At 62.5% G+C, this 48,326-nt stretch carries 38 protein-coding genes and 6 tRNA genes (1 of these 44 running past the window's edge); 30 read left to right on the top strand and 14 right to left on the bottom strand.

What is annotated here, in order from left to right:
• The 9 genes from F753_RS48360 to F753_RS48320 all read left to right on the top strand — a co-directional run.
• On the top strand, positions 1–293 hold a 293-nt coding region (locus tag F753_RS48360), incomplete at its 5' end, for a LysM peptidoglycan-binding domain-containing protein (protein ID WP_156924059.1).
• Positions 290–2,167, top strand: a complete 1,878-nt coding sequence (mutL, locus tag F753_RS48355; RefSeq protein WP_023443672.1) for a DNA mismatch repair endonuclease MutL — start codon at positions 290–292, stop codon at positions 2,165–2,167. The genes F753_RS48360 and mutL, both read left to right, overlap by 4 nt.
• Before the next feature lie 79 nt (positions 2,168–2,246).
• The gene (miaA, locus tag F753_RS48350; protein WP_023443673.1) at positions 2,247–3,218 is read left to right on the top strand and encodes a tRNA (adenosine(37)-N6)-dimethylallyltransferase MiaA; all 972 of its coding nucleotides are present in this window, start codon (positions 2,247–2,249) and stop codon (positions 3,216–3,218) included.
• Between the two features lie 93 nt (positions 3,219–3,311).
• Positions 3,312–3,566 carry an RNA chaperone Hfq gene (gene hfq / locus F753_RS48345; RefSeq protein WP_003298547.1) on the top strand — a complete coding sequence of 85 codons (255 nt, stop codon included), beginning with the start codon at positions 3,312–3,314 and terminating at the stop codon, positions 3,564–3,566.
• Between the two features lie 11 nt (positions 3,567–3,577).
• Positions 3,578–4,879, top strand: a complete 1,302-nt coding sequence (gene hflX / locus F753_RS48340) for a ribosome rescue GTPase HflX (RefSeq protein WP_023443674.1) — start codon at positions 3,578–3,580, stop codon at positions 4,877–4,879.
• Between the two features lie 98 nt (positions 4,880–4,977).
• Positions 4,978–6,159 (top strand): FtsH protease activity modulator HflK, encoded by a 1,182-nt coding sequence (gene hflK / locus F753_RS48335; protein WP_023447187.1) that lies wholly within the window; start codon positions 4,978–4,980, stop codon positions 6,157–6,159.
• Positions 6,159–7,025 (top strand): protease modulator HflC, encoded by an 867-nt coding sequence (hflC, locus tag F753_RS48330; protein ID WP_003298550.1) that lies wholly within the window; start codon positions 6,159–6,161, stop codon positions 7,023–7,025. Before hflK ends, hflC begins: the two co-directional genes overlap by 1 nt.
• Before the next feature lie 280 nt (positions 7,026–7,305).
• Positions 7,306–8,493, top strand: a complete 1,188-nt coding sequence (locus F753_RS48325; protein WP_023447186.1) for an ATP phosphoribosyltransferase regulatory subunit — start codon at positions 7,306–7,308, stop codon at positions 8,491–8,493.
• Positions 8,494–8,580: 87 nt separating this feature from the next.
• Complete coding sequence (locus F753_RS48320; protein WP_023447185.1) at positions 8,581–9,876, top strand: adenylosuccinate synthase; 1,296 nt, start codon at positions 8,581–8,583, stop codon at positions 9,874–9,876.
• 139 nt (positions 9,877–10,015) lie between these two features.
• Here F753_RS48320 and F753_RS48315 read toward each other — a convergent pair.
• The 3 genes from F753_RS48315 to F753_RS48305 all read right to left on the bottom strand — a co-directional run bounded on the left by F753_RS48315 (position 10,016) and on the right by F753_RS48305 (position 10,504).
• Positions 10,016–10,102, bottom strand: a tRNA-Leu gene (locus tag F753_RS48315).
• A 114-nt stretch (positions 10,103–10,216) separates the two neighbouring features.
• A tRNA-Leu gene (locus F753_RS48310) sits at positions 10,217–10,303 on the bottom strand.
• A gap of 114 nt (positions 10,304–10,417) precedes the next feature.
• Positions 10,418–10,504, bottom strand: a tRNA-Leu gene (locus F753_RS48305).
• Between the two features lie 204 nt (positions 10,505–10,708).
• On the opposite strand from F753_RS48305, the gene rnr reads away from it, so the two are divergent.
• The 9 genes from rnr to alr all read left to right on the top strand — a co-directional run bounded on the left by rnr (position 10,709) and on the right by alr (position 21,258).
• Entirely contained in the window at positions 10,709–13,213 is a 2,505-nt protein-coding gene (gene rnr / locus F753_RS48300) for a ribonuclease R (protein WP_023447184.1), read from the top strand.
• Complete coding sequence (rlmB, locus tag F753_RS48295) at positions 13,210–13,965, top strand: 23S rRNA (guanosine(2251)-2'-O)-methyltransferase RlmB (protein WP_014819050.1); 756 nt, start codon at positions 13,210–13,212, stop codon at positions 13,963–13,965. Before rnr ends, rlmB begins: the two co-directional genes overlap by 4 nt.
• 167 nt (positions 13,966–14,132) lie before the next feature.
• Complete coding sequence (locus tag F753_RS48290) at positions 14,133–16,301, top strand: PAS domain-containing protein (RefSeq protein ID WP_023447183.1); 2,169 nt, start codon at positions 14,133–14,135, stop codon at positions 16,299–16,301.
• 179 nt (positions 16,302–16,480) lie between these two features.
• On the top strand, positions 16,481–16,897 hold the full coding sequence (gene rpsF / locus F753_RS48285; RefSeq protein WP_003298557.1) for a 30S ribosomal protein S6: 417 nt from the start codon (positions 16,481–16,483) through the stop codon (positions 16,895–16,897).
• Between the two features lie 28 nt (positions 16,898–16,925).
• Positions 16,926–17,156, top strand: coding sequence for a 30S ribosomal protein S18 (rpsR, locus tag F753_RS48280; protein WP_003283112.1), 231 nt, complete (start codon positions 16,926–16,928; stop codon positions 17,154–17,156).
• 34 nt (positions 17,157–17,190) lie between these two features.
• Positions 17,191–18,084, top strand: coding sequence for a YybS family protein (locus F753_RS48275; RefSeq protein ID WP_023447182.1), 894 nt, complete (start codon positions 17,191–17,193; stop codon positions 18,082–18,084).
• A 21-nt stretch (positions 18,085–18,105) separates the two neighbouring features.
• Positions 18,106–18,552 (top strand): 50S ribosomal protein L9, encoded by a 447-nt coding sequence (gene rplI / locus F753_RS48270; RefSeq protein ID WP_014819053.1) that lies wholly within the window; start codon positions 18,106–18,108, stop codon positions 18,550–18,552.
• A 103-nt stretch (positions 18,553–18,655) separates the two neighbouring features.
• Complete coding sequence (gene dnaB / locus F753_RS48265; protein ID WP_023447181.1) at positions 18,656–20,050, top strand: replicative DNA helicase; 1,395 nt, start codon at positions 18,656–18,658, stop codon at positions 20,048–20,050.
• A gap of 131 nt (positions 20,051–20,181) precedes the next feature.
• Positions 20,182–21,258, top strand: coding sequence for an alanine racemase (gene alr, locus F753_RS48260; RefSeq protein ID WP_023447180.1), 1,077 nt, complete (start codon positions 20,182–20,184; stop codon positions 21,256–21,258).
• On the opposite strand, the gene F753_RS48255 is transcribed toward alr, so the two are convergent.
• Entirely contained in the window at positions 21,246–23,111 is a 1,866-nt protein-coding gene (locus F753_RS48255) for a diguanylate cyclase domain-containing protein (protein WP_023447179.1), read from the bottom strand. The two genes, alr and F753_RS48255, sit on opposite strands and share 13 nt — an antisense overlap.
• 168 nt (positions 23,112–23,279) lie before the next feature.
• On the opposite strand from F753_RS48255, the gene F753_RS48250 reads away from it, so the two are divergent.
• Positions 23,280–25,559, top strand: a complete 2,280-nt coding sequence (locus F753_RS48250) for a YgiQ family radical SAM protein (RefSeq protein WP_031298508.1) — start codon at positions 23,280–23,282, stop codon at positions 25,557–25,559.
• Between the two features lie 55 nt (positions 25,560–25,614).
• Here the strand turns inward: F753_RS48250 and F753_RS48245 are convergent, their stop codons facing one another.
• Both F753_RS48245 and F753_RS48240 read right to left on the bottom strand, forming a co-directional pair.
• Entirely contained in the window at positions 25,615–27,576 is a 1,962-nt protein-coding gene (locus F753_RS48245; protein ID WP_023447177.1) for a methyl-accepting chemotaxis protein, read from the bottom strand.
• Between the two features lie 137 nt (positions 27,577–27,713).
• Positions 27,714–29,309: a response regulator gene (locus F753_RS48240; protein ID WP_023447176.1), complete on the bottom strand. Its 1,596-nt coding sequence runs from the start codon at positions 29,307–29,309 to the stop codon at positions 27,714–27,716.
• 215 nt (positions 29,310–29,524) lie between these two features.
• Here F753_RS48240 and F753_RS48235 point away from each other — a divergent pair, with 215 nt between their 5' ends.
• A complete protein-coding gene (locus F753_RS48235; protein ID WP_023447175.1) occupies positions 29,525–30,583 on the top strand; it encodes a DUF2333 family protein in 1,059 nt (352 codons plus the stop codon).
• A gap of 77 nt (positions 30,584–30,660) precedes the next feature.
• Here F753_RS48235 and F753_RS48230 read toward each other — a convergent pair whose 3' ends face one another.
• From F753_RS48230 to F753_RS48215, 4 genes are all read right to left on the bottom strand, one after another.
• The gene (locus tag F753_RS48230) at positions 30,661–31,998 is read right to left on the bottom strand and encodes a sigma-54-dependent transcriptional regulator (protein ID WP_023447174.1); all 1,338 of its coding nucleotides are present in this window, start codon (positions 31,996–31,998) and stop codon (positions 30,661–30,663) included.
• 124 nt (positions 31,999–32,122) lie between these two features.
• Positions 32,123–33,715, bottom strand: a complete 1,593-nt coding sequence (locus F753_RS48225; RefSeq protein WP_023447173.1) for a sensor histidine kinase — start codon at positions 33,713–33,715, stop codon at positions 32,123–32,125.
• A complete protein-coding gene (locus tag F753_RS48220) occupies positions 33,705–33,938 on the bottom strand; it encodes a PP0621 family protein (RefSeq protein WP_023447172.1) in 234 nt (77 codons plus the stop codon). The genes F753_RS48225 and F753_RS48220 overlap by 11 nt, the downstream gene beginning before the upstream one ends.
• 116 nt (positions 33,939–34,054) lie before the next feature.
• The gene (locus F753_RS48215) at positions 34,055–35,044 is read right to left on the bottom strand and encodes an outer membrane protein assembly factor BamD (protein WP_014819064.1); all 990 of its coding nucleotides are present in this window, start codon (positions 35,042–35,044) and stop codon (positions 34,055–34,057) included.
• Between the two features lie 205 nt (positions 35,045–35,249).
• Here F753_RS48215 and rluD point away from each other — a divergent pair, with 205 nt between their 5' ends.
• From rluD to F753_RS48185, 6 genes are all read left to right on the top strand, one after another.
• Positions 35,250–36,224, top strand: coding sequence for a 23S rRNA pseudouridine(1911/1915/1917) synthase RluD (rluD, locus tag F753_RS48210; RefSeq protein ID WP_023447171.1), 975 nt, complete (start codon positions 35,250–35,252; stop codon positions 36,222–36,224).
• Complete coding sequence (pgeF, locus tag F753_RS48205; protein ID WP_031298506.1) at positions 36,221–36,955, top strand: peptidoglycan editing factor PgeF; 735 nt, start codon at positions 36,221–36,223, stop codon at positions 36,953–36,955. The genes rluD and pgeF overlap by 4 nt, the downstream gene beginning before the upstream one ends.
• Positions 36,956–37,127: 172 nt before the next feature.
• Positions 37,128–39,692, top strand: a complete 2,565-nt coding sequence (gene clpB / locus F753_RS48200) for an ATP-dependent chaperone ClpB (protein WP_014819067.1) — start codon at positions 37,128–37,130, stop codon at positions 39,690–39,692.
• Between the two features lie 195 nt (positions 39,693–39,887).
• Positions 39,888–39,963, top strand: a tRNA-Asn gene (locus tag F753_RS48195).
• A 9-nt stretch (positions 39,964–39,972) separates the two neighbouring features.
• Positions 39,973–40,049, top strand: a tRNA-Pro gene (locus F753_RS48190).
• A 5-nt stretch (positions 40,050–40,054) separates the two neighbouring features.
• Positions 40,055–40,130 (top strand) — tRNA-Lys (locus F753_RS48185).
• Between the two features lie 118 nt (positions 40,131–40,248).
• On the opposite strand, the gene F753_RS48180 is transcribed toward F753_RS48185, so the two are convergent.
• From F753_RS48180 to F753_RS48170, 3 genes are all read right to left on the bottom strand, one after another.
• Positions 40,249–41,544, bottom strand: coding sequence for an NAD(P)/FAD-dependent oxidoreductase (locus F753_RS48180; RefSeq protein WP_023447169.1), 1,296 nt, complete (start codon positions 41,542–41,544; stop codon positions 40,249–40,251).
• Between the two features lie 53 nt (positions 41,545–41,597).
• The gene (locus tag F753_RS48175; RefSeq protein WP_003298581.1) at positions 41,598–41,771 is read right to left on the bottom strand and encodes a DUF3094 family protein; all 174 of its coding nucleotides are present in this window, start codon (positions 41,769–41,771) and stop codon (positions 41,598–41,600) included.
• A 121-nt stretch (positions 41,772–41,892) separates the two neighbouring features.
• Positions 41,893–44,148, bottom strand: coding sequence for a DUF1631 domain-containing protein (locus F753_RS48170; RefSeq protein ID WP_023447168.1), 2,256 nt, complete (start codon positions 44,146–44,148; stop codon positions 41,893–41,895).
• 425 nt (positions 44,149–44,573) lie between these two features.
• Between F753_RS48170 and nadC the strand changes: the two genes are divergently transcribed.
• On the top strand, positions 44,574–45,422 hold the full coding sequence (gene nadC, locus F753_RS48165; RefSeq protein WP_023447167.1) for a carboxylating nicotinate-nucleotide diphosphorylase: 849 nt from the start codon (positions 44,574–44,576) through the stop codon (positions 45,420–45,422).
• A gap of 52 nt (positions 45,423–45,474) precedes the next feature.
• Here nadC and F753_RS48160 read toward each other — a convergent pair whose 3' ends face one another.
• Complete coding sequence (locus F753_RS48160) at positions 45,475–45,906, bottom strand: Z-ring associated ZapG family protein (protein ID WP_003298586.1); 432 nt, start codon at positions 45,904–45,906, stop codon at positions 45,475–45,477.
• Between the two features lie 138 nt (positions 45,907–46,044).
• Here F753_RS48160 and F753_RS48155 point away from each other — a divergent pair, with 138 nt between their 5' ends.
• The 3 genes from F753_RS48155 to zapE form a co-directional block, all read left to right on the top strand.
• On the top strand, positions 46,045–46,671 hold the full coding sequence (locus tag F753_RS48155) for an alpha/beta hydrolase (RefSeq protein ID WP_023447166.1): 627 nt from the start codon (positions 46,045–46,047) through the stop codon (positions 46,669–46,671).
• Between the two features lie 49 nt (positions 46,672–46,720).
• A complete protein-coding gene (locus F753_RS48150; RefSeq protein WP_014819072.1) occupies positions 46,721–48,079 on the top strand; it encodes a tryptophan--tRNA ligase in 1,359 nt (452 codons plus the stop codon).
• 169 nt (positions 48,080–48,248) lie between these two features.
• A protein-coding gene (gene zapE / locus F753_RS48145) for a cell division protein ZapE (RefSeq protein ID WP_014819073.1) crosses the window boundary here: on the top strand, positions 48,249–48,326 show its 5' portion. 1,017 nt of this gene lie beyond the right edge of the window; 78 of the gene's 1,095 nt are visible here — the first part of the coding sequence; it begins with the start codon at positions 48,249–48,251; its stop codon lies beyond the right edge, outside the window.

The following is a 48,326-nucleotide window of genomic DNA, read 5'->3' as shown; positions in this document are numbered from 1 at the left end:
GGGGGGGGAGCCACCAGCAGTCCCTGGCGCGCTCGATCCACAGTGGCGTAAGGCAGTTCTTTCATGAGAATCCGCCGCCTGGAACCTATGTGGCCTGGTTGCGGGATTCCGGCAAGATCGCCAGTGCGCCGCGCGAGCACGTCGTACGTTCCGGCGAGAGCCTGGCATTGCTCGCCCAGCGCTATCAGGTAAGCCTGACTTCCCTGCGCAGCGCCAACAATCTGCGCAATGATGTGATCAAGATCGGCCAGACGCTGAGCATTCCCGCCACCACGCTGGCCTCGCAGCCATGAGCGACGTGCCGCGCATCCAGCTGCTAAGTCCGCGGCTGGCGAACCAGATTGCCGCCGGCGAGGTGGTGGAGCGCCCGGCCTCGGTGATCAAGGAGCTGCTGGAAAACAGTCTGGATTCGGGCGCGCGACGTATCGATGTGGACATTGAGCAGGGCGGGGTCAAGCTGTTGCGAGTGCGCGACGACGGCTGCGGCATTCCGCCGGACGATCTGCCGCTGGCCCTGGCGCGTCACGCCACCAGCAAGATTCGTGATCTGGAAGACCTCGAGCGGGTCATGAGTCTGGGCTTTCGGGGCGAAGCGCTGGCTTCGATCAGTTCCGTCTCGCGTCTGACCATGACCTCACGCACCGCCGATGCCAGCGAGGCCTGGCAGGTGGAGACCGAGGGGCGTGAAATGGAAGCGCGGGTGCAGCCCGCGGCGCATCCAGTGGGCACCTCGGTGGAGGTGCGCGATCTGTTCTTCAATACGCCGGCGCGACGCAAGTTTCTGCGCACCGAGAAGACCGAATTCGATCACCTTCAGGAAGTCATCAAGCGCCTGGCGCTGGCGCGTTTCGACGTGTCCTTCCATCTGCGCCATAACGGCAAGGTCGTGCTGGCGCTGCACCAGGCCGAAGACGATGCGGCGCGCGCGCGTCGTGTCGCTTCGGTATGCGGGCCGGCGTTCCTCGAGCAGGCGCTGCCCATTGAGATCGAGCGTAACGGCTTGCGACTGTGGGGCTGGGTCGGGCTGCCGACCTTCTCGCGCAGTCAGGCGGACCTGCAGTATTTCTACGTCAACGGGCGCATGGTTCGCGACAAGCTGGTGGCCCATGCGGTACGCCAGGCCTATCGCGATGTGCTGTTCAACGGCCGGCACCCGACGTTTGTGCTGTTCCTCGATGTCGACCCGGCGGTGGTGGACGTCAACGTGCACCCGACCAAGCATGAAGTGCGCTTCCGCGACAGCCGCATGGTGCATGACTTCCTTTACGGCACGCTGCATCGCGCCCTGGGGGATGTGCGGCCGGAAGATCAGCTCGCGGCACCGGCCAGCGTCACGCCGATGACGCAGGTTTCCGGACTGGCCGCTGGCGAGTTCGCCGGGCAGAACGAAATGAGTCTGGCGGCCAGTGTGCTTGAGCGGCCCCAGGGTGATACGTCGTCCTGGCGCGGCGCAGGGGCCGGTTATCAGGCGCCACGGCCTGCTTCGGCCGGCTATACCGCCGAAGCTCAGGGTGCTTATCGCGAGTTCTTCACACCGTTGCCCGAAAGCGGTCCCGCGGCACTGCCGGCGAGTCAGGATGACGTGCCGCCGCTGGGGTATGCGCTGGCGCAGCTCAAGGGCGTCTACATCCTCGCCGAAAATGCTCAGGGCATGGTGTTGGTTGACATGCACGCCGCTCACGAACGCATCACCTATGAGCGACTGAAAACCGCCATGGCCAGCGAAGGCTTGCGCGGGCAGCCATTGCTGGTGCCTGAGTCGATTGCGCTGAGTCAGCGTGAAGCCGACTGCGCCGAAGAGCACGGGCAATGGTTTCAGATGCTGGGTTTCGAGCTGCAACGACTGGGGCCGGAAACCTTGGCGATTCGACAGATCCCGTCGCTGCTCAAGCAGGCCGAAGCGACCCGGCTGGTCCGCGACGTGTTGGCCGATCTGCTTGAGTACGGCACCAGTGACCGTATTCAGGCCCATCTGAACGAGCTGCTGGCGACCATGGCGTGTCATGGCGCAGTGCGCGCCAACCGGCGGCTGACGGTGCCCGAGATGAACGCCTTGCTGCGCGATATGGAACATACCGAGCGCAGCGGGCAGTGCAATCACGGGCGTCCGACCTGGACGCAGCTCGGCATGGACGAGCTGGACAAGCTGTTCCTGCGCGGTCGCTGAGTAATCCTCGCGGCGAACCGTGCTTGCAGCCGGCCGCCTGTCGCCGGAAACTATGCGGCCAAGACCGTCGAGCTTCCTGATGTCCGCTCTCCCTCCTGCCATCTTCCTCATGGGCCCCACTGCGTCGGGCAAGACCGATCTTGCGTTGGAGCTGGCGCGCTTGCTGCCCTGCGAGCTGATTAGTGTCGATTCGGCGCTGGTCTATCGTGGCATGGATATCGGCACGGCGAAGCCGTCGGCTGAGGTGTTGGCCGAGTTTCCCCATCGTCTGGTGGACATTCTCGACCCGGCCGAGAGCTACTCGGCTGCAGAGTTCAGCGCAGATGCCCTGGCGGCCATGGCCGAGATCAGCGCGGCTGGCCGAATTCCTCTGCTGGTTGGCGGCACTATGTTGTATTTCAAGGCGTTGCAGGAAGGACTCGCCGATATGCCGGCAGCTGACCCGTTGCTACGTGCCGAGCTCGAGGCGCTGGCCGCGACGCAAGGGTTGCAGGTGCTGCACGATCAGTTGGCCCAGGTGGATCCGGAGTCGGCAGCGCGCATTCATCCTAACGATCCGCAGCGGCTGGTACGCGCACTAGAGGTATATCGCGTCAGCGGCTTGACCATGAGCGAGCATCGCGCCCGACAAAGGTCGCAAAAAGCCGTCGCAGACGCTCCAGGCTCAGGAGTCTTGCCTTATACTGTCGCGCAACTGTGCATCGCCCCCGCACAACGCCACATCTTGCATGAACGCATCGAGAGACGTTTCCTGCACATGGTTGAACAGGGCTTTGTCGAAGAGGTCGAAGCCCTGAGGGATCGGGGTGATCTGCACCTTGGCATGCCGTCGATTCGAGCGGTTGGTTATCGTCAGGTCTGGGAATATCTGGACGGATCATCGACCCGAGAGGAAATGGTGGAGCGCGGCATCATCGCAACCCGGCAACTGGCCAAACGGCAGTTCACCTGGTTGCGAAGCTGGGGGGAGATGCACTGGCTGGACAGTTTGTCCCGCGACAATCTGCCGCGCGCATTGAAATACCTGCAATCGCTCTCCATATTGAGCTGACACTGCGAATTGACCGTCTATTCTCAGACAAGTGGATCGTCGGTTGTACTTTTAGAACACTAATGAAAACAGATCCTCTAAGGAGTGCGGCACATGTCAAAAGGGCATTCGCTACAAGACCCTTACCTCAACACACTGCGTAAGGAACGCGTCCCGGTTTCCATCTATCTGGTCAACGGCATCAAGCTGCAGGGCCAGATCGAATCCTTCGACCAGTTCGTCATTCTTCTGAAAAACACCGTCAGCCAGATGGTTTACAAGCACGCCATCTCCACTGTGGTTCCGGGCCGCCCTGTGCGCCTGCCGACCGCTGGTGATGCCGAGCAATCCGAGTCGAGCAACGACTGAGGTAGGTTTCTTTGTTCTTCGAACGTCCCGGTGGTGGTGAGCGGGCTATCCTGGTGCACCTGGACGGCCAGGACCCCGCGGCGCGCGAGGACCCTCAGGAATTCCAGGAGCTGGCGCGCTCGGCAGGCGCCGAGGCGGTTGGCTTCGTCAATGTCGCCCGGCATCAGCCGTCCGCCAAGTTCCTGATCGGCAGTGGCAAGGTCGAGGAGCTGCATGACCTCGTCAAGGATGGCGAGGCCGAGTTGGTGATCTTCAATCACACCCTGACGCCTAGCCAGGAGCGCAACCTCGAGCGAGCGCTCGAATGTCGCGTGCTGGATCGTACCGGTCTGATTCTGGATATCTTCGCCCAGCGCGCACGCACCCATGAAGGCAAGCTACAGGTCGAACTGGCCCAGCTTGAGCACATGAGTACGCGCCTGGTTCGCGGCTGGACTCACCTTGAGCGACAGAAGGGCGGTATCGGTCTGCGTGGCCCGGGTGAAACCCAGCTGGAAACCGACCGCCGCTTGCTGCGTGTGCGCATCCGGCAAATCAAGCAGCGTCTGGAAAAGGTCCGCGGTCAGCGCGAGCAGGCCCGTCGCGGGCGTCGTCGTGCCGATATACCCTCCGTGTCGCTGGTTGGTTACACCAACGCCGGCAAGTCCACCTTGTTTAATGCGCTGACCGAGTCGGATGTGTACGCGGCCAATCAGCTGTTCGCCACGCTCGATCCGACGTTGCGGCGGCTTGAGCTGGATGATGTCGGGCCGGTGGTGCTGGCCGACACCGTGGGTTTCATCCGTCATCTGCCACACAAGTTGGTGGAGTCCTTCAGGGCTACGCTGGAAGAGTCCAGCAACGCCGATCTTCTCTTGCATGTCATCGATGCGCACGAGCCAGAGCGTGATCAGCAGATCGAGCAGGTGCTGGCGGTGCTCGGTGAGATCGGCGCCAACGAGTTGCCGATGCTCGAGGTCTACAACAAGGTTGACCTGATGGAGGGCATCGAGCCGCAGATTCAGCGCGACGCCGATGGCAAGCCGCAGCGTGTCTGGGTGTCCGCTCGTGATGGATTGGGGCTGGATCTGGTGCGCCAGGCCATTGCCGAGCTGCTGGGCAACGATCTGTTTGTCGGGACGCTGCGCCTGCCACAGCGGCTCGGGCGGCTGCGGGCGCAGTTCTTCGAGCTCAGCGCGGTGCAGCGGGAAACGCATGATGACGAGGGTGGCAGCCTGCTGGAAGTTCGCTTGCCAAGAATCGAATTGAATCGCTTGATCAGTCGCGAAGGGTTGCGGGTGGATGAGTTCATCGAGCAACACACTTTGCAATAAAGCCTCTAGTGGCAATTTTGCCGGTAGTTCGGGGCTTTCTGTAGCATTGGTGGGCGCGCCGTGGGCGCGCCTTTAGCTTTATTTGAATGGAGAGCGCTATGGCTTGGAATGAGCCGGGTGGCAACTCGAACAACCAGGATCCCTGGGGCAGTGGTGGCGGTGGCCGTCGCGGTGGTGGCGGTGGCGACCAGAAAGGCCCGCCGGATCTCGATGAGGCTTTCCGCAAGCTGCAGGACAGCCTGAACGGCATGTTCGGTGGCAAGAAGCGTGGCGGCGGCAGCAATTTCGGTGGCAGCGGCAAGCGCGGCGGCTTCGGTCTGGTTTGGATTGCCCTGGTCGTGCTGCTGGCCGTCTGGCTGTTCAATGCGATCTATATCGTCGACGAGCAGGAGCAGGCCGTCGTGCTGCGCTTCGGCAAGTATCACGAGACGGTCGGGCCGGGCCTGAACATCTACTTCCCGCCGATCGATCGCAAGTTCCAGGAAAACGTCACCCGCGAGCGTTCTTACAGCAAGCAGGGGCAGATGCTCACCGAGGATGAGAACATCATCGAGGTGCCGCTCACCGTTCAGTACAAGATCAGCAATCTTCAGGCGTTCGTGCTCAATGTCGATCAGCCTGAAGTAAGCCTGCAACATGCGACCGACAGCGCCGTGCGGCATGTGGTGGGTTCGACCGCCATGGATCAGGTGCTGACTGAAGGTCGTGAAGTGATGGCTGGCGAGGTCAAGGAGCGCTTGCAGCGTTTCCTCGACAATTACGCCACAGGCATCGTCGTCACCCAGGTCAACCTGCAGAGCGCAGCTGCGCCGCGTGAGGTGCAGGAAGCGTTCGATGACGTGATTCGCGCGCGTGAAGACGAGCAGCGTGAGAAGAACCAGGCTGAGTCGTACGCCAATGGCGTGATTCCCGAAGCCCGCGGCCAGGCCCAGCGCATGCTGGAAGAAGCCAGTGGTTACCGCGACGCGGTGATTTCCCGCGCTCAGGGTGAGGCGGATCGCTTCAGCAAGCTGGTCGCCGAATATCGCAAGGCGCCGGAAGTGACGCGCGAGCGCCTGTATCTGGAAACCATGCAGGAAGTCATGAGCAATACCAGCAAGGTCATGGTGAGTGGTGACAGCGGGCAGAACCTGCTCTATCTGCCGCTGGACAAGATGATCAACAGTCGTGGTGCGAGCACGCCTGCTCCGGCCGGAGCTGTGTCGGGCGCGGCTACCCAGGGCACCCGTCTGCCGCCGGAGTTGGATCCGCGTGAAGTTCGTACGAGGGAGAGCCGCTGATGAGCAATAAATCCCTTACCGCCCTGATCGTGGGCGTTGTGGCGGCAATCGTTCTGTGGAACAGCTTCTACATCGTCTCGCAGACCGAGCGTGCAGTCCTGCTGCGCTTCGGTCGCATCGTCGAGCCTGATGTGAAGCCTGGCCTGCACATGAAGATTCCGTACGTGAACTCGGTGCGCAAATTCGATGCGCGACTGCTGACACTGGATACCACGACTTCCCGCTTCCTGACCCTGGAAAAGAAAGCGCTGATGGTCGACTCCTACGCCAAGTGGCGTGTAGATGATGCCGAGCGCTTCTACACCGCGACCTCGGGGATGAAGCAGATTGCCGACGAGCGCCTGGCTCGCCGTCTGGAGGCGGCGTTGCGTGACCAGTTCGGTAAGCGCACGTTGCACGAGTCCGTGTCCGGTCAGCGTGACGAGCTGATGGCTCAGGTCACAACCAGTCTGAACCGCGCCGCTCAACAGGAGCTGGGCATCGAAGTGGTCGATGTGCGCGTCAAGGGCATTGATCTGCCGCGGGAAGTCAATCGCAGCGTGTTCGAGCGAATGAGCTCTGAGCGTGAGCGTGAGGCTCGTGAGCATCGCGCCAAAGGTAAAGAGCTAGCCGAAGGTATCCGTGCCGACGCCGATCGTCAGCGCCGTGTCCTGCTGGCCGAGGCGTTCCGCGAGGCTGAGGAGCTGCGCGGTGATGGCGATGCTCAGGCTGCTGCCATCTATGCCGCGGCGTATGGTCAGGATCAGGAGTTCTATGCCTTCCATCGCAGTCTGCAGGCTTATCGCGAGAGCTTCTCCAGCAAGGAAGACGTGTTGGTGCTCGATCCGAAGAGCGATTTCTTCCGTTATCTGGAAAAGAGCAACTAGTTGATGGCGAGATGAAGGTTCCCCGGCGGCACGGCCGTGCCGTCGGGTGACCGTTAGAGAAAAGATTGCTATGATCCGCCAGCCGGGAAAATCCCGGCTTTTTTGCGTCTGTGCCCTTGAGGTCGCAGGCTATCCCAGGCATGCAGCGGTCATGCCGATCCCTTCACAGGGCATGGCTCGGATGCCATGGTTCGAATACAACTGCACGCGACCGAAGGCCGGCTAAGGCTGCTGCCGCGGTTTTCGTCTGGGCTTACCGGAACGAGAGGTGATTTCGCGAATGGCAACGGTAGACCGCTGGCTTTTGCCAGATGGCATCGAAGAGGTGCTGCCGCCGGAGGCGGCGCGTATCGAAACGGCGCGTCGGCGCGTGCTGGACCTGTTCCAGTGCTGGGGCTACGAGCTGGTCATCACCCCGCACGTGGAGTTTCTCGAGTCGTTGCTCACCGGTTCCGGGCAGGATCTGGATTTGCGCACCTTCAAGGTCATCGACCCGCTTTCCGGTCGCCAGATGGGGCTGCGGGCTGATATCACGCCACAAGTGGCCCGGGTCGACGCGCATACCCTGCGTCGCGAAGGTCCCAGTCGCCTGTGCTATGCCGGTAGTGTGTTGCATGCCAAGCCGCAGGCGCTTTCCACCTCGCGCAGCCCTATCCAGTTGGGGGCTGAGCTGTATGGTGATGCGTCTGCTGCCAGTGATATCGAGGTCATCAGTCTGATGCTGGAAATGCTCGAGCTTGCCGAGGTGCCGGATGTGCATATGGATCTCGGGCATGTGGGCATCTATCGTGGTCTGGCCAAGGCTGCCGGGCTGAGCGGCGAAGCCGAGCAGCGGTTGTTCGATGCGCTGCAGCGCAAGGCGATGGACGAGATTGCCGAGCAGACTGCTGCGCTCAATCCGGCATTGGCCGGCATGCTGCGCGCGCTGGCGCGGTTGTGCGGTGGGCGGGAAGTGCTCGATCAGGCGCGTATGGCGCTGGCGGCTGCGCCCGCCGAGGTGCGGGCCGCGCTGGAAACGCTGACGGCCATTGCCGATCAGCTGGCGGCGCGTTATCCGGATGTGCCGCTGTATTTCGATTTGGGCGAGTTGCGTGGCTATCACTACCATACTGGAGTGGTGTTCGCGGTGTTCGTACCCGGCGTCGGTCAGTCGATCGCGCAGGGTGGTCGTTATGACGACATTGGTGCCGACTTCGGTCGCGCACGCCCGGCGACGGGTTTCTCCACCGACCTGAAGACGCTGGTCAGTCTGGGCAGTGCTGATCTTTCCGCGCCTGTGTCGGGCGTTTGGGCGCCGCAAGACGGCGAACCGGGTCTGTGGGATGCGGTCCGTCAGCTGCGGCGTCAGGGTGAGCGCGTGGTGCAAGCCCTTGATGGGCAGTCGCGAGCCGATGCTGCGCAGCTCGGCTGCGACCGGCAATTGCAATTGAAGGATGGTGTCTGGACGGTGGCTTCGCTGGCGTCCTGATGGTTGTGGCGCCGCGCTGCGGCGCTGGCCTGGTTTCGATTATCGCCGGTTGCGACCGGCATGCTTCGCCGAAGAGGACAGAGGGTTATGGGTAAGAACGTCGTGGTCCTGGGCACCCAGTGGGGTGATGAGGGCAAGGGCAAGATCGTCGATCTGCTGACCGATCAGGCGGCTGCGGTCGTGCGTTACCAGGGCGGCCACAATGCCGGACATACCCTGGTCATCGACGGTGAGAAGACCGTGCTGCACCTGATTCCGTCCGGCATCCTGCGTGACAATGTGCAGTGTCTGATCGGCAACGGCGTGGTGGTCGCTCCCGATGCGCTGCTGCGTGAGATCACCAAGCTGGAAGAAAAGGGCGTGCCGGTACGCGAGCGCCTGCGCATCAGTCCGTCCTGCACGCTGATCCTGCCGTACCACGTGGCGCTGGATCAGGCGCGTGAGGCTTCGCGCTCGGAAGGCAAGATCGGCACGACGGGTCGTGGCATTGGCCCGGCTTACGAGGACAAGGTTGCACGTCGCGGCCTGCGCATTGCTGACCTGTTCAACCCGGAGCGCTTCGCGGTCAAGCTGCGCGAGCTGCTGGAATACCACAACTTCGTGCTGCAGAACTTCTACAAGGTCGAGCCGGTTGATTTCCAGAAGACCCTAGATGAGGCGCTCGGCTACGCGGAAATCCTCAAGCCGTTGATCACCGATGTCACCGCCCGCCTGCACGAGCTGCGCAAGCAGGGTGCCTGCATCATGTTCGAGGGCGCGCAGGGCTCGCTGCTGGACATCGACCATGGCACCTATCCCTACGTCACCAGCTCCAGCACCACTGCCGGCGGCACTGCCACCGGTTCGGGCTTCGGTCCGCTGTATCTGGATTACATTCTCGGTATCACCAAGGCATACACCACGCGCGTGGGTTCCGGTCCGTTCCCGACCGAGCTGTTCGATGATATCGGTGCTCGCCTGGCCGAGCGCGGTCACGAGTTCGGTTCCACTACCGGTCGTGCGCGGCGCTGTGGCTGGTTCGATGCAGTGATCCTGCGTCGTGCCATCGAGATCAACAGTATATCCGGCATCTGCCTGACCAAGCTCGACGTGCTCGATGGTCTGGAAACCATCCGCATATGTGTCGGTTACAAGGATCGTAACGGCGATGTTCTGGTTGACGCGCCGACCGATGCGGACAGCTATGACGGCCTGCAGCCGGTATACGAAGAGATGCCGGGCTGGAGCGAGTCGACTGTTGGTGCGAAGACCCTTGATGAGCTGCCCGCCAATGCGCGCGCGTACATCAAGCGTCTCGAGGAGCTGGTCGAGGCGCCGGTGGATATCATCTCCACCGGCCCGGATCGCAACGAAACCATTGTGCTGCGCCACCCTTACGCCTGATCTAGGCTGCAGGTACAAAAAGACCGCCTTCGGGCGGTCTTCTTTTGTCTGGCGTTGCCGGCTATCGGAAGGGGCAGTTCAATCAGTTGCTCGCCGAAACGAAAAAACCGAGCCAGAGGCTCGGTTTTTTCTTGAAGAGTGGTGCCCAGGAGAAGACTCGAACTTCCACGGTGTTGCCACCGCTAGGACCTGAACCTAGTGCGTCTACCAATTCCGCCACCTGGGCACATTGCGATGATCGCTCACCGACTTTTGCCATTTCACCGATCAGATCGGTCGAAGTCGGCTTCTTCGTCTTGCATGAGACTCGCCATGTCGCAGCGGGTTTCATTTGAATAAGTGGTGCCCAGGAGAAGACTCGAACTTCCACGGTGTTGCCACCGCTAGGACCTGAACCTAGTGCGTCTACCAATTCCGCCACCTGGGCACATTGCGATGATCGCTCACCGACTTTTGCCATTTCACCGATCAGATCGGTCGAAGTCGGCTTCTTCGTCTTGCATGAGACTCGCCATGTCGCAGCGGGTTTCATTTGAATAAGTGGTGCCCAGGAGAAGACTCGAACTTCCACGGTGTTGCCACCGCTAGGACCTGAACCTAGTGCGTCTACCAATTCCGCCACCTGGGCACTAGAAACGATGATACTAAGCCGTTTCCGTGTTACAACGTCTGCCAGACATTGTGGGCGCGAACTATACGGCTGAGGTTTGGCCTTGTAAACCCCTGATGGTGAAAAATAATTCGCGTGAAAGCTGCCGTCCGGGAGCGATTCGCGCTTCAATAGAAGAAGGGCGTTCTGGCCCTATAAATGAATGAAAGGTGACATCTCTTAATGGCCGATTGGCAATCCCTCGATCCCGAGGCCGCTCGTGAAGCGGAAAAGTACGACAACCCCATTCCCAGTCGCGAGCTGATTCTCCAGCATCTCGGTGAGCGCGGCTCCCCGGCGGCCCGCGAAGAGCTGGTTGAAGAGTTCGGACTGGTGTCCGAAGAAGATATCGAAGCGCTGCGTCGTCGCCTGCGAGCGATGGAGCGCGATGGTCAGCTAATCTACACCCGGCGCGGCACCTATGCCCCGGTGGACAAGCTGGACCTGGTCTGCGGTCGCGTCAGTGGGCACCGCGACGGCTTCGGCTTTCTCATCCCGGATGACGGCAGCGATGATCTGTTTCTCAGTCCCGCGCAGATGCGCCTGGTGTTCGACGGCGACCGCTGTCTGGCGCGCGTTGCCGGGCTTGATCGGCGTGGGCGTCGTGAGGGCGCGATCGTTGAAGTGATCAGTCGGGCTCACGAAAGCATCGTTGGTCGCTACCACATTGAGAGCGACGTCGGTTTTGTCATTCCTGACAACCCGAAAATCCAGCAGGAAGTGCTGGTGACGCCGGGCCGCGCGCTCGACGCCAAACCGGGGCAGTTTGTCGAGGTCAAGATCACTCACTGGCCGACCCAGCGCTTCCAGCCGCAGGGCGACATCGTTGAGGTGATCGGCAACTACATGGCGCCGGGCATGGAAATCGACGTGGCGCTACGCAGCTTCGATATCCCGCATGTCTGGCCGGAAGCGGTGCTGAAGGAAGCGTCCCGGCTGAAGCCCGAGGTCGAGGAAAAGGACAAGCACAAGCGCGTCGATCTGCGTCATCTACCGTTTGTGACCATCGATGGCGAAGACGCGCGCGACTTCGACGATGCGGTCTATTGCGAGAAGCCTGGCGGCTGGAAGCTCCTGACAGGAGGTTTCCGCCTGTATGTCGCCATTGCCGACGTGTCGCACTACGTCAAGATCGACTCGGCGCTCGACAAGGAGGCCGTGGTTCGCGGCAACTCGGTGTACTTCCCTGAGCGGGTGGTGCCCATGCTGCCCGAGCAGCTTTCCAACGGGCTCTGTTCGCTGAATCCGCAGGTCGATCGCCTGGCCATGGTCTGCGAGATCACGCTGAGCAAGTCGGGAAAGATGACCGACTACCAGTTCTACGAGGCGGTGATTCATTCGCATGCGCGACTGACCTACAACAAGGTCAGCGCGATGCTGGAGCAGCCCAAGTCAGCCGAAGGCAAGCGGCTGAGCGGGGAGTACGCCGAAGTGTTGCCGCATCTCAAGCAGCTCTATTCGCTCTACAAGGTGCTGCTCAAGGCGCGTCATACCCGCGGCGCGATCGATTTCGAGACCCAGGAAACGCGTATCGTCTTCGGTGCCGATCAAAAGATCGCCGAGATCAAGCCGACCGAGCGCAACGATGCGCACAAGCTGATCGAGGAGTGCATGCTCTGCGCCAACGTCGCCACGGCGGCATTCCTGCAGAAGCATGAGATCCCAGCGCTTTATCGTGTCCACGATGCGCCGCCGCTGGAGCGTCAGGAAAAGCTGCGCGCCTTTCTCGGTGAACTGGGTCTCTCGTTGCACAAGGGCAAGGAAGGTCCGACGCCGAAGGATTACCAGGCGCTGCTGGAGCAGATTCAGGGGCGCCCGGATTTCCATGTGATCCAGACGGTCATGCTGCGCTCGCTGAGTCAGGCCGTATACAGCGCCGAGAACAATGGTCACTTTGGCCTGAACTACGAGGCTTACGCCCACTTCACTTCGCCAATCAGGCGTTATCCCGATCTGCTGGTGCATCGCGCCATTCGCAGTGTCATCCGCTCCCGTCGAGACACGCCTCATGTGCGCCGCGAAGGCGCCACCAGCATGCCCAAGGCGCGAATCTATCCGTACGACGAAGCCGCGCTGGAACAGCTGGGCGAGCAATGCTCGATGACCGAGCGACGCGCCGACGAAGCTACCCGCGACGTCACTAACTGGCTTAAGTGCGAGTTCATGAAGGATCGTGTCGGCGAGGCCTTCCCTGGTGTGATTACTGCGGTGACTGGTTTCGGCCTGTTCGTCGAGCTGACAGACATCTACGTAGAAGGGCTGGTGCATGTCACTGCCATGCCGGGCGACTACTACCACTTCGATCCGTTGCACCACCGGTTGTCCGGTGAGCGCAGTGGGCGCAGTTTCCGTCTCGGCGACAGCGTCGAGGTGCGCGTCATGCGCGTCGATCTGGATGAGCGCAAGATCGATTTCGAGCTGATCGGTGGTGGTACCAAGTCTGCTCCGGGGCAGCGTGACGGTGCGAGCCGTGGACGCGAGCCGGGCAATGCCGATGTGCGCAAGAGTCGAGAGCTGAAGAAGGCATTGCTCGCCGAGGCGAAGGGCGGCAGGAAGGGCAAGAGCGAGAAGGCGGCGGGCGGGAGCAAGTCGCGATCAGGCTCGGCCAAGCCGAAATCTGCAGCCAAGTCAGGTGACAAACCCACCGGCTCGAGTGGCGGTGCCAGAAAGCGCAAGGCCAAGTCATGAGTCAGCTGGAAAAGATCTACGGCCTGCACGCTGTCGAGGCATTGCTGCGCCATCATCCCAAGCGCGTCAAGCAGGTATGGCTGGCAGAGGGGCGCGGCGATCCGCGCGCCCAGATGGTGATCGAGCTGGCTGCTCAGGCACGTGTGAGTGTCGGGCAGTGTGAGCGGCGGGAGATGGATGCCTGGGTCGAAGGCGTGCATCAGGGTGTGGTCGCCGAGGTGAGCCCCAGTCAGGTATGGGGTGAGGCCATGCTCGAGGAATTGCTCGATCGCGCCGATGGCCCGCCGCTGCTGTTGGTGCTGGATGGTGTGACGGATCCGCACAACCTCGGTGCCTGTCTGCGCACCGCGGACGCGGCCGGTGCGCTCGCCGTGATCGTGCCGAAAGACAAATCGGCCACTCTCAATGCCACCGTGCGCAAGGTTGCCTGCGGTGCGGCGGAAGTGATTCCGCTGGTCGCCGTGACCAACCTTGCGCGTACGCTGGAGAAGCTGCAGCAGCGTGGATTATGGGTCGTGGGGACGGCGGGCGAAGCCGAGCAATCACTCTACGATCAGGATCTCACCGGGCCCATCGTGCTTATCATGGGCGCCGAGGGTCGCGGTATGCGGCGCCTGACGCGTGAACACTGTGATTATCTGGTGCGCCTGCCCATGGCCGGCAGCGTCAGCAGTCTGAATGTTTCTGTGGCGACCGGCGTATGCCTGTTCGAGGCGCTGCGTCAGCGCAAGAGCGCCAAGGTCGCTGGCTGAACGCCTGACCTGCTGATCTGAAACCGATTGACCTTTTTGTGGTCAATCGGTGTCCAGGCCCGTCCGCGGATAGCGGCTTCTCGTCATATTTTGCTTGAGGGCTCCGGGTGCTGCCGGAGCCTTGCTGGGTTAGTTACGCGGCGTCAGGCTCGCACCATGGAGGTTGTATGCAGCAGCGCCCGTCTTTCGAAAGTCTGTTCCGGCTATCCCCGAATGCTTATGTCCTGCTTGATCGTGACCTGGTCATTCTGGATGCGAATGCCGCTTACCTGACGCTTACCGGGCGAAAACTGACGGATATCCAGGGGCAGCGCCTTCATGAGGCCTTCGCTGCCGATCCGCTCAGTCCCGAGATGACCCGAGTGCAAGAGTTGCTCGATTCGTTTGCGCGGGTGCTCAGCCGCAAGGCAGTCGATACGTTGCCGGTGATTCGTTACTCCATCGCGCGACAAACGCCGCTTGGCCCGGTTTACGAGGATCGTTACTGGAGCGCCACGCACACGCCAATCCTGGATGAGCAAGGAGAGGTCGTTGCGATTCTGCAGCACACCTCGGACATTACCGAGCTGCAGGCAATGAAAGACTCGTTGAGTCAGGCGGCGGCCGGTCTGCAGCCCTTGCAGCAGTTGGAGCAAAGCGTAATGTCCCGTGCCAGGCTGCTGCAGTCCGAAGGCGAGCAGCTGCGCCGTCTGTTCGCGCAGGCGCCTGGGTTCGTCTGCTTTCTGCGCGGCCCTGATCATGTATATGAACTGGTCAATGATGCCTATCGGCAGGTCACTGGGCACCGTCAGCTGCTTGGCAAGACGGTTCGCGAGGGATTGCCGGAGATCGAGGGGCAGGCCCTCATCGGTCTGCTCGACGAGGTCTATCGCACCGGTCAGCCGTATGTCGGCAAACGTGTATCGCTGTTCCTGAGACGGCATCCGGGCAAGGAGCCACAGGAAGCGATTCTGGATTTCGTTTTGCAGCCGATCGTCGAGAACGACGGCGGGGTCATTGGCATCTTCGTTCAAGGGCAGGATGTGACCGAGCAGCAGCGCAACGAGGCGGAGCTGCAGCGTTATCGCGATCACCTGGAAGAGCTGGTCCGTGAGCGAACCCTGGCGCTGCAGCAAAGTGAGGCCGAGCGACAGGTGGCCGAGCAGGCCCTGCAGCAGGCTCAGCGGTTGGAGGCAGTGGGCAAGCTGACTGGTGGCATCGCGCACGACTTCAACAACATGCTGCAGATCATCGGAGGCAACCTGCAGCTGCTGCGGCGTGGTCTCGGTAGCGATCAGACTGCAGCGCGACGGTTGGACTCGGCCGTCAGCGGGGTCGAGAAGGGTGCGCGTCTGGCGTCGCAGCTGCTGGCTTTCGCCAGCCGCCAACCATTGTTGCCGCGCCAGGTGCACTTGCCGGAGCTGCTTGAGCAGATGCACGAGCTGCTAAATGGGGCGTTGGGTTCGGCGGTACAGCTGGAGCTGGAGGTGCTGGGCGAGCCATGGCCGGTGTTCGCCGATGTCGGCAATCTGCAGAGCGTAGTGTTGAACCTCGCTTCCAACGCGCGCGATGCGATGGCGGGTAGCGGACGTGTGGTGCTGCGTCTGGAGAATCGCCAGCTGGGCGAGGATGCGCCTGGCAACTCGCGTGGCGATTACGTCCTGCTCAGTGTCATCGACGAGGGCGGCGGCATGAGTGACGACGTGCGCGCACGGGCATTCGAACCCTTCTTCACCACCAAGCAGGACAGCAATGCCTCCGGTCTCGGCTTGAGCATGGTTTATGGATTCGTCAAGCAGAGCGGTGGCTTCGTTACGCTGGAGAGCGGCGAGCGCGGTGGTACCGCCGTGCATGTGCATTTGCCGCGCTGCGTCGATGACGGGCAGCGGCAGGGCGCGGGAGGTGATCTCTCGGCAGGTCCGGCCAAAGTGGTGGCGGGCGACCCGCAGCCTGACGATATCGTGGAAAACCCGGCGGCCGATGATGCCAGTCTGAAGATCCTCTTCGTCGAGGATGACCCGACTCTGCGCATGCTTACCGGTGAAGTGATGATGGAGCTAGGGCATCAGGTCGTCGCGAGCGAGACAGCGGAAGAGGCCCTGGAGGCGCTGGGGCAGCAGCCTTTCGACGTGCTGCTGACGGATGTCGGCCTAGCCGGGATGAGCGGAATCGATCTGGCGCGTGAAGCTAGTGCGCGTCACCCGAGGTTATCGCTGGTGATCGCCTCGGGCTATGCGGTCAATGCTTCGGATGTGGGTCTCGATCGGTTGCGTACCATGCTGAAGCCGTACGATATCCACCAGGTTCGCGAGCTGCTCGATGGTATTCGCGCCGAGCGTGCAGCGCTGCGCAACTGAATGTCTAAAGCTGGTTAAATATTCACCAGGTCGCCTTGCGCCGCTGTCAGCCCTTCTCTAGAATGGCGCCCCTTGCCTGGACGGCAGGCGTTTGCGCGCCTACCTGCAAGCAAGACAACAAGTCATTCACTCCTTGCCTGACCGCTTAGTCGGCAGGCTGCAACCCGTAAGGAGCAATTATGCGTCATTACGAAATCATCTTTCTGGTTCACCCGGACCAGAGCGAGCAGGTCGGCGGCATGGTGGAGCGTTACACCAAGCTGATCGAAGAAGACGGTGGCAAGATTCACCGCCTGGAAGACTGGGGCCGTCGTCAGCTGGCTTACGCCATCAACAACGTGCACAAGGCTCACTATGTGATGCTGAACGTCGAGTGCAGTGGCAAGGCCCTGGCCGAGCTGGAAGACAACTTCCGCTACAACGACGCCGTCATCCGTAACCTGATCATTCGTCGCGACGAAGCCGAGACCGAACAGTCTGAAATGCTCAAGGCCGAGGAAAACCGTAGCGAGCGCCGCGAGCGTCGTGATCGCCCTGACAACACTGACGGCTCCAACGAGAGCGACAGTGACAGCGATAACAACGCTGACGAGTAATCCACGGATCTATTGAGGAGCCTATTTCATGGCACGTTTTTTCCGTCGTCGTAAGTTCTGCCGTTTCACCGCCGAAGGCGTGAAAGAGATCGACTACAAAGATCTCAACACCCTGAAGGCCTATATCTCCGAGACCGGCAAGATCGTTCCTAGCCGTATCACCGGAACCAAGGCACGTTATCAGCGTCAGCTGGCTACCGCTATCAAGCGCGCCCGCTACCTGGCCCTGCTGCCCTACACCGACAGCCACGGCCGTTGATCCGGCTGGTCGACAGAAGTAAAGGATAAATCGCATGCGTGCCCTGGCTGAGTTCATCATGCGCGGCCGTATGCAAGCCATCTTCGTGGTGGCGGGTGCTGCAGCGTTGCCCATGTTGTTCTGGCTGAGTGCAGCCGCGGGCAGCCTGGTGTTGTTGCGCCGTGGCCTCAACGATGCGTTGGGTGTGCTGGTCTGGGCGGTATTGCCAGCACTGGCCTGGTGGTACTTCGGCGATCCGCGAACCCTGCTGGTATTGCTGGGCTCGCTGGGGCTGGCGTTACTGCTGCGCAGTCAGGCTTCGTGGGTGCGGGTGATGTTGTGCAGTGTGGGCCTTGGACTGCTGTATGTCTGGGCTCTCGGTGCGGTGTTCGGCGAGCCCATTGCGGCGCTGGCCAGCGAACTGCAGAAAGTGTTGCCTGACGCATTGTCAGGCGCCTATCAGCAGCTTTCGGTGGAGGAGCGCGGACGCTTGGAGTCCTTGTTGGCACCGGTACTGACCGGCCTTCTGGCTGCACTGCTGCAGGTCGTCACCCTGCTTAGCCTGATGCTTGGTCGTTACTGGCAGGCAGCGTTGTACAACCCGGGCGGTTTCGGCAGTGAGTTTCATACGCTGCGGTTCCCGCCACTGCTGGCGGTGCTGCTGCTGGTCGGCATGCTGCTTGGACCGAACCTGGGTGCGCAGCTGGCGGTTTTGACGCCGTTGTGCAGTGTACCGCTGGTGTTTGCCGGTATCGCGCTAATGCACGGGCTGGTGGCTCAGGGGCGTCTGCCGCGATTCTGGCTGGTGGGGCTGTACGTCACGCTGGTGCTGTTCATGCAGTTGATTTATCCGTTACTGGCCGTTTTGGCCATTGTCGACAGTCTGTTTGATTTTCGTGGTCGCGCAGCCGGTAAGAATGGCGCGGGACCTGCGAACGGTGAAGGTTAAAAGTTAAGAGGTAAGACTCAAATGGAAGTCATCCTGCTGGAAAAAGTCGCAAACCTGGGCAACCTGGGCGACAAGGTAAACGTCAAGTCTGGTTACGGTCGCAACTACCTGCTGCCGCAGCGCAAGGCTACTGCTGCTACCGCAGCCAACATCGCCGAGTTCGAAGCTCGTCGTGCTGACCTGGAAAAAGCTGCTGCCGAGCGTAAGGCTTCTGCCGAAACTCGCGCCGCTCAGCTGGCCGAACTGGAAGTCACCATCACCGCTACCGCGGGCGATGAGGGCAAGCTGTTCGGTTCCATCGGCACTCACGACATCGCCGACGCACTGACCGCCTCTGGCGTTGAAGTAGCGAAGAGCGAAGTCCGTCTGCCGAACGGCACCATCCGTCAGGTTGGTGAGTACGACGTAGCTGTGCACCTGCACACCGACGTCGAAGCGACCGTCAAGCTGATCGTCGTAGCCGGCTAAGCCATCGTCTGGCACCGCTGGTGCCTGACGAGTAACATCGGGCACGTTTCCACGCGAGTGGAACGTGCCCTTTGTTTTTTTGTAGTTTCGAATTCCGAGTGCCATGAACGACATCAGTGTCCCCCAGCAATACGATCTGGAAACCGCAGCGCTCAAGGTGCCGCCGCACTCCATCGAGGCAGAGCAGGCGGTGCTTGGCGGCCTGATGCTGGACAACAATGCCTGGGAGCGCGTGCTCGACCAGGTATCCGATGGCGATTTCTATCGCCACGATCATCGCCTCATCTTCCGCGCCATCTTCACCCTGGCCGAGCGCAACTCGCCGTTCGACGTGGTCACCCTGTCCGAGCAACTGGACAAGGAAGGGCCCCTGCCACAGGTCGGCGGCCTGGCCTATCTCGGTGAGCTGGCGAAGAACACGCCTTCGGTGGCGAACATCAAGGCCTACGCGCAGATCATTCGCGAGCGCGCGACGCTGCGCCAGCTGATCGGCATCAGCAATGAGATCGCCGACAGTGCCTACGCGCCGCAAGGCCGTACCGGCGAGGAGATTCTCGACGAAGCCGAGCGTTTGATCTTTCAGATCGCTGAAGCGCGGCCCAAGACCGGTGGTCCGATCGGCATCAACGACATTCTGGTCAAAGCCATCGATCGTATCGACACCCTCTTCAATGCGGGTGAGGCGATCACCGGCCTGTCCACCGGCTTTACCGATCTCGACGAAGCCACCAACGGACTGCAACCGGCTGACCTGATCATCGTTGCCGGTCGTCCGTCCATGGGTAAGACGACCTTCGCCATGAACCTTGTCGAGAATGCCGTGCTGCGCACCGACAAGGCGGTACTGGTGTTTTCCCTGGAAATGCCCGCGGACTCCATCGTCATTCGTATGCTCGCTTCGCTCGGCCGCATCGACCAGACCAAGGTCCGCGCAGGTAAGCTTGAGGACGACGACTGGCCACGGCTGACTTCCGCGGTGAATCTGCTCAACGACCGTAAGCTGTTCATCGACGATACCGCCGGTATCAGCCCGTCGGAGATGCGTGCGCGGACCCGGCGCCTGGCCCGTGAGCACGGCGAGATCGCCATGATCATGGTCGACTACCTGCAGCTGATGCAGATCCCAGGCTCGAGCGGCGACAACCGGACCAACGAGATTTCCGAGATTTCGCGCTCGCTCAAGGGCCTCGCCAAGGAATTCAACTGTCCGGTGATCGCCCTGTCGCAGCTCAACCGCTCGCTCGAACAGCGCCCCAACAAGCGCCCGGTGAACTCCGACTTGCGTGAATCGGGGGCAATCGAGCAGGACGCCGACATCATCATGTTCGTATACCGGGACGAGGTCTATCACCCCGAAACCGAGTACAAGGGCGTCGCCGAAATTATCATCGGCAAGCAGCGTAACGGTCCGATCGGCACAACGCGTCTGGCGTTCCTTGGCCGCTATTCACGCTTCGAGAACCTGGCACCGGGCAGCTACCAGTTCGACGACGAGTAAGCGTAGCTGCTGTGGCGTTTTTGACGGCGGGCTGTATGTTGTTGCCGCCCGACTCAGCCGAACGCCAGCCTGCGCGGCCCGGTCCACAGGAGTAAGATTTCGCCCACCCGCCGTTGTACAGGAAAAACTTCATGCGTCCGCTGGTTGCCACGGTCGATCTGACCGCGCTTCGTCACAACTACCTGCTCGCCAAGCAATGCGCCCCGCAGCGCCAGGCGTTTGCCGTGGTCAAGGCCAATGCCTACGGGCATGGCGCACGGGAAGCGGTTACGGCGCTACGCGAGATTGCCGACGGCTATGCCGTGGCCTGCCTGGAAGAAGCGGAAGAGGTTCGCCTCAGTGCGCCCGATGCCCGCATCCTGCTGCTGGAAGGTTGTTTCGAGCCGGCTGAGTATTTGCGCGCCGCCGAGCTTGGGCTGGATGTTGCCATCCAGGATCAGCGTCAGGCCGATTGGTTGCTGGCGGCCGATCTGCCGCGGCCGTTGAATGTGTGGTTGAAGCTGGATTCGGGCATGCACAGGTTGGGCTTCACCCTGCACGGCCTGCGCGAATGCCATGCGCGGCTCAGGGGCAAGGCACAGGTTGGCGAGCTCAACCTGATCAGCCACTTTGCCTGCGCCGATGAGCGCGGTCATGCCCTGACCGAGTTGCAGCTGGAGCGCTATAGCGAATTGATGGCCCTGGAGTTCGATAACTGCTCGCTGGCCAACTCTGCCGCGGTGTTGGCGTTGCCGCAGGCACACATGGCCTGGATTCGTCCCGGCATCATGCTTTATGGCGCCACGCCGTTCGCCGAACTGAGTGCGAAGGAACTTGGATTGCGCCCGGTGATGACGCTGACCGGTGCCCTGATCGCCGTGCGTGATGTGTCCGAAGGTGAAAGTGTCGGCTATGGCGCCAGCTGGGTCGCGCAACGCGCCTCGCGTATCGGCACGGTCAGCTGCGGCTATGCCGATGGTTACCCGCGTACCGCGCCTTCGGGCACCTCGGTGGTGATTCATGGCCAGCGCGTGCCGCTGGCCGGCAGGGTCTCAATGGACATGCTGGCGGTGGATCTCACCGATCTGCCGCAGGCGCAGGTAGGGGATGCCGTGGAGTTGTGGGGCGCGCAGATGCCAATCGACGAGCTGGCCCAGGCCTGCGGGACCATCGGCTACGAGCTGCTGACCAAGGTGACCGGGCGTGTACCGCGCCGCTACATCGGTTGATCGGCGGGCCGTGCTTGCTCTTCCTGCTGGACCCAGTTCCCGCGCCCTTGATGCTTGGCTCGGTAGAGGGCCTCGTCGGCAGCTTTGTACAGCTGTGAAAATCCATCGGCATGGCGTGGAAAGAATGCGGCGCCAACGCTAATCGTGACGGCCAGCGTGACGTCGCGGTAGGGCACCGGCTGCGACAGCTCGTGCAGCAGCCGCTCGGCGATCTGGGCGGCGTCTTGTTCGACATTCGGGCCGGTCAACAGCACTGCAAATTCATCCCCACCCAGGCGTGCCGCCATGTCGCTGCTGCGCACCAGGTCGCGCAGGCGTTGACTGAGCGTACGCAGCAACAGATCGCCGGCATCGTGGCCGTGGCAATCGTTGATGGGCTTGAAGTGGTCCAGGTCGATGAGCAGCAGGGCGATGGATTCACCGCGGCGTCGGGCATCGCTCAACGCCATCTCGACACGCTCGATGAGATAGCGCCGGTTGGGTAGCTCGGTCAGTGCGTCGTGAAAAGCGACCTGCTTCAGTTCGACTTCTCGTTCGCTGAGGTGCCGGTTGGCTTCGGCGAGCTCGGCGGTGCGGGTTTCCACTGCTAGGCTGAGCTGCTCGGCACTGGCCTGAACCTGCCTCAGTCGCGCGCTCTTTTCCTGATCGGCATGCTCCAGCGCTGCTGCCCGTTCCTGCTTGAGGATCTGGATGCGGTAGGCCAGCGCGAAGGAGAACAGAATGGATTCTGCGGTCACCGCCAGCGGAAAGAGGTAGGCGTTCCAGGCCGCGGGCTGAACCACACCTGTGGCGCGCAGCAGGAGCAGGTTGACGCTACCCAGGATCACGCCGAAGCCGAGCAGATAAAGCAGTGCGGGGAAATAGCCCTGGCGCCAGCGACGGAACGAAGCCCACAGCGAGGCGGGAATCGCGGTGAGCGCCAGCGCCACGAATACCCAGGCGCCGAACGCGCGCCAACCGAAGGCGTTGAGCAGCACGGCGGTGACATACAGCGTCAAGGCAAAGGTCAGCAGGCGATGCGCCCAGGGCACGAACTGGCGTGTCTGCAACAGCGTCTGGGTGAAGCGGCAGGCGCTGAACCCCCAGAGTGCCGGGATGCTGATGCGGTCGAGCCAGAAGGGCACCGGGCCGTTCGGCCAGAGGTACTGAAAGCCATGGCCGGTCATCGCCAGGATCATCAGCAACGCGCCGGTGGTGGTCACCACGTACCAGAAATAGGCGCTGTCGCGCAGGCTGAGAAAGATGAACAGGTTGTACAGCAGCATCGCCAGGATGACGCCATAGATCAGGCCGAGAAACAGGTTCTCGCCCACCGCCTGCTCCTGCAGGGCATCGAGCTGCCAGACCTTGAGCGGAAAGGAGTTGCCGGCGGGGTCGTAACTGCGCAGGTAGAAGGTCACCGGCTGGCTGTCACCGAGTGGCGGAAGCCTGAACAGCATGCGCCGATAGGCATGGTCGCGGCCTTCGTTGAACCCGACCAGTTCGCCGGATTGTCGCTCGATCCAGTCACCGTTGCCATCCGGCAAATAGATGCGCAGGTCTTTCAGGGTTACCGATCCGACTTCCAGCCACCATTGAAACGGTGCATCGCTTTCCCGTTGCAGGCTGACGCGGATCCACCAGGGATGCGGACTCTGCCCGACACTGGCCTTGCCTTCGGCTGGCACGAAGCGCGCTTTTACGTCCGGGCGTTGCAGGTCGTCGATGTTCAGCTCGGCTCCGGGATCGGCCAGCAGCGTGACGTGCGCATTCAGTCCGCGGCCACTGTCACTGGCACTCAGGAGGGCGGTTTCGGCATGAGCGGAGGCCTGGCTGCAAAGGCTCAGGAGCAAGGCGAAAAGGACGACGTGCACCAGACACTCCCGGGCTCGAAGCAATGGTTGAGTCGCGCGAGTATAGCGGGCGGCAGTGACACTTCGCGCGGCCGTCGCGAAGGTCGATAAAGACCCTGCGTGATGGTCGGGCTTGGTTATTTTTTGTGCTATATTCCGCGCCCGTTTTCGTTGTCCCGGTTTCCCGCCATGCACGCCGTAAAGCCATTGTTCGACTATCCCAAGTACTGGGCCGAGTGTTTCGGTCCGGCGCCGTTCCTGCCAATGAGTAGGGAGGAGATGGATCAGCTCGGCTGGGATTCCTGCGACATCATCATCATCACCGGTGATGCCTACGTCGATCATCCGTCCTTTGGCATGGCGATCATCGGCCGACTGCTCGAAGCACAGGGGTTTCGCGTCGGCATCATCAGCCAGCCGGACTGGCACAGCAAAGACGACTTCATGAAGCTCGGCGAGCCGAATCTGTTCTTCGGTGTCGCCGCCGGCAACATGGACTCGATGATCAATCGCTACACGGCTGACCGCAAGGTGCGCTCCGACGACGCCTACACGGCGGGCGGCCTGGCAGGCAAGCGGCCGGATCGTGCCAGCCTGGTCTATAGCCAGCGCTGCAAGGAGGCCTACAAGCACGTTCCGGTGGTGCTTGGCGGCATCGAAGCCTCGCTGCGCCGCATTGCCCATTACGACTACTGGTCGGACAAGGTGCGTCGCTCGATCCTGATGGATGCCACGGCGGATGTGCTGCTCTACGGCAACGCCGAGCGCGCTATCGTCGAGGTGGCGCAGCGCCTGGCCCGCGGCGAACCCATCGAAGCGATCACCGACGTGCGCGGCACCGCGTTCATCCGCAAGGACACGCCCGAGGGCTGGTTCGAGATCGACTCCACGCGCATCGACCGTCCGGGCAAGATCGATAAGATCATCAACCCCTACGTCAATACGCAGGACCTGTCCGCCTGCGCCATCGAGAAGGACAAGGGGCCGCAGGACGACCCGAATGAAGCCCGCCCGGTCGAGCTGCTGCCGCACCCGAAACTCGAGCGTGATCGCACGGTAATTCGCCTGCCGTCGTTCGAGAAGGTGCGCAACGACCCGGCGCTGTATGCCCACGCCAACCGCGTGCTGCACCTGGAGACCAACCCCGGTAACGCCCGTGCGCTGGTCCAGCGTCACGATGATCGTGAGTTGTGGCTCAACCCGCCGCCCATTCCGCTGACCACCGAGGAAATGGACTACGTGTTCGCCGCGCCCTATGCGCGGGTGCCGCATCCAGCCTATGCCGGGGCGAAGATTCCGGCCTACGAGATGATTCGCTTCTCGGTGAACATCATGCGTGGCTGCTTCGGTGGCTGCACCTTCTGCTCGATCACCGAGCACGAGGGCCGCATCATCCAGAGCCGTTCCCACGAGTCGATCCTGCATGAGATCGAGGAAATGAAGAACGTACCGGGCTTCACCGGCGTGGTCTCCGATCTCGGCGGGCCGACCGCCAACATGTATCGCCTGGCCTGCAAGAGCCACGACATCGAGAAGCACTGCCGCAAGCCGTCCTGCGTGTTCCCTGGCATCTGCGAGAACCTCGACACCGACCACAGCTCGCTGATCGAGCTGTACCGCAAGGCACGTGCACTGCCGGGTGTGAAAAAGATTCTGATCGCCTCCGGCCTGCGCTACGACCTCGCCGTGGAGTCGCCGGAGTACGTCAAGGAGCTGGTCACCCACCACGTCGGCGGCTACCTGAAGATCGCGCCGGAGCACACCGAGCGTGGTCCGCTGGACAAGATGATGAAGCCGGGCATCGGCAGCTACGATCGCTTCAAGCGGATGTTCGAGAAGTACTCGAAAGAGGCGGGCAAGGAGCAATACCTGATCCCATACTTCATCGCCGCGCACCCTGGCACCACCGACGAGGACATGATGAACCTCGCCCTGTGGCTCAAGGCCAACGGTTTCCGCGCCGACCAGGTGCAGGCGTTCTATCCGTCGCCGATGGCCTCGGCCACCGCCATGTACCACACCGGCAAGAACCCGCTGCGCAAGGTGACCTACAAGAGCGAAGGCGTCACCGTGGTCAAGAGCGAGGAGCAGCGGCGCCTGCACAAGGCCTTCCTGCGCTATCACGATCCCAAGGGTTGGCCGCTGCTGCGTGAGGCGCTGATTCGTATGGGCCGCGCCGACCTGATCGGCAATGGCAAGCACCAGCTGATCCCGGCGCACCAGCCGGCCACCGAGGGCTACCAGAGCGCGCGGCGCAAGAACTCGACGCCAGTCGGCAGCAAGAAGGCCGGGCTGGGCGGCAAGATCCTCACCCAGCACAACGGCCTGCCGCCACGCAGCCATGACGGCAACGCCTGGGACAAGCGCGAGCAGGCCAAGGCCGCGGCCGAGGCCCGGCGCAAGGCGGAAAAGAGCGGCAAGCCGGCTGGCAAGGGTGGTAAGTCGCAGCGTCCGGTCGCCCCCCGCTAGCGGTAGGGAGGCTTGCCGGCATAAAGAAACGGAGCGCCAGGCTCCGTTTTCTTTTTCAGAATCTGAACGCCTGGGTCGCGCGATCCAGTTCGCTGCCCAGCTGCAGCATCTGCGCACTTTGCTCACGTCCCCGGCTGATGTGATTCAGGTTGGCGTCGCCGAGCTGGTGGATACGCTCACTGTGTCCGCGAATCTCGCCCACCGCTTCGCCCTGCTGGGCGGTCGCCTGGGCGATCTGTTCGGCCATGCGGCTGATGGTGGCGATGGTCGAGACGATCTCGTCCAGTGCCTGATCGGCACTTTCGGCGAGGTTCGCCGTGCTTTGCGCATGCTCGACCTGGCTGCGCATCGCCTCGACCGACTGTCGTGCCGCCAGTTGCAGGCGACCGATCAGTTGCTGGATCTCCTCGGTCGCACCGCTGGTGCGCTGCGCCAGTGAACGCACTTCGTCGGCCACCACGGCGAACCCGCGTCCATGCCCGCCGGCGCGGGCCGCCTCGATGGCGGCATTGAGCGCGAGCAGATTGGTTTGCTCGGCGATGGAGCGGATCACCGTCAGCACGTTGCCGATGGTGGTGGTTTCGTCGGCCAGGCGTTCGATCGCCGCCGCGTTGTCCTGCACTTCGCTGACCAGCCCATGCAGGCCGGTCAGGCTCTGGCCGATCACCTGCTGACCCTGATGCACGGCGCGCGCCGCAGCGCGGCTCGCCTCGGCGGCTTCTCCGGCACCATCGGCGACCTGCTGGATGGTGGCCTCCAGTTCGCTCAGCGAATCGCGTATCTGTGCGGTATCGCCGGTCTGGCGCTGGGCGCCTTCGTGCAGGTCGCTGCTCATTTCGTCGAGGCTTCGACTGCTGGCGGCGACCTGGGTCGCCTGCTGGCGCAAGGTTCCGACCAGGCCAAGCAGGTAGCTGCGCAGGCGATTGAGCGAGCTTTCGATATCGGCAATCTCGCGGATCTTCGACTCGATCCGTGCATCGCTGGCGAAGTCTCCCTCGGCCCATTCCGAAAGTGCCGGCACCAGCTGACCGAGAGCTCGGGTCAGCTGGCGTTGCAGACGATCGATGGCCAGGGCGATCAGCAGGATCAGCAGGATGATGCCGCCCTGCAGCATGCGCACCTCCGCCTGGATACGACCATGCTCGGCGCGTACCGCCGGCTCCAGCTCGGCCAGGGCCTGTTGCACGGCATCGATCTTGCCGGCGCTGCTCTGCAGCAGCTCGCTGCGCTGGCGGATCAGCTGCCGGGTGCGCTGCAGCTCGGCCGGATAGCGCTTGATCAGGCTGGTCAGCTCGCGCTTGAGCGCAACGCCCTGGTCTTCACTGGTCTGCTTCGCGGCATCGCCGAGGTCGAGCAGGGCGGCGAAATTGCTTGCGGCCGACTGCTCGGCTGCGAGCACGCCGAGTAACGGCAGTGCCTCGAGCTTTGCGGCGTCCTGTTCGAGGTTTTGCAGGGCCTGCTCCACTTCGCTGGCCAGCTCATCCCGGCCGGAGGCGACCAGCTTTCCCCTTGCGTGGCTGAGCCGCAGCAGCTGTTGCCCGGCCGAGAAAAGAGGCTGTTGATAGTGTCGCGCGCTCGGATGATCGGCTCCCGCCTGGTAGTCGTCGAGTTGCGACAGCGCTCCGGCCATTTCGCGTTCTGCCTGCAGCAGCAAGCCCTGCGGATCGCCGGCGAGCTTGCCGGCCGCGAGCAGGTCAGTGGCGGTGAAGCGGACCAGCTCTTCCAGGCTCGGGCGTAGCGTTTCCGTCAGACCATCCGGAAGTTCGATTACGTCGCGCTGGAGATCGGTGAGCGCCTGCTGCGCCTGGCTATGACGCAATGCGTCACCGCTGGCGAGATAGCCCTGAATATTTTCCGCTGCCTGATGCTGGAACTGTTGAGACAGCCCCAGGTAACGCGCCATGAGCAGGTAGGGGCGCTCCATGGCACGCTCGGACCACCAGAGCGTGGCACCCAGCGCGAGACAGACTGCAATGAGCAGCAGGGTGTTGAGAGTGGTGAGCGACTTCAGGCGCATCCTCGCCTCGCAGAACGAATCAGGAGGCTTGCAAGGTATGGCAGTTTGATGTCATTCGCGTTACAGCGAGCGCGGGCCTGTCAGGTCGCCGCCTCTGCGAGGCGCTGTCTGGCGTGGCGATTGGGGTATCCGTCGTGTCAGTAGCGTTCGACGCGATTGCGGCCCCCGTGCTTGGCGCGATACAGCGCTTCGTCGGCCTGTTGGGTGAGCGTCTTGACCTCGGCATCGCCGGCCAGTTCGGTGATACCGCAGCTGAAGGTGCAGCTGAGGTCGTGGGGCTGGGCTGGAAAGCGAATCTCCGCGAAGCGCTGGCGAATCTCGTCGAGCACCTTGCAGGCGGCGTCCGCCGGCGTGTCCGGCAGTACCACGGCGAACTCTTCGCCACCGTAGCGGCCGATGTGATCGGTCTTGCGCAAACGCTGCTTCAGGAACAGCGCCAGGCTCTTGATCACCCGGTCGCCCATGGGATGGCCAAAGGTGTCGTTGACCTGCTTGAAGTGGTCGATATCCAGCATGGCGAAGCTCAGCGGGCTGTTGTCGCGCCGCGCACGGAAGCGAGCATCCTCAAGCAGTTGCAGGCTGTGGGTATGGTTGTAGAGCCCGGTCAGGCTGTCGCGGACGATGCGTGCCTTCAGGCTTCTGGCGCGGGTCGCGCGGGTGCGCACGGTGGCGATCAGGTGACTGGGCTTGATCGGCTTGGTGAGGAAGTCATCGCCGCCTTCGCCCATGGCGTCGAGCTGTTTGTCCAGGTCGTCCTCGGCCGAGAGGTAGATGATCGGCACGCTGACATAGCGCTCGTGTTGACGAATCACCTTGGCCAGTTCGGTGCCCTGGCACTCGGGCATGTACATGTCGAGGATGATCAGGTCCGGTTGAAACTCGGCCAGGGCGCCGATGGCCTGAATCGGCTCGATCAGCGTCTGGGTGACGATGCCGGCGTTGTTCAGCACTCGCTCGGTGTGGGTGGCCTGGGCCCGGGAGTCGTCGATGATCAGTACGCGGATCGGTTCGTAGTGCGCCGTGCGGGTGAATATTTCGATCTTCTCCAGCAGGCTGCTGGCGTCGAGGGTGCCGGTAAAGAACTCCAGGCCACCGGCGCGCACCGCAGCAAGGCGCGTTGGCGTATCGGTTTCCAGGTGGCTGAAGAACAGCATCGGCAGCTTCGGTTCCAGTCCCTGTTGGACCTGCTCGGCGAGGCGCAGCCCTTCGCTCGGACCGTTGAAATCCACTTCCATGACGATCGCGGCCGGATGTCGGCGATGCATCGCGGTACGGAAGGCTGCGACACTGCTGAACGCCTGCGCGGACATGCTGAAGAAGTCCAGCTGGCGCACCAAGTGTTCGGCGCGCTGCTGATCCTGCAGAGCGATGTACACCGGTTTGCTCAGCGGCGGTAGAAACGACTGATTATGCGGATCGCTGTGGCGCAACCCGGTACGCGCCAGACGGTAGATCAGCTGGCTGAGGGTGGAGATGGTGCTGCTGGAGAGACGGCCGCGGTTGTCCCGGATGTCGCTCAGGCAATCTTCGATGCTCAGGGCAAGCTCGCTGTGCTCGGTCTGCTCGAAGCGGTCGGCGAACCGCCGCAGCCGCGTCGTCGCTTCGGTCAGGGCAGCGTGGTAGTCCTCGTTCCATTCGCTGCGTTGCAGTTGCTGCCAAACTTCCAGCACTTCGCGTGCCTGGTGAATGACCCGCTGGGCGAAATGCTGCTTGAGTTCTTCCTGATCCGACATCGCGATTCTTCCCGGTGCACAGGGTGCGCTGCCCTGGCTTTATGGTGGCGGCATGCTATCACTGCGGCGGCGCTTTGGAAGTCCACTGTGCGGTAGTGGTTCTCAATTTGGCGCTGAGTGAGCAGGGGCCCTGCGTTATAGTAAAGACATGTCAGCGCAACGTCTCCGACGTCGTGCGGTCGAACCCCAGAACTCGCGAGAAGGACACATTGCCCATGTTGGACTGGAAGAATCGCTTCGCTCGTCTCGGCCGCTCGAGTGGCCCTTCCGGCGGGGCCGGACGGCGGGAGGGTAATCCGCTTCTGCTGGTTCTTGCCGTCCTGCTGGGCGTGTACCTGCTGGTTACCTTGGTGCTCGGCTGGTACTGGAGCCGCGAACCCGATCTGTTTCCCGTACAGCAGAGTGCCCGCCAGGCGGCCGAGGCCTCGCAGCGGCAGTTGGTCAGCGGCTATACCACCGTGGAAACGCTCAAGCGTGTTGCCAGTACCTTGCTGGATAAGCCGGGTGGCTACCTGAGCAACGATATCGCGCCGCCGGGTCTGTGGTTGGACAACATGCCGAGCTGGGAATATGGCGTGCTTGTGCAGGTGCGAGATCTCGCTCGTGCGCTGCGCAAGGACTTCGCCCGCTCGCAGTCGCAGTCGACCGAGGACACCGATCTGGCCAAGGCCGAGCCGCTGTTCAACTTCGACAATCGCAGCTGGGCATTGCCGACCTCCGAGTCCGAGTACCGCAACGCCATTCGCGGCCTGGATCGCTACCTGGCTCGGCTCAGCGATCCGCAGCCCAAGGCGCTGTTCTACACGCGTGCTGACAACCTTAACAACTGGCTGGGCGATGCCGCCACACGACTCGGCTCGCTGTCCCAGCGCCTCTCTGCCAGCGTTGGCCGGGTGCGGCTGGATGCCGATGTTGCGCCCGAACAGGAGCGTGCGGGCGTCGTGCCGCAGGTCAAGGAGGAGGTCGTCGAAACGCCGTGGTTGCAGATCGACAACGTCTTCTTCGAGGCGCGCGGTCAGGCGTGGGCCTTGTCACATCTGCTGCGCGCGATCGAGGTTGATTTCGCCGACGTGCTGGCGAAAAAGAACGCCACCATCAGCGTGCGACAGATCATCCGCGAGCTTGAGGCCGCTCAGGAGCCGCTGTGGAGTCCGATGGTGCTCAATGGCAGCGGCTACGGCGTGCTGGCCAATCACTCGCTGGTGATGGCCAACTACATCTCCCGTGCCAATGCGGCGATCATCGATCTGCGCAACCTGCTGACGCAGGGGTAAGGCGAGCCCCCAGCGGGGTTTAGGAAGCCTCAGGTTGGCGTCGTGTCTGACTGGCTCGACGCTAACCAGGCTTGCACTCAGTCCAGTCCGAGTTTTTTCAACCGGTAACGCATCGAACGGAAGGTCAGCCCCAGCCGTTGGGCTGCCGCGGTGCGGTTCCAGCGGGTTTCCTCCAGCGCCTGCATGATCAGCTTGCGCTCGATCTCTTCTAGGTGATCTTCCAGGTTGTCGATCTGCGCCAGGCTGGCTTCGCCGTTCTCCGATACGCCTGGGCTGTCTGCCAAGCGTAGATCGCCCGCCTTGATCTCATCGCCCTCGCAGAGTGTGTAGGCCCGCTCGAGCATGTTCTCCAGCTCACGAACGTTCCCTGGGAAGCGATAGTTTTCCAGCTTGGCCAGAGCCTCCGGGTGCAGGCGAGCGCTGCTGTCACCGCACTCCGCTGCAAGACGCCGAAGCATGGCTTCGGCGAGCAGGCCAATGTCTTCGCGACGCTCGCGCAGTGGCGGCACGCGCAGTTCGATGACATTCAAGCGGTAATACAGATCCTGGCGGAAACGGCCTGCGGCCACTTCGCTGGCGAGGTCCTTGTGGGTGGCGCAGAGGATGCGCACATCGACCATTACTTCCTGAGCGCCGCCGACCGCGCGTACAGCCTTTTCCTGGATCGCGCGCAGCAGCTTGACCTGCATCGGCAGCGGCAGGTCGGCTACCTCGTCGAGGAACAGCGTGCCGCCATTGGCGGCCTGGAATAGCCCGGGCTTGTCCTCAATGGCGCCACTGAAGCTGCCTTTCTTGTGGCCGAAGAACTCGCTTTCCATCAGTTCCGACGGGATCGCGCCGCAGTTGACAGGCACAAAGGGCTTTTCACTGCGAGGACCCTGCTCGTGAATCAGTCGGGCCACCAGCTCCTTGCCGCTGCCGGACTCGCCGCTGATATAAACCGGCGCCTGGCTGCGGGCGAGTTTGCCGATCTGCTTGCGAAGGGTCTTCATGGGTGGCGAGCTGCCGAGCAGGCGGCTGTCCACCGGCATTTCCGCTGTGGGCGCCCTCAGGCGCAGGGCCGTGCCGACCAGCTCGCGCAAGCGGTTGAGGTCCACCGGTTTGGTGAGAAAGTCGAATGCCCCAGCCTTGAGCGCGCCAATGGCGGTATCCAGGCTGCCGTATGCAGTGATCATCGCCACCGGCAGTTGCGGGTGCTGTTGCTGAATGTATTGCACCAGCTCCAGGCCGCTGCCATCGGGCAGACGCATATCGGTAAGGCACAGGTCGTAATGCTCGCGGGCCAGGCATTCGCGCGCTTCCTTGAGATTGCGAGCGCTGCGGGTATCGAGTTTCATGCGGCCAAGAGTGATTTCCAGCAGTTCGCGGATATCCGGCTCGTCATCGATGATCAGTGCTTTTTGGCGCGCGGTCATGGTCCTGCTCTTGATTCGTGAAGCGATTGTCGCCGGGGATTGCGGCTGAGGAGCATGTTAACTCCGCCGGCTGTGTCGTGGCTGTCGCTTTGGTCGATGTGTGATGTGTTGCCGGCAGCGAGGCTCAGCTCAGCTTGCGCGGGTGGGCGAAGACGATGCGGAAGCAGCTGCCGCCCTCGGGGCGCTCGCCGTAGTCCAGGCGTGCCTGGTTGCTTTCGCATAGCTCGCGGGAGATATATAGCCCCAGCCCGGTGCCTTTGCTTTCGGTGGTGAAGAACGGTTCGAAGATGTTCTGAAGTTGCTCGGCCGCGATACCAGGGCCGTCATCGAGCACTTCGACGATAGGCAGGTCGCTGGCTTCGTCACGGAACAGGCGGAGCCAGACCTGCGCCCGCGGATTCTGCTGGCCGCTGTAGCGCAGCCCGTTCTGGACCAGGTTGGTCAGCACCTGGGTCAGCTGATTGGGGTCCATGCGGGTCTGCAGCGAGCTGCCCACGGTATCCAGATGCAGGGTCTGCTGCGGGCCGAGCCCCTGGCGGAACTCGCTGGCGAAACGATGCAGCCAGTACTTCAGGTCCAGCAGCTGGGGTTCGGCCTGGCGCCGCCGGGAAAGCTGGAGGACGTTCTCTATCACCAGGTTCATCCGCCGTGAATGATCCTGAATGATCTGTGCCAGGCGGCGGTCAGGTCCGTCCAGTTCTTCGGATTCCTGCAGTAGCTGCGCGGCGTGGCTGATGGCGCCCAGTGGATTGCGGATTTCATGGGCGATGCTGGCTGTGAGGCGGCCGAGGGAGGCGAGCTTGAGCTGTTGTGCCTTCTGTGCGATCTGCGAGATGTCTTCGAGAAACACCAGTGTGTCGAGCTTGTTCCCGTGCTGTAGTGCGGCGAAGCTCGGCTGCAGCGTTGGGCCGCCAGGCGTTGCCCTGAGGTTCGGCGGGCGCAGGGTCGGATTGCCTCGCCACTGTTGCAGTGCCTTGAGCAATTCCGGGCAGCGCGGTGCGAGGCGTTCGCCTGCCAGCGAGTCCTGGCCGAGCAGTTGCAGAGCCCCCTGATTGGCGAGCAGAACGCGCTCCTGCGGGTCCAGCACCATGATGCCGGTACGCATGCGCTGGAGGATCAGCGCGTTGAGCGCCTCCAGGTTCGCCACCTCTTCCGCACGCTGGCGCGCCAGCGTCTCGCTGACCTGCAGGCGGCGAGCCAGCCCCTGAACCAGGAAGGCGGCAGCAAAGCAGAGCGTGCCGAGTGCGCTGGCCTGAACGTACTGGCTGCTGGCTTCGGGGCGTTGAATGCTGAGGTAGAAGGTCAGGTAGATCAGGCCCGTCGCAGCAACCGCGGCGATGAAGAAACCGACCCTGCCACGCAGCAGTATGTTGGCGATGGCAACGGCAACTATCAGCAGGTTGCCGATACCGCTCGGGGTGCCACCGCCGAAGTAGAACAGCCCGGACAGCAGGATGACGTCCATCAGCGCCAGCCCGAGCACGGGCAGATCGCGCTCCGGGTTCTGCACCAGCACGGCGACGATGATGTTGAGGATCAGGTAGATCCAGGCGCCGTACTGAAAGAGCTGCGGGTTGCTCATCTCCAGCAGGTCGTTGTGCAGGTCGGCGCTGATCAGCAGAACCAGCGCCAGGCCGATGGTCAGCCGATAGAGGTGGTACAGGCGGAGAATCCGCCGTCCCTGATCGCCAAAGAAGGTGAGGTTTTCAGTGCCCACCAGGAGTGCTGTCCTGCTCCAGGTGAGCGCGGCTGCAGTACCAACGAGCCTGCGACTGCAGCGCCTGGTCCTGCGGGACGTGCACGCCGCACTGAGCGCAACGCACCATTGGCAGGGTGGTCTGGCGAGGCTTGGGGGCGGCTTTCTTTTGCGCGAAACGGCGCCACAGCCAGAACGCGGCGCCAATCAGTGCAATCCAGAACAGCAGGCGAAACAGACCCATATCGATTCCTTCCTGATTAAGCGTGGTGGCCTGCGATCAATTGAGCCCGGCCACTGCCGGCCCGTTTCGCCGCGCGCGCCGAATGCAAGGACGGCGCTGCGGAAGTCGGTCAGCTGTCAGTCGAACAGGCCGAAGGTCAGGCGGCTCCACCAGGAGCGTTTTTCGCCTTGCTGCTCTGCTTCCTTGAGTACCGGGCGAAGCTCTTCGGGAAGGTCCTGAGCGGCCGTTTCATACTGACGGAGCACATCGCGATTGGCCCGCGAGGTGTCCGGGCGGGGAGCCTCGCCTTCGATAAGGCCGAGGGTGGCCTTGCTCAGCCAGCTGCGGTTGTCGTCTTCCGTCTCGACAGGGGTGAATTTGCCGTCTTCGAGCGTTGCGTGATCCGGGTAGTTGAGCTGCAGAGTCTGCAGGCTGGTTTCGGCGAGATCGTCGAGGCCCAGGCGCTGGTAAGCCTCGGTCATCACGGCAAGCCCGTCGGCCACGGCCGGCGTGCCCTGGAAGTTCTCCACAACGTAACGGCCGCGGTTGGCCGCTGCGACGTAGGCCTGGCGTTTGAGGTAGTAGTGGGCGACGTGTATCTCGTTGGCCGCCAGCAGGTTGCGCAGGTAGACCATGCGTGCCTTGGCGTCAGGCGAGTAGCGGCTGTTGGGGTAGCGGCTGGTGAGCTGGGCGAATTCGTTGAACGAGTCGCGGGCGGCACCTGGGTCGCGCTTGGTCATGTCCAGCGGCAGGAAGCGGGCCAGCAGGCCGCGGTCCTGATCGAAGGAGGCCAGGCCCTTGAGGTAGTAAGCGTAATCGACGTTCGGATGCTGCGGATGCAGGCGGATGAAACGCTCCGCCGCCGAGCGCGCGGCTTCCGGCTCGACGTTGCGGTAATAGGCGTAGATCAGTTCGAGTTGCGCCTGCTCGGCGAAGCGCCCGAATGGATAGCGCGACTCCAGTGCCTTGAGTTTGCTGATGGCGCTGGTGTAGCTCTTGTTGTCCAAGTCGGCCTGTGCTTGCTGGTACAGCTCGACTTCACCCAGATTCTCGTCGACGGTTTCGTTGGATGAACAGGCGGCGGTGAGGGCGAGAATGGCGATCAGCAGCAGGTGTTTCACTTGCATGGCGGCTTGCGTCCCTGTGACGGCTGGCTGTCTCGCGCGGAGCCGTCCTGTTATGATGAGCGCCCCGGTGCGCCGGGACAAAGACGCCGTATTTAAACACAAGCGTGTAGCCGAAACCAAAGGCCGCTCCGCCATCTGCGGTCCCCGGGCTCGTCCGTTACCAACGGATGTCGCCTGCCTCTCTCAGACGAACCTATCTCGCCGTATGTCCACGACTTCCAAACAGGCCATCCAACTCCGCGCCGAAGTGCCGTTTGACCTTGGCGGGCAACGTCTCGATCAGGTTGCGGCGCAGCTCTTTTCCGAACACTCGCGCTCGCGTCTCGCGACCTGGATCAAGGATGGCCTGCTCACCGTGGATGGCGCCGTGCTGCGCCCTCGCGACACCGTGCATGCCGGCGCCGTGCTCGAGCTGAGTGCCGAACAGCAGGCGCAGGGCGAGTGGGTCGCGCAAGACATTCCGCTTGAGATCGTCTACGAGGACGATCAGATCCTGGTGATCGACAAGCCTGCTGGCCTGGTTGTGCACCCTGCGGCCGGCCATGCCGACGGCACGCTGCTCAATGCATTGCTGCATCACGTGCCGGACCTGATCAACGTCCCGCGTGCCGGCATCGTTCATCGCCTGGACAAGGACACCACCGGTCTGATGGTCGTGGCCAAGACGCTGCAGGCGCAGACTCGGCTGGTCGAGCAGTTGCAGGCGCGTAGCGTCAGCCGCATTTACGAGGCGGTCGTCATCGGGGTGATCATTACTGGTGGTACGGTCGACGCGCCGATCGGTCGGCATGGCCAGCAGCGTCAGCGCATGGCGGTGGTGGAGGGGGGCAAGCCCGCGGTCAGCCATTACCGCGTGCTTGAGCGCTTTCGCTCGCACACCCATGTGCGGGTCAAGCTGGAAACCGGGCGTACCCACCAGATTCGCGTGCACATGACCCATCTTGGCTATCCACTGGTCGGTGATCCTCTGTATAGCGGGCGTTTCCGCATTCCGCCGGCGGCAAATCCGACGCTGGTGCAAACGCTTCGCGAGTTCCCTCGCCAGGCGCTGCACGCGCGCTTCCTCGAACTCGATCATCCTGTTACCGGGCAGAGGATGAAATGGGAGTCGCCGTTGCCGGATGACTTCGTCTGGCTGCTGACGCTGCTGCAACAGGACCGAGAGGCCTTCGTCGGGTGAGTGCGTGGGGCGGTGACTGGCTCGTGCCGGAATGGCCTGCTCCGCCCGGCGTTCGCGCTTGTGTGACCGCGCGGCAGGGCGGCGTCAGTCGCGCTCCGTTCGACAGCTTCAATCTGGGTGATCACGTCGGTGATGAGCCTGCCGCGGTGGCCTGGAATCGCCAGCATCTTCAGGACGTGCTCGGTTGCCAACCAGTCTGGCTGGAGCAAGTGCATTCGAGTGTCGCTGTCCAGGCCGCTCCGGGAAATTGCGTGACCGCCGATGCTAGCTGGAGCGAGACGCCGGGTCTGGCCTGTGCGGTACTGACTGCGGACTGCCTGCCGGTACTTTTCTGTGATCGTGCTGCGAACCGAGTCGCCGCGGCTCACGCTGGCTGGCGCGGGCTGGCTGGTGGTGTGCTCGAGGCGACGCTCGAAGCGCTGGCGATACCTGCCGATGAACTGCTTGTGTGGCTGGGGCCGGCGATCGGGGCGGCGGCATTCGAGGTCGGGCCCGAAGTGCGCGATGCATTCCTCGCGCAGCATTCGTCGGCTGCCGCGGCGTTCGTTGCAAGTCGCAACCCGGGACGCTTCATGGCGGATATCTTCCAGCTGGCGCGTATCCGTCTGGCTGCCGCGGGCGTAGACGCGGTTTACGGTGGCGGGTTGTGCACCTTCAGCGATCCGCGCTTCTACTCCTATCGGCGTGCCGCGCGCACAGGGCGCTTCGCCAGTCTGATCTGGCTCGAGTGATATTGGCGCGCTAGCGGTGAAGTCAGCCATGACTCTGCGGTCCTGGCATGACCTGTATCAATGTCATCCGCCTTGAATCTCCAACAATCATCCTCATCTATGCTGCATCTCGCAGGTTTCGTATATGGCGCGAGTCACGGCGCCGGCCTGCTTCACATGAGGATGAACATCCATGCGTATCGATCGTTTGACCAGCAAGCTGCAGCTTGCGCTCTCCGATGCCCAGTCCATAGCCGTCGGCCTGGATCACCCCTCCATCGAGCCGTTACACCTGATGCAGGCGCTGCTTGAGCAGCAGGGCGGCTCGATCAAACCGTTGCTGATGCAGGTCGGCTTCGACATCGCAGCGCTGCGTCAGGCGCTGACCAAAGAGCTCGACCAGCTGCCGAAGCTACAGAATCCCACTGGCGACATGAATCTCTCGCAGGACCTGGCGCGCCTGCTCAATCAGGCTGACCGCCTCGCCCAGCAGAAGGGCGACCAATACATTTCCAGTGAGCTGGTGCTGCTGGCAGCGCTGGACAGCAACACCCGTCTAGGCAAGCTGCTGCTGGCGCAGGGTGTAAGCAAGAAAGCGCTGGAGAACGCCATCAGCAATCTGCGCGGCGGCGATGCGGTCAATGATCCCAACGCCGAAGAATCGCGGCAGGCACTCGACAAATACACCGTGGACATGACCAAGCGCGCCGAGGACGGCAAGCTCGACCCGGTGATCGGTCGTGACGACGAGATCCGCCGCACCATCCAGGTGCTGCAGCGGCGGACCAAGAACAACCCGGTACTGATCGGTGAACCGGGCGTGGGCAAGACCGCCATCGTCGAGGGGCTGGCCCAGCGCATCGTCAACGGTGAGGTCCCGGACGGGCTCAAGGACAAGCGCTTGCTGGCCCTGGACATGGGCTCGCTGATTGCCGGGGCCAAATTTCGCGGCGAGTTCGAGGAGCGCCTCAAGGCGGTGCTCAACGAGCTGTCCAAGCAGGAGGGTCGCGTCATCCTGTTCATCGACGAGCTGCATACGATGGTCGGCGCGGGCAAGGCGGAAGGCGCCATGGATGCCGGCAACATGCTCAAGCCTGCCCTGGCGCGCGGCGAGCTGCACTGCGTAGGTGCCACTACTCTCGATGAATACCGCCAGTACATCGAGAAGGATGCCGCCTTGGAGCGGCGCTTCCAGAAGGTGCTGGTCGACGAGCCGAGCGAGGAGGACACCATCGCCATCCTCCGTGGCCTCAAGGAGCGCTACGAAGTGCACCATGGCGTGACCATCACCGATGGCGCCATCATCGCCGCGGCCAAGCTCAGCCACCGCTATATCACCGATCGCCAGCTGCCGGACAAGGCCATCGACCTGATCGACGAGGCCGCCAGTCGTATCCGCATGGAGATCGACTCCAAGCCCGAAGAGCTCGACCGCCTGGATCGCCGCTTGATCCAGCTGAAGATCGAGCGTGAGGCGCTGAAGAAGGAAGACGACGAGGCCACCAAGAAGCGCCTGGCCAAGCTGGAAGACGACATCGCCAAGCTGGAGCGCGAATACGCCGATCTGGAAGAAATCTGGAAGTCGGAGAAAGCCGAGGTGCAGGGTTCGGCGCAGATCCAGCAGAAGATCGAACAAGCCAAGGCCGAGCTCGAAGCAGCGCGGCGTAAGGGTGATCTGGCGCGCATGGCCGAACTGCAGTACGGCATCATTCCGGACCTCGAGCGCAGCCTGGAGATGGTCGATCAGCATGGCAAGAAAGAAAACCAGCTGCTGCGTAACAAGGTGACCGACGAGGAGATCGCCGAGGTGGTTTCCAAATGGACCGGTATCCCGGTCTCCAAGATGCTCGAAGGCGAGCGCGACAAGCTGCTGCGCATGGAAGACATGCTGCACACTCGCGTCATCGGTCAGCACGAAGCCGTGGTGGCCGTATCCAATGCCGTGCGCCGCTCGCGTGCCGGGCTGGCCGACCCGAATCGTCCGAGCGGCTCGTTCCTCTTTCTCGGCCCGACCGGGGTGGGCAAGACTGAGCTTTGCAAGGCGCTGGCCGAGTTCCTCTTCGATACCGAGGAGGCGATGATCCGCATCGACATGTCCGAGTTCATGGAGAAGCACTCCGTTGCGCGCCTGATCGGTGCGCCGCCGGGCTACGTCGGTTACGAAGAAGGCGGTTACCTGACCGAAGCGGTGCGTCGCAAACCGTATTCGGTGGTGTTGATGGACGAGGTAGAGAAGGCCCATCCAGACGTCTTCAATGTGCTGCTGCAGGTGCTCGAAGACGGCCGCCTGACCGACAGTCATGGGCGGACGGTGGACTTCAAGAACACGGTGATCGTGATGACCTCCAACCTGGGCTCTGCGCAGATCCAGGAGCTGGTTGGTGATCCCGATGCGCAGCGGGCTGCGGTGATGGATGCGGTGGCGCATCACTTCCGACCGGAGTTCATCAACCGTATCGACGAGGTGGTGGTGTTCGATCCGCTCGGTCGCGAGCAGATCGCCGGTATCGCCGACATCCAGCTCGGGCGCCTGCGCAAGCGCCTGGCCGAGCGCGAATTGAGCCTGGAACTCAGTCAGGAGGCGATGGACAAGCTGATCGCCATCGGTTACGACCCTGTCTACGGAGCGCGGCCGCTCAAACGGGCGATCCAGCGCTGGATCGAGAATCCGCTGGCGCAGCAGATACTCTCCGGTCAGTTCGCGCCGGGCAGCAGCGTCAAGGCGCGGGTCGAGGGCGAGCAGATCGTCTTCGATTGAACGGGGTGGTTACCTGCGGGGTGCAGCACACCTCGCAGGTAGCCGTGTTGGAGCAGCGTTTTCGCGGGTGCCGCCGGGTGAACGCAAAGTGTTGTCAGGAATCGCATTTTTGGGGTTGACAGGCGAGCCGGGAACCGTAAAATGGCGCGCCTCTGAGGCGGTAACGTAACGCTGAAGAGCTGGAATTGAAGTTGTTCCGCGATAGCTCAGTCGGTAGAGCAAATGACTGTTAATCATTGGGTCCCAGGTTCGAGTCCTGGTCGCGGAGCCAAATTCCAATCGGGGTATAGCGCAGTCCGGTAGCGCGCCTGCTTTGGGAGCAGGATGTCGGGAGTTCGAATCCCCCTACCCCGACCATTTTTGGGTCGTTAGCTCAGTTGGTAGAGCAGTTGGCTTTTAACCAATTGGTCGTAGGTTCGAATCCTACACGACCCACCATACGGGCTTCTCAGGAAGCATGAAAAGCTGGATGTCCTCGCGGACATCCAGCTTTTTTATTGCCTGCGATTTCTTCTCGGCACATTCAAGGCGCACCCAGGGGTGCGCCTTTTCTGCGTCAATGGAGCTTCAGGCGCGGCTCCGTCGTGCGGCTGAGCTTGTCGCCAAGCATCATCAGCAGCGTGCGAGCGATGCCATACAGCGCGATCTGGTGCATGCGGTAGAGCGAGATATAGAACATTCGTGCCAGCCAGCCTTCGAGCATCACGTTGCCGGTCAGGTTACCCATCAGATTGCCTACTGCCGAGAAGCTTGACAGCGAAATCAGTGAGCCGTAGTCCTTGTAGCGATAGGTCGGCAGCGGCTTGCCTTCCAGTCGGTTGTGGATCGAGCGGGCCAGCATCGAGGCCTGCTGATGGGCTGCCTGTGCACGGGGTGGGACATTGCGGTCGCTGTCCGGCTGCGGGCAGGCGGCGCAGTCGCCGAATGCGAAGATGTTCTCGTCGCGCGTGCTCTGCAGTGTCGGGTGGACGACCAGCTGGTTAATGCGGTTGGTTTCCAGGCCATCCAGTTCGTGAAGGAAGGCGGGTGCCTTGATCCCGGCGGCCCACACCTTGAGGCTGGCCTGGACGAACTCGCCCTGCTTGGTGTGCAGGCCCTCGGCGGTGACTTCGCTGACGGCGGCGCCCGTGAGCACCGTGACGCCCAGGTCCAGCAGTGTCTGGTGCACCGGCTGGCTGATGCGCTCAGGCAGTGCCGGCAGGACTTTCGGGCCGGCCTCGATGAGGGTGATGTTTACATCCTCCGGCTTGATGCCATCGAGGCCGTAGGCCGCCAGCTCCTTGGCGGCGTGCAGCAGTTCTGCAGCCAGCTCCACGCCGGTAGCGCCGGCTCCGACGATGGCCATGCTGATGTTGCTCGAGGCTCCCTCGCCTGCATGCGCCTTCATGTAATGGCTCAGCAGTTGCCGGTGGAAGCGCTCGGCCTGCTCGCGCGTATCAAGGAAGATGCAGTGCTCGGAAGCCCCCGAGGTGCCGAAGTCGTTGGTCGTGCTGCCGACGGCAATCACCAGCGTGTCGTAGTTCAGTGCGCGTGACGGGACCAGTTCCACGCCAAACTCGTCGCGCGTCGCTTCCAGTCGAATGCATTTGCTCGCGCGATCCAGGCCTGCCATGCGGCCCATCTGGAACTCGAAGTGATTCCATTTGGCCTGAGCGACGTAGTTGAGTTCGTCAGCGGACGAGTTCAAGGAGCCGGCGGCGACTTCGTGCAGCAGCGGCTTCCAGATGTGTGTGAGGTTGGCGTCGACCAGGGTGATGCGGGCTTTGCCACGCTTGCCCAGGGTTCTACCCAGGCGGGTAGCAAGCTCCAGACCGCCGGCGCCACCGCCGACGATTACGACTCGATGTGACATGGGAGTGACTCATAGCTGCAAGGGAAACGGCGGGGCGGCCTGGCGAGCGGAGCTCAAAGCACAAGGCGGCTCAAGAGGCGGCTCAATAACCCGAGCCCGATCACCACGACCAGTACCACAAGCAGAAGAAGCCAGGGGCGAAACGGCTGGCGCTCGACCTGGTGTTGCGGGGCGCGGAGGTATTCATCGACGCGCTGCTGATCTTCGGGCTTCAGGCGGCTTGGCATGGGCACCTCGAATGGAATGCAGGCATTCTAGCTGTGCAGGGTCAAAAGCCAAGCGCGAAGTGCGGCGCTTTGCCGCGCGGAGGGCTGGCGGGCATGCCGGGCGGCATGCCCTTGGGGGTTGTCAGGTGTTCTTCAGCTTGCGCAGGTTGCCGATGACCGACTCCAGCGCGCGGTCGAACAGCAGGGTGTCGTTGAGTAGCCGAATGGCGCCGCGCTGGAATTCGGTCGCCAGGCCCATGCGGGTCTTTTCCAGGACTTTCATGCCGGTGCGATTAACGAAGATGTACTTGCCGGTGGGCTTGATCACCGCTGCCAGCTTGCAGCGCAGCTTGTGTTCTTCGTCTTCCTGGAACTCCACCCAGCTGCCGACGCGCAGATTGTCGACCTGGACCAGCGCGACATCGTTATCCGGCAGGCTGATTTCCGGTTCCTGCTCGCGGCTCTCGCCAGGTGCAAGCAGGACGATCTCGTCGACCACTTCGACCATTGCCGGTGTGGTTGCTATCGGAGTTGCCGCTGACTCCGCTGAAGTGCTGTCGTCCGCTGGCGCCTCGCTGGGAGCGCTCTGCGGTTGCTGGAAGCGCTGCAGGGTCTGGACATGGAGCGCTTCGAGCTGGGTAAAGAAGTCGCCGGTGGAAAAAGGGTCGAAGGCGGCGCTGACCAGTCCGTCGCGCAGCGCTTTAAGCAGGCTCGGGACCAGCTCCAGCAGGCGTGCGCGCGATTCTTCGTCTTCGTGAGGGGTAACGCTCCACACCAGATCGTCCATCGTGTCCAGGGCGGCCTGCCACTCTTCGGACTGGGTGCCGTGTTTCAGACAGGTAAGCAGCAGAACCTTGCTCCAGGCTTCCTGTAGCAGCCGCACCACGACTTCCGGAAGCGTCTTGCCGAGCAAGCGCTGGTTCAGGGCGCGCTCAACTTCCTGTCGGGCGATCTCGGCCTTGGCGCGGCCTTCCTCGGCATCGCGGGTGCGTTGCTCGAGCAGCTCGCTACGGCGGCGCTCATCGCCGATGAAGGCAAGGAAGTCGGCCAGCAGCTCGGAGAAAATGGCCGGATCGTCAGTGAAGTCGTTGAGCAGTCGAGCCACGATCTGCTCGATCTTCTGGTAGAGACTGTCCCGCTGCGCTTCATCCTGATCGCCCCAGCCCATCGCTGCCGAGGCAATCTCGTTAAGCAGGCGGCGTGCCGGATGGCTGCCGCGGCTGAAGAAGGTCTTGTCCAATACCGCGACCTTGAGAAGCGGGATCTGCAGGCGACCGATCAGGGCCTTTAGCGAGTCGGGCAGGGTGCGGTCATCGAGTATGAATTCGAACAGCATGGAGACGAGGTTGATCACATCGTCGTCTATCTCGCCAACCACGCGGGACTTGCCGGTCTTGGCACTGACTCGGCTCAGCAGGCCGGCCAGCTGCTCCTGAAGATCGAACTCGTCGACGGTCTGCGGCGCGCGCGCCTGCATGTGCGACAGCAGGCGGAGGAGGTCGCCACTGGAGATCGGGATCGCATCGCTGGGGATGTTGCGCGCCGGCAGCATGCTGCTGCCACGGAGCTCTGAAAGCAGGCTGTGCAGTGCGCTGAATGCGGCTTCCTGCAGTCCCTCGTCGACATGTGCAGCCTGGCCAAGTGGTGCTGATGGTGCATGGCTTCCGGCTGGCGCGCCGGGGCGCTGCTGGCGGCGGGGCGGGGCGGAGTGCAGCTCTGGCAGGATGCCGGCAGCGACCAGGGTCTGGTTAGCTTCGGCATAGAGTTGGTCGATATCCCCGAGCACGTATTTTTCGAAGAGCTTGAAGATGATCAGCTTGACCTTGATCTCTACCCCAAGGCTGCTGCTGGCCTCGATGAAGTAGTCGCAGAGTGCGTGCGGGCCGAGCGGGTTGCTCTTGTCATCGAGCTTCTTGCTGATCAGCGCATTGAAACGAGTGGTCAGGTGCCCCAGCGGTTGAGCCGCACGACTCATGACTTTCGCGACCATGGTGTCGACGGCTACCGACTCTTCCAGCTCATCGTTCTGCACAAGTGAAAGACTGTCGAACGACACATTGTCCAGCACCGGCGGCTTGCCGATCTCATACTGATTGAGTTTGGCGAATGCTTCGAACAGCTGTTGCAGAAAGCCGCGTTCGATGTTGCGGCGCTTCATGCGCAAATCACGCATGGCTTCGAAAAACGCGTTCTGTTCGACGTTGCTGCTCGCACGATCGGCGATTTCGAAGAGCGAGTCATCGGCGTTGTCGAACAGCGACTGCAAGGCCTGACGCAGCTGTTGGGCGGCCTTGTCGCGCACGCTGATGAGCGCCACAGGCAGGCGGCCTGCTGGTGAAGAAGGCTTGTGCTCAGGGGCTGCCTTGTTCAGGTGCACCACTTTCGCATCGGTTCGCATCGAGACTCTCCTGCGGTCGCCTGCTTAACGGCGGTCACAACGCCAGCTTCAAACAGCGTCTTGTAAGGGTAACCAAATCGGCAGGGCAAGGCGGAAGGTTCCGGGCGAGCCCGCAATCTAGTGCGGGTTTCTTCTGTCGAACCGGATCCAGCGCAGCATAGCCGAGCGGTCTGATTTTACAACGACACCTCGTCAGTAAGGTGTCGCCATTTCGGTGGCGTCAATATTCTTGAAGGGCATTATAAGCATCGGATTGCGATGCCAAGGCCGGTTTTTCATTGGACATGACTTGGCTCACAGATACTCGCAGGTTTTCCGCCGGGAGGTAAAAAAAGCCTCTCGAATACCCGTCCGGGATGCGCAGGTTGGCGCTGCGTTAGCGAGCAATCAGCCTTTATACTCCGCGCAATCTTCAGGAGTCAGCCATGCCGAATCTTACACTTGCCGATCTATCTGCAGAAATCGATGCCAACGTTCGTCGCGCGCTCGCCGAGGACGTCGGAAGTGGTGACATCACGGCGCAGTTGATTCCAGCCGAGCGGCTGGCGCATGCGTCGGTCATCACTCGCGAGGAGGCAGTGATCAGTGGAACGGCATGGGTAGACGCCGTATTCCGCCAAGTCGACCCACGCGTTGCGGTTCACTGGCAGGTTGCCGATGGTGACCGTGTCGGGGCTGACCGGGTGCTGTTCCATCTCGAGGGGCCGGCGCGGGCGCTGCTCACCGGCGAGCGCAGTGCGCTGAATTTTCTGCAACTGCTGTCGGGTGTGGCGACTCGCTGTCGTCACTACGCGGACATGGTCGACGGGACCGGCGTGCGTTTGCTCGATACGCGCAAGACCATACCCGGGCTGCGCCTGGCGCAGAAGTATGCCGTTACCTGCGGTGGCTGCCACAACCACCGCATCGGTTTGTACGACGCCTTCCTGATCAAGGAAAACCACATCGCCGCTTGCGGTGGCATCGCCGAGGCGGTTGCTGCTGCACATCGCATCGCGCCGGGCAAGCCGGTGGAGATCGAGGTGGAGAGTCTGGGCGAGCTTGAGCAGGCGCTACTAGCAGGTGCCGATATCGTCATGCTGGACGAGCTCAGTCTGGATGACATGCGCACCGCGGTGGCCATCAATGGGGGGCGGGCCAAGCTCGAAGCGTCGGGCGGCATCAGCGATGAAACGCTGCGCAGCGTGGCGGAAACGGGGGTGGACTACATCTCCATCGGCGCGCTGACCAAGCATGTGCGGGCGGTGGACCTGTCGATGCGCTTGCGGCAGTAAGGGCGGGGCGAGGTTGCGGTGCCTGGCGCAGCGGCTGCGCCAGGCGGATCGGTCAGTGACGGCTTTTCAGGCCGAAATTCTCGTGCAGGGTACCGGGGGTGTCGTCGCCCTTGGGCGCATAGTCCTTCGGCGGCTCGGTGAAGGCCGGCGACGAGAGACGCTCACGGGTGCCGTGGTTCTCTTCGCTGTGCAGTGCGGCCATCAGGCGTTGACGGGTCTGTTCGTCGAGTGCGAGGCGGCTGGCGCCGTCGGACAGGTGATCCTGAATGTCCTGATAGTTGTTGGTCAGTTTGCGCAGCAGGCTGGCGGTGGTGTTGAAGTGGGTAACCACCTCACTCTGATAAGTGTCGAAACGCTCTTGCAGGTCATCGACCTGACGCTGTGTGCGGTTCGGTGCGCTGCTGCGTGCCACCAGATAACCGATGGCGATGCCGGCGATCAGGCCGACGATCGGGAGCAACCAGGTCGCGAGGGTCTGTTCCACGAGTCCTTCCTCTATATAAACGGCTGTGCTTACGTTAACGTCTCGTACCTGCTCTGTATACCGCGACGCGAGGCGGCGGTTATTGGCAGCTAGTTAGCAAGACGAGTCGACTCGTCCCAAGGTCACGGAGTTCCTGCTTTGTTGAAACGCGAAACCCCCCTCAATCTCGACGGCCCCTGCGGCACCCTTGAAGCGCTGTACTTCGATCAATCGCAGCCGACGGGGCTCGCGCTGATCTGCCACCCGAACCCGGTCAAGGGCGGCACCATGCTGAACAAGGTGGTCTCGACCCTGCAGCGCACCGCTCGCGACGCCGGCTACAGCACGCTGCGCTTCAATTATCGCGGTGTCGGCGGCAGCGCCGGCGCGCATGACATGGTCGAGGGCGAGGTGGATGACGCCGAGGCTGCGCTGCGTTGGCTGCGCGAGCAGAATCCGGAGCTGCCGCTGACGCTGCTGGGGTTCTCCTTCGGCGGGTTCGTCGCCGGCAAGCTGGCCCACCGTTTGAACGCGGAGGGCGTGGCGGTACAGCGGCTGATGATGGTGGCGCCGGCAGTGTCGCGCCTCGTCGAGCTGTCGTTGGCTGACGATTGCCAGCTGACGATCATCCAGCCGGAGCAGGACGAGGTCATCGATGCCGAGTCCGTGTACACCTTTTCCGCGCAGCTGCAGCACCCCCATGAGCTGCTGAAAGTGGCAGAATGCGGCCACTTTTTTCATGGCAAGCTGGTGGAACTGAAGGAACTGGTAGCCCCGCGGCTTTGATGCCCGAACCTGCTCCTCTCCGCCGCGCTCAACGATCGAGAATGACTGCATGACTACCCGCATCCTGACCGGTATCACCACCACCGGCACGCCGCACCTGGGCAACTACGCCGGCGCGATCCGCCCGGCCATCCTGGCCAGCCGCGACGCGGCCGCCGACTCCTTCTATTTCCTGGCCGACTACCACGCGCTGATCAAGTGCGATGACCCGCTGCGTATCCAGCGCTCGCGCCTGGAGATTGCCGCGACCTGGTTGGCATGCGGCCTCGATGCCGAACGCGTGACCTTCTATCGTCAGTCCGACGTTCCGGAAATCCCCGAGCTGACCTGGCTGCTCACCTGCGTCACCGCCAAGGGGTTGCTCAATCGTGCCCACGCCTACAAGGCCTCGGTGGACAAGAACGTCGAGAACGGCGAGGACCCGGATGCCGGCGTGACCATGGGACTCTACAGCTACCCGGTGCTGATGGCGGCGGACATCCTGATGTTCAACGCGCACAAGGTGCCGGTTGGCCGCGACCAGATCCAGCATGTGGAAATGGCCCGCGACATTGCTCAGCGCTTCAATCATCTGTTCGGTCACGGTCGTGAGTTCTTCACCCTGCCGGAAGCGGTGATCGAGGAAGGCGTCGCCACGCTGCCCGGCCTTGACGGACGCAAGATGTCGAAGAGCTACGACAACACCATTCCGCTGTTCGGCAGCGCCAAGGAGCTCAAGGGCGCGATCGCACGCATCGTCACCGACTCGCGCCTGCCGGGCGAGCCGAAGGACCCCGACAGCTCGCACCTGTTCACCCTCTACCAGGCGTTCGCCACCGCGCAGCAGCAGGATGCGTTCCGCCAGGAGCTGCTCGACGGGCTGGCCTGGGGCGATGCCAAGCAGCGCCTGTTCGAGCTGCTCGACAACGAGCTGGGCGAGGCGCGCGAGCTGTATCACCAGCTGATCACCAAGCCCGCCGAGCTGGAGGACATTCTCCAGGCGGGCGCGGCCAAGGCGCGCCGAATCGCCACGCCGTTCCTTGGTGAGCTGCGCGAAGCGGTGGGCCTGCGCAACTTCCGTAGCGAAGTTAAAAGTGCAGCGCCAGCCAAGAAGAAGTCCAGCAAGGTGGCGCGCTTCGCCAGCTTCCGCGAGGCCGACGGCGCGTTCCGCTTTCGTTTCTTTGCGCCCGACGGCGAGGAGCTGCTGCTGTCCCGTCCGTTGAGCAACCCGAAGGCGATCGGCAGCCTGACCCAGCGGTTGATTGCCGGCGGGCCGGACGCGCTGGAACTTCGCGAGGACGAAGGCGATCAATTCACCCTGTGGCTGGACGACGAATGCGTCGCCGACAGCCCACATTATGAGAGCGCCGAAGCGCTCGATGCCGCCATGCTGCGGGTACGCGAGGCGCTGGCCACGCTCGTCGACTGACGTGCTGCCGCCAGGGCGGAACGTACCCCGCGACTGCGTTCCGCGGCTTCGCGGCAATCTCCAAGAATGGGTGTCCCAGGAGGGCTGACGCTTGAACGACCTGAGTAAATTGCCAACCACCGAGGGCGCGGCTAAAGTGTCGGCCCCGTTTCACTACCCAGACTCCGCCATGACCCCTCTTGAGCGCTATCAGGCCGACCTGAAACGTCCTGACTTCTTCCACGATGCCGCCCAGGAAAATGCGGTG

Source organism: Stutzerimonas chloritidismutans AW-1, assembly GCF_000495915.1.
GTDB classification, from domain to species: Bacteria; Pseudomonadota; Gammaproteobacteria; order Pseudomonadales; family Pseudomonadaceae; genus Stutzerimonas; species Stutzerimonas chloritidismutans.
The sequence above is the reverse complement of the archived record's forward strand: the minus strand, read 5'-3'. Positions and strand labels throughout refer to the sequence as shown.

Coding starts and splice junctions, on each gene's coding strand:
- mutL (WP_023443672.1), top strand. CDS start 290: ATGAGCGACGTGCCGCGCATCCAGCTGCTAAGTCCGCGGCTGGCGAAC.
- miaA (WP_023443673.1), top strand. CDS start 2,247: ATGTCCGCTCTCCCTCCTGCCATCTTCCTCATGGGCCCCACTGCGTCG.
- hfq (WP_003298547.1), top strand. CDS start 3,312: ATGTCAAAAGGGCATTCGCTACAAGACCCTTACCTCAACACACTGCGT.
- hflK (WP_023447187.1), top strand. CDS start 4,978: ATGGCTTGGAATGAGCCGGGTGGCAACTCGAACAACCAGGATCCCTGG.
- hflC (WP_003298550.1), top strand. CDS start 6,159: ATGAGCAATAAATCCCTTACCGCCCTGATCGTGGGCGTTGTGGCGGCA.
- F753_RS48325 (WP_023447186.1), top strand. CDS start 7,306: ATGGCAACGGTAGACCGCTGGCTTTTGCCAGATGGCATCGAAGAGGTG.
- F753_RS48320 (WP_023447185.1), top strand. CDS start 8,581: ATGGGTAAGAACGTCGTGGTCCTGGGCACCCAGTGGGGTGATGAGGGC.
- rnr (WP_023447184.1), top strand. CDS start 10,709: ATGGCCGATTGGCAATCCCTCGATCCCGAGGCCGCTCGTGAAGCGGAA.
- rlmB (WP_014819050.1), top strand. CDS start 13,210: ATGAGTCAGCTGGAAAAGATCTACGGCCTGCACGCTGTCGAGGCATTG.
- F753_RS48290 (WP_023447183.1), top strand. CDS start 14,133: ATGCAGCAGCGCCCGTCTTTCGAAAGTCTGTTCCGGCTATCCCCGAAT.
- rpsF (WP_003298557.1), top strand. CDS start 16,481: ATGCGTCATTACGAAATCATCTTTCTGGTTCACCCGGACCAGAGCGAG.
- rpsR (WP_003283112.1), top strand. CDS start 16,926: ATGGCACGTTTTTTCCGTCGTCGTAAGTTCTGCCGTTTCACCGCCGAA.
- F753_RS48275 (WP_023447182.1), top strand. CDS start 17,191: ATGCGTGCCCTGGCTGAGTTCATCATGCGCGGCCGTATGCAAGCCATC.
- rplI (WP_014819053.1), top strand. CDS start 18,106: ATGGAAGTCATCCTGCTGGAAAAAGTCGCAAACCTGGGCAACCTGGGC.
- dnaB (WP_023447181.1), top strand. CDS start 18,656: ATGAACGACATCAGTGTCCCCCAGCAATACGATCTGGAAACCGCAGCG.
- alr (WP_023447180.1), top strand. CDS start 20,182: ATGCGTCCGCTGGTTGCCACGGTCGATCTGACCGCGCTTCGTCACAAC.
- F753_RS48250 (WP_031298508.1), top strand. CDS start 23,280: ATGCACGCCGTAAAGCCATTGTTCGACTATCCCAAGTACTGGGCCGAG.
- F753_RS48245 (WP_023447177.1), bottom strand. CDS start 27,576: ATGCGCCTGAAGTCGCTCACCACTCTCAACACCCTGCTGCTCATTGCA.
- F753_RS48240 (WP_023447176.1), bottom strand. CDS start 29,309: ATGTCGGATCAGGAAGAACTCAAGCAGCATTTCGCCCAGCGGGTCATT.
- F753_RS48235 (WP_023447175.1), top strand. CDS start 29,525: ATGTTGGACTGGAAGAATCGCTTCGCTCGTCTCGGCCGCTCGAGTGGC.
- F753_RS48230 (WP_023447174.1), bottom strand. CDS start 31,998: ATGACCGCGCGCCAAAAAGCACTGATCATCGATGACGAGCCGGATATC.
- F753_RS48220 (WP_023447172.1), bottom strand. CDS start 33,938: ATGGGTCTGTTTCGCCTGCTGTTCTGGATTGCACTGATTGGCGCCGCG.
- F753_RS48215 (WP_014819064.1), bottom strand. CDS start 35,044: ATGCAAGTGAAACACCTGCTGCTGATCGCCATTCTCGCCCTCACCGCC.
- rluD (WP_023447171.1), top strand. CDS start 35,250: ATGTCCACGACTTCCAAACAGGCCATCCAACTCCGCGCCGAAGTGCCG.
- clpB (WP_014819067.1), top strand. CDS start 37,128: ATGCGTATCGATCGTTTGACCAGCAAGCTGCAGCTTGCGCTCTCCGAT.
- F753_RS48180 (WP_023447169.1), bottom strand. CDS start 41,544: ATGTCACATCGAGTCGTAATCGTCGGCGGTGGCGCCGGCGGTCTGGAG.
- F753_RS48175 (WP_003298581.1), bottom strand. CDS start 41,771: ATGCCAAGCCGCCTGAAGCCCGAAGATCAGCAGCGCGTCGATGAATAC.
- F753_RS48170 (WP_023447168.1), bottom strand. CDS start 44,148: ATGCGAACCGATGCGAAAGTGGTGCACCTGAACAAGGCAGCCCCTGAG.
- nadC (WP_023447167.1), top strand. CDS start 44,574: ATGCCGAATCTTACACTTGCCGATCTATCTGCAGAAATCGATGCCAAC.
- F753_RS48150 (WP_014819072.1), top strand. CDS start 46,721: ATGACTACCCGCATCCTGACCGGTATCACCACCACCGGCACGCCGCAC.